Genomic DNA, 48,313 nt, shown 5'->3' with positions numbered 1-48,313 from the left:
GTCAATCACTTAGTGCCTTAAAACAATAGAATCCCACAAAACCTTTCGTGCCCTTCTGTATAAAACCAACAAACTTCAAAAAAAATCTCCTCCTTTAGGGTCGGGGCAAAAGATTTTTTCCATCATTACCACCCAAGATAAAATCAGACAAAGTCAATCACTTAGTGCCTTAAAACAATAGAATCCCACAAAACCTTTCGTGCCCTTGTGTATAAAACCAACAAGCTTCAAAAAAAATCTTCCCCTTTAGGGTCGGGGTAAAAGATTTTTTATACTTACAAACCTCAAAAAAAATGCAACATCCCGAAAGACATTGCATTACTAACCATCAAAACTTGTATCTAGCAAAAACTAAGATACCGTTACCGTCCCGGCATACTCAGACAAAGACACCCGCTCCTTATTAGCATCCAAAGCGCACACCCATACATCCAGTGTTTTCCCTCGGTAGCGGCGCATCACGCTTACGTTGGCAGAGCCATCCGCACGCGTAGCAATATTCCGTACCAGCCTTGGGCGGTGTTCATCCTCTGCGCAGTACAGCACATAAACTTGATCCGTGCCAAACGCATCTTCATCATCCGTATTATCATCCCAAGTCAGCTCAAAGCTCAACGCAGCTGGCGCTGTCAAATCGTTCAGATAAAGACCTTCCAAATCACCTTTAGAAAACAAAATCTCCGAATTTTCACGATCTAAGCTGTTGGCTGCATAATTCAGCTTATAAGCCTTCATCACATTGCTTGTGGCTTTGTTGTACCTAGAGCTCAGTCCTGTGCGTTGTCCAAAGTGTTTTAGAGCAAAACTCTTATAACCAGACACAAATTCTGATGCAATAGTCATCCTGCTTTTTACAAGCGTTTGCTTACTTGTAGATGGCTTATCAGTAAGTCGCGGTCGCGTTTTACTGATTTCTGTACCATTCACGTTGGCAATTACAATTCTTCCGGTACGCCCTTTGGTACCACCTAATACAGAGTCTGTTACTTTTCCCATAATTTGAGGTTTTTTTGGTTAAACATATCGTAAAGATCTATACTTTTTTAAACCATTTTTCGTTCTTTCCATTATTTTCCAACTTTTTCCAGTCTTTTCCAGTCTTTTCCCCAAAAAAGCACACAACCTCAAAAACTAACCCCTCAAAAACCTCCCCAATCACCCGATCATCTATTCGCCCATTCACCGTCCAAAACATCATTTTCACCGTCCATTCATCGTCCAAATATCATTTTCACCGTCCAGAATGCTACTTTCACCGTCCATTCACCGTCTGTGCACCGTCCGTTCATCGTCCACTCTCCGTCCACCGTCCGTCCACCGGATGTCCTAAACCTATCTAGAATCTATACATCTACCTCCAAAAAAAATCGTAACTTTACAAAAATCCTTTACAAACCATTTGAAAAATACACTCGTTCTATTTGCCCATCCATACTTCGAGCACTCTACCACCAATGTTAGATTGCTAGAGTGTTATGATGATTTAGATAACATTACATTTCGCGATTTGTATCAGGATTACCCAGATTTCCATATTCAGCCATTCCGCGAGAGAAAGCGGATAGTAGAGTACGACAGGATTATTTTCCATTTCCCAATCATTTGGTTTGGCTTGCCGCCCCTGCTCAAGTTATGGATAGATGAGGTCTTTGATATGCGTTGGATTTCAGAGAGCGGTATCAACATTCTTTCCGGAAAAGATGCACTCATAATCACAAGCGTTGGCGGACGAGAAAGTAACTATACACAAGAAGGAAAATACGGAACAGGAGTAGAAGAACTGCTTTCTGGGCTCAAAGTGTCTTTGCATGTCAACAATATCAATCTCAAAAAAATACACATCATTTACAATGCCGATAACCTTAATGAAACAGAACTCAATCTGCTTTCCCAAGAATTGACAGAAACCTTAAAAATAAAATAGATGCAAGGATCCATTGCAATGACAATCCTGATCTTCCTTGGTGCGGCCATTATTATGGTTCCGTTAGGAAAAAAACTGGGTCTTAGTTCGGTAATAGGTTACATCCTTGGTGGCATTTTGATTGGCCCTTTTTGTTTACAGCTCACAGGTAGAGAAGTAGAAGACATTATGCATGCTTCAGAATTAGGAGTAGTTATGATGCTCTTTTTAGTAGGGTTAGAGCTGGAGCCTCATAAGCTATGGCAAATCAGAAAAAGAATCTTAGGGCTTGGGGTCAGCCAGATGTTGCTCAGTATTATTGGGATTTTTATCGTGTTTTATATTGCCGGATTTGGCTTCAAAAAGTCATTTATCATTTCCCTTTGTTTTGCAATGTCATCCACGGCAATTGTTTTGCAGACTCTTAAGGAGAAAAATCTTTTCCGGACAGTCAGCGGAGAATCTTCCTTTTCTATTTTACTCTTTCAGGATATCGCCGTTATTCCTATTTTGGCCTTATTACCTTTTTTATCCAAGTCCAAAAGAGCCTTGGAACAAGCAGGCCACGAGAAAATTCTGCTCCAGTACCTCCCGGATTGGCTCCAGCCCTTCACCGTGATATTAGGCGTTCTGGTGCTCATCCTTTTGGGGCGTTATCTCTTCATCCCATTCCTCAGGTTTGTGTCTAAATCTGGCCTTAATGAATTGCTCACAGCCGCCTCATTATTCCTGGTGATTGGCGTCTCAGAACTGATGATTTCTGTAGGCCTTAGTCCCGCTCTGGGAGCGTTCATAGCTGGTGTAATGTTGGCCAATAGCGAGTTTCGGCACGAGCTGGAAAGTGATATAGACCCTTTCAAAGGGCTTCTTTTAGCAGTCTTTTTTGTAAGCGTGGGCGCCACTATTAACTTTGACATCATTGCTTCTAAACCTCTGTTTATATTTTCTGCAGCCTTCATTGTGTTGTTCATTAAGGCAGTCGTTCTGTTCCTTATCGGTAAATACTATAAAATGAATAACGAGCAGAGCTTCTTTTTAGCTTTTGCCCTCTCCCAGGTTGGTGAGTTTGCTTTCGTTTTGGTTAATTTTGCTGCAAGTTTATATTTGATAGATTATCAGGCCAACTCAGAGCTTATGGCTATTGTAGCCATTACAATGTGTATTTCGCCATTACTTTTGATTTTCAAGGAGAAAGTTCTCGATCAACGGTTCATCAAGCAGAAAACCGAAGAAAACATAGAACTGGGAATCATAAAACAGCGTAAAGTTCTTATTGTAGGTTTCGGATTCTTTGGTAGTACCGTGGGGCGTCTTTTGAAAGCCAACGGGATCCACTCAACGGTTTTGGATAATGATCCGGATAGAGTAGCATTGCTGAGGTCAAACGGCTTCAATGTTTATTACGGAGATGCAACCAAACCAGCGCTGTTGAGGTCTGCAGGGATAGAAGATGCAGAACTTTTAGTGCTTTGTTTGGATGACCCAGAGAAAAATAAGTTTCTCGTAGATTATGTCAAAGAAAACTACCCCGATGTCAAGATTTTTGTAAGAGCCAAGAACCGTTTAGATGCTTACGATTTCCTCAACAAAAACGTCAGCAACATCTACCGAGAAACTCTTGGCACAGCTGTGGATATGGCAGTAGATATCCTACATGAAAGCGGAATGCGGAAATATACTGCCCGCCGAATGGGAAAACGTTTTATGTTGATTGATAAAGCTATGACCAGACGTTTAGCTAAGGAAAAAGACAAAGAGATGTTTACCTTTACACTTCGCGAGTCTCTGGAACGCGAAGCAGAATTATTGGCGCTCGACAGCATTTCCTTCGAAGAAAACCATTGGAGTGGGGAAGACGACGATGACAAATAATGCTTGCTTAAGTTTTCTTAGTTTGTCACTCTGAGGTTCTCGAAGAGTCACCACCTTGTCACTCTTAGGCTCTCGAAGAGTTTCAAAATTCTGGAAATAAAGAACGTATATTTTCCTAGTTTTCATTACATTTATTCCCCGAAATAATTTCTATTCTATGAAGAAAATAAGAACTAGTTTATTAGTAACATTCATTGCATTTAACGCAGGAAATTTGATGATCAATGCGCAGCAGAAAAAAGCTTCTGTTGCCACAGAAAAAGCTATGAAAGACAATCCATTTCTTAAAAAAAGTCCGTTGCAATATCAAGCTCCGGAATTCGATAAAATAAAAGACGAGCACTTCAAACCTGCTTTCGAGTTTGGTTTGAAAGAACAATTAGCCAACATTAATAAAATTATTAATGATAAAGCGTCTCCTACGTTTGAGAACACCGTTTTAGCTTTGGAAAACAGTGGCGAAACATTAGGTAGAGCAACTATTCTTTTCTACAACTTGACAAGTTCTAATACCAATGATAATCTTCAGAAATTAGAAGAAGAATACGCGCCAATCTTTGCTTCTCATTCAGATAAAATCAATTTGAATGACAAGCTTTACAAAAGATTGAAAGCGGTTAAAACAGACAAGTTAGATGCGGAAAGCAAAAGATTAACAGAGTTTTATATTACCAATTTCGAATTGGCAGGCGCTAATCTTTCAGCTGAAAACAAAGAAAAGCTGAAGGAAATCAATCAGCAATTGGCAACTTTGGGTACACGGTTTAGCAACAAGTTGTTGGAAGCAAGAAAAAAAGGCGCAGTTCTGATTTCTGATGTCAAAGAATTAGATGGTCTTTCTGCAGACGAAATTGCTGCTGCTGCAACCGATGCGGAACAAGCGGGGCAAAAAGGGAAATATCTTTTGGTATTGCAGAACACTACGCAACAACCGCTTTTACAGAATCTTAAAAACAGAGCAACGAGAGAAAAACTCTTCAAGGCTTCTTGGACAAGAGCTGAAAAAGGAGACGAAAATGATACCCGCGAAACGGTTGAGAAATTAGCAAAACTAAGATTACAAAAAGCGCAGTTGTTCGGGAAGAAAAACTTTGCCGAATGGAGCTTGCAAGACCAAATGGCAAAAACACCGGAAGCTGCAATGGGGCTTTTGGCGCAATTAGCAAAACCTGCTGTTGAAACAGCAAATCGTGAAGCAAAAGAAATTCAGGAGTTGATTGATTCGCAAAAAGGCGGTTTCCAAGTAGAACCTTGGGACTGGAATTTCTATTCAGAGCAGGTTAGAAAAGCAAAATATGACCTTGATGAAAACGAAATCAAACCTTATTTCGAAGTAACCACTGTTCTGGAAAAAGGTGTTTTCTACGCAGCTGAGCAATTTTACGGAATCACTTTCAAAGAAAGAAAAGACCTTCCTGTCTATCATCCGGATGTTGTCGCTTACGAAGTTTTCGATAGAGACGGAAAATCTTTAGCATTATATTACCTTGATTTCTATACAAGAAGCAATAAAAGTGGTGGTGCTTGGATGAATAATTTTGTTCCTCAATCTCACTTATTAGGTCAAAAACCGGTTATTGTGAATGTGTATAATTTCCAAAAACCGGCTGCAGGAAAACCTTCTTTGGTTTCTTATGATGATGTAGAAACAATGTTTCACGAGTTTGGTCATACTTTGCACGGTTTATTTGCTAATCAAAAATATGCATCAATTTCTGGAGCTAACACACCGAGAGACTTTGTGGAATTCCCATCTCAAATCAATGAGCATTTTGCATTGGAGCCAGAGATTCTGAAAAATTATGCATTACATTATCAGACTAAGCAACCAATGCCACAAACTTTGATTGATAAAATCAAAAAGGCGTCAAACTTTAACCAAGGTTACGCGACAACAGAATTGGTAGCAGCAGCGACTTTGGATATGAATTGGCATACAGTAACTTCTGACAGCCAATTGATTCCTGTTTTGGATTTTGAAGAACAGGCTTTGTCTAAATACGGATTATTAGTTCCTCAAGTTCCACCAAGATATCATACGCCTTATTTTGCGCACATTTGGGGCGGTGGATATTCTGCAGGTTATTACGCTTATCTTTGGTCCGAGACTTTGGATTCCGATGCTTGGGAATGGATAAAAGCGAATGGCGGAATCAAGAGAGAAAATGGCGACAGATTTAGAAAATATATCTTATCAGTTGGTAACAGTGTAGATTTGAACAAAGCTTTTGAAGAATTTACAGGTCACAAAGCTGATATCAAACCACTTCTCAGAAGCAGAGGTTTCATCAAATAAGATTTAAATAAAAATGATAAGAAACGTTTCCTAATTTGGAAGCGTTTTTTTGTTTTTGACTTTGAAATATTTTTTTGATTAATTTTAATTTTTGAGAATTAAATAAGATGAAAGTAAAATCGAAGATTTCATTAATTATATTGGCTTTTACATTTGTTATAAGTTGTAATAAAAATAATTACGATGAATTTGAGTTTTCTTATGGAAATACGTTTGAAACGGATTTTTCTATAAAATTTACCCAAAATGATTCTATTTATCTTCGTGAAAATTGGTCTCCTAATGATAGTAATAATGATATTCCTTATCCTAAAAGCAAAACTAATTACATTGCAATTCTGACAAGAAAACAAAAAGAGGAATTAAATGCATTTTTAAGTAAGATTGATTTTAAGAAACTCGATACAGTTTATTTTGAACGTTATGAAGATGGAGGACAATATAAACTTTATTTTAAAAAGAATGATTTTGAAAAAACTATTTTTGTTCGGAGCCATCATTCTCCACAAGAATTGGATTCTTTAGCAAATTGGATTGTGGATGTGAAAAGAAATTTAAAACTCAAGAAAACTAACAAAGTTCTTGAATTTAAAAGTAAATTTTATTCTATTCCGCCACCACCTCCACCAATTTCAAATTAAAAATTTAATTAACTTAGTTTTGCGAATAATTTAAAAACTAATGAAAAACCTCAACCTTTTATTAAGCTTCCTCTTACTGAATTTGATTTTCAATTGCAACTCCAAAGAAGAAAATCAGACTAATGAAGTGATTGATAAGAAGGAAGTCAATTCAAAAGATTCGTTGGTTGCAGTTCAGATTGATTCGGCTAAGATTCCAAAATCTATTGAGTATAAAGGGAACTTTAAAAATGCTGTCAGCTGGAATGATGAATCAGGCGAAAACTTTGTCATATTATCAGCAACAGGAATTTTTAGAAATGCCGATAAACACGAGTTTGATGACAGTGCAGATTCCGAATTGTTCGCTTGTCATTTTAATTTGAATAAAGGAAAACTGTTGCAAGTCTGGAAACTTTATGACTTTGTAAAAGATTGTCCGGTTGATATCGAAGCAGAATTTTATAATCAATTTCCGAAAGTGACTGACCTGAATAAAAATGATGTTCCGGAAGTTTGGATAATGTACAAAACCGGTTGTCACGGCGATGTAAGTCCGGTAACTCTTAAACTGATAATGTACGAAGGCAATAAAAAATACGCTATGCGAGGCGAAAACAAAGTACAGGTTGGAGCTGATGATTATCTCGGTGGCGAATATAAATTTGATAAAAGTTTTAATTCTGCTCCAGATGTTTTTAAAAACTTTGCGATTAAAATCTGGGATGAAAATGTCAATTAATAATTGATTTTAATACAGTTAATTTAAACAAAAAAGCAAAACACCGATTGACATTTTGCTTTGTGTTTATAGTAAGGTTTTACATCCTTTGTAATATTTCTTTCTTCTTGGTTTCGTAATCTTCTAAAGAAATTAAATCATTGTCCAGAAAAGCTTTTAGTTTCATCAGCGTTTCCATTGGGTCTTCGGCTGGTACTTCTGGTTTTACCTCTTGTGGTTTTTGTGGTTCTTCAGGTTTTTCATTTTGTGTATTGACAGTAATTCCTCCAGCTGTGGCTCTTTTCTCTTCCAGCTCTTTTTGTCGGCGGTATTCAATCATTTCTTCCTCTTTGCCTTGAGCGTATTGGTAAAGCTTTCTGGCTTGAGATTTAGGAATGTAATCTATTGTTTCTATGAAACCGGTGATAGCAGTCATTGTAAAAGTGGAACCCAAAATAGCCTCACTGATATGACTCTCAGCAACATCTTTCCAAAGATAGTCATTGAAATCCGTCACCAATCCAAAGGACTTCGAGCGGAAAAACAGGATTCTTTTATTCGTAAGAACAATAGAGTCTGGGGAAATATTGATGGCTGGTTTGTTTTGTACGGCGATATACTCGACAGTTTCTCCGTTGGTTAATAAATCGTTGACTTTTTCACTGATTTTTTCTACTGCTTTTGGGTCTTGGTCTTCGTTCAGAAATTTCTTTATATCGTTTATCATTTTTGAATTTTAAATTTTTCTAATGTGAAATTACGAAAAATTATTAAGCGCCATTTTTTCAATAGATTGTATTATCATATATTTTTGGATTTCCATTTAAGTCAAAATCCAAAGATCTGTTTATCGAGTATTTGAGATTAAGAAAAGTCCAATCATTATTTCTGAAAATTTTTCTTATTACTTTTTTACATTTTCTGATTTCTTTCTTTTCCTCAAAATACTCTTTTAAATCTGAAAAATTTACTAAGGTTGGTTTATCGAATTTTGCAACTTTTAATTTTTTCAATTTCCCTTTTTTTGAGAATTCTAAATTGTAATTTTGGAAACAAGTAAATTTTTCGTTTTTAATATTAATTTGATTCAATTTTAATTTCAAACGATTATCGATTGTGTCTTTCTTAGATGAAAGATAATCTCTGATAGGTTTTGATTTCGACCAAGCATCATTCTCTTTCTTAGTAAATAAGTACATCATTCTATATCCGTCATTAGAATACGAATTTCCTTTTGGAAGATTATCTGTAAATGAAGAATACAAAAGATTTAAATTTAACTCATCTGTAATAGATTTATCATTTTGAATTATAATCGAAACAATAGGGTTTACTGTATCTTGTCCCCAAATGCAATCATATTTTTGCCTATTAATTTTGTTATTTACTTTTGTTTGAAAGATTATCGTATTGCAATGTAGAAAATTATTGTTCCAATTTTGAATTAATGAATCTGTAGGAAAATCTTTTTGCTTTGAAGCTAATAATTTATTGATAAGCTCTTTTACTTTTGAGGATTCTATTGGAATAGATTGGAAGAACTCAACTTTATTTTTAAGTTCATTTTTATCTTTTTTTTGATAATTATATTGAGTAATTCTGTTTAGTATAAAACCTGAAAATTCTCCGTTATTTGTTTTGCTTAAATCAATAATCTGTTTATTGGTAATTATTCTAAAATAAATAGAATCAGTAGATTGATTCAATGATTTTAAATTATACAAATAAAGATTTTCCTCATCTAAACTCAATTTTTTATTTTGAATGTCATTTAATTTTAACTCAATTTTGTACTCAGAATTTTGGCAATTAACTCTTGAGACAAATAGGATTAACATTAAAATTAGGATTCTGGATAACATTTAGTTTTATTAATTTTTAAGTCAAGTGAAAATACAAAAACAAACTCAATTGTCAGCAAACAAAAAACTGCATCAGAATATCCAATGCAGTTGATGTTTTATTTTAAAGTTGAAATCTTAACCTTCCAACTGACTTCCAAGATATTCCCATTCTTGCAAAGTCAAATCTAGTTCTTCTTTTGTTTTATTATAAGTTTCCAAAACTTGTTCAGAAGGATTTTCTTTAGCAAAAGAAGCTTCAAATTCTTCGATTTTTAATTCTAATTCGGAGATTTTTTCCTCAACTTTTTTCAGTTTGTTTTGGATGTTTTTCTGCTCTTTGCTGACAATTATGTTTGATTGATTCTCAGTTGCAGGTTTTGATTCTTGAGCTTTTGGAGCTTCGGCTTCTTCTTTATGAAGTTTTGACCTTTCTGCGGAGATTTCTCGGATGCTTTCTTTTTGTCTGTATTCTAGGTATTCATCAATGTTTCCAAGAAATTCTTTCATCTTTCCATCACGGAATTCGAAGATTTTGTCTGACAAACCTTGCAGGAATTCACGGTCGTGAGAAATGACGATTAATGTTCCTTCATATTTCTGAAGTGCTAACTTGATAATCTCCTTAGACTGAATATCCAAGTGGTTCGTAGGCTCATCCATAATCAACGTGTTGAACGGACGAAGCAACAATTTACAAAGTGCCAGACGGTTTCTCTCACCTCCGGAAAGAACTTTTGTCTTCTTTGTCACATCTTCACCTTGGAACAGGAAAGAACCTAAAAGGTCACGAACTCTCGGTCTGGTTTCTTCTGTTGCTGAATCTTCCGCTTCCTGAAGAACGGTTTTATCAGGCGTCAAAACTTCTTCCTGATTCTGAGCAAAATAACCGATGCTCACGTTATGACCAAGATTCCATTCTCCTGAATAATCTTTGATATCACCTGCAAGAATTTTTGCTAAAGTGGTTTTGCCTTGTCCGTTTTGTCCTAAAAGCGAGATTCTAGCACCTCTTTCCACAATGAAATCTACGTTGTCGAAAATCTGTTTGTTGCCATAAGCTTTACCTAAGTTTTTAGCTTCGAAAATTACTTTTCCAGGCGTCACAGACGGTTGAAAACGAATATTGAATTTGGATACATCTTCATTATCGATTTCGATTCTCTCGATTTTCTCCAGTTTTTTGATTAGTGACTGTGCAAAAGAAGCTTTAGTCGCACTTGCACGGAACTTGTTGATGTTGTCTTCCATCTGTTTGATTTCCGCATCTTGATTTTTCTTAGCTTGAGCTAGTTTTTCGCGACGTTCTTTTCTCAGTTCCAGATATTTGGAATAGTTGGCTTTGTAATCCTCAATTTTTTTATTGTTAACATCAAAAGTTCTGTTGCAGATAGAAGTCATAAACTGCTTGTCGTGACTTACCAAAACGATTGAACCGGGATAATCTTTCAAGAAATCTTCCAGCCAAATGATAGATTCCATATCCAAGTGGTTGGTCGGCTCATCCAGAAGCATCAAATCGTTTTTCTGAAGAAGCAGTTTTGCTAACTCGATTCTCATTCTCCAACCTCCGGAAAACTCATCGGTTATCTTTTGAAAATCATCGGCTTTGAAACCTAAACCAAACAATACTTTCTCTACATCACCTTCCAAATTGTAAGCATCGTGGTTCATCAAAAGGTCATTCAGTTCCGTCATTCTGACAATTAAATCGGAATAAGCATCACTTTCGTAATCGGTTCTGGTAGCTAATTGATGATTAACTTCCTCAAGCTCATTTTTCATCGCATTAATTTGCTCATAAGCCTGCATCGTTTCATCCCAAACAGTTCTTCCTTTTACAAAATCTAAGTCCTGCTTTAGAAAACCAATCGTGATTGCGCCCTCTGATACAACGGTGCCTTCGTAAAAGTTGATTTCTTTGGAAAGGATTTTTAGAAGCGTAGATTTTCCTGCTCCATTCTTACCAACCAAGCCGATTTTATCATCTTTCTTGATGGTAAAATTGACGTCTCGGAAAAGATAATTTCCTGCGTGATGTAATCCTAATCCTTGTGCCGATATCATTATTGTCTATGTTTAAATTTCAATTTGCAAAAGTAGGGTTTAATTGAAGATGAATCAAGAGAAAAGAATAAAGAGGCAAGACTCTGAGAATTAAGATTAAACATCTTTTGAAATACTACGTTTCTCGCAGCCCGACTTGAGCGGAAATCCTTTTTACGCAACGCAGTGGAGTGAAAAGATTGGGAGCGGAAGGCGGATAAAGCTGCCCAAATAAATATTAATGTAAGATTTTGAGAGCCTCAATTTGACAAAGAAATGTTAATTATTGTCATTAAAGAAGCAAAAACTTATCTTTGCAAAAATGTTTATAAAATGAGTAAGCCGATTTCGGAATTTATAGAAAAGTATTATTTGCACTTCAATGCGGCTGCGTTGGTAGATGCTTCCAAAGGTTATGTTGCACACCTGAAAGATGGCGGCAAAATGATGGTAACATTGGCTGGAGCTATGTCAACTGCTGAACTTGGGAAAATCTTTGCTGAGATGATTCGTCAGGATAAAGTAGATTTCATCTCTTGTACCGGAGCGAACCTTGAAGAAGACCTAATGAATCTTGTTGCACACTCTCACTACGAAAGAGTTCCGCATTACAGAGACCTTACGCCTCAAGAAGAATGGGCGCTTTTGGAAAGAGGATTGAACAGAGTTACTGATACTTGTATTCCGGAAGAAGAGGCTTTCAGAAGATTACAGAAACACATCTACGAACTTTGGAAAGATGCTGATGATAAAGGTGAAAGATATTTCCCGCACGAATATATGTACAAAATGATTTTGTCTGGAGTTCTTGAACAGTATTACGAGATTCCAAGAGAAAATTCTTGGATGATTGCGGCGGCTGAAAAGAACCTGCCAATCGTTGTTCCAGGATGGGAAGATTCTACAATGGGTAATATTTTTGCTTCATATTGTATCAAAGGAGAATTGAAATTCTCTACAATGAAATCAGGAATCGAATATATGGCTTATTTGGCTGATTGGTACACGAAAAATTCAGGTGGAAAAGGCGTTGGTTTCTTCCAGATTGGTGGAGGAATTGCTGGAGATTTCCCAATCTGTGTTGTTCCGATGTTGTATCAAGATATGGAAATGCACGATATCCCTTTCTGGTCTTATTTCTGCCAGATTTCTGATTCTACAACATCTTACGGTTCATATTCCGGAGCTGTTCCGAATGAGAAAATCACTTGGGGGAAATTGGACATCACAACACCGAAATTTATCGTTGAAAGTGATGCGACAATCTGTGCACCATTGATGTTCTCTTATGTTTTAGAAAATTCTTAATTGAGTTTATATATAATATAAAAGCGTTCAAAAATGATTTGAACGCTTTTTTTTATTTTTAAGTATTTGATAATTAATCTAAAGAATTAATTAAGACGATATATCTGTAGCCAAAAATAGCTTTTTGAAATTTGTTAAGTTTGGTGAAATCTCTTTTGCTATACTTGGGTAAAACTGCAACGTTGATTTTGTTCAGTATTTTGAAAAATGCTTTTTTCATAACCTTAAATTTGATTTTAAAATACAAGTTTCAAACCAAAAAATTAGAGCATCATCACGCCTTCTATTTCTGCTACTTTTTTGTAAATGCTAATAACTTGGTTTGCATCCAACACAAAACAATCAATAGAAACAGAAGTATATTTTCCTGTTGAACTTTCTTTGTTGGATAAGGTGTATTTCAAATTATCAAAAACTCTCAGTATTTCTGTTATTTTTTCAGAATCACTTGTTACGATGAATTTGAAAAGATATTCCTCAGGGAAGTTATGTTGTTCTTCTAGTTTTTCCTTAAGTGATCTGTAAAAATCTTCTGGATTGGTATGTTTGTTTTCTATGATATCTGCCATCTTATTTTGGTATAAATTAAAAAATATCCGTAAAAACGGAAGCCAAAGTTAGTGATATTTATTTTCTTGTTATTGATTGTTTCTGTTTGAAAGAATGACAGCGTTCAATATTGATTTTATTTAACGTTTTCAACTTATTATTGTCTTAAAATGAATGAATATAATGACTCATTTTGAGTTAATAGTTTTTAGAATTTATGAATATCGTAAATATTGCGCTTAAAAATGGTGATTTTATTTTAACAATTTATGTTAGAATTAACCACTAAATGGCAGTGGTTTGGTGTTATTTTGTTGATTTTTAGCTTTTTAAAATATAATGTTAAATATTAACATTGTGTTAATGAAAATATTTATATTCGAAGAATAAGAAAATAATACATAAGAATATTATGAGAAAAAATTATGTGAAATTACCATTGTTGATTGCTGCTTTGTATTTTGGTGGCAATTTGCATGCCCAATCCACACAGGATACTACAACTAAAGAAAATAAGATTGAGGAGGTTGTTGTGATTGGATATGGTTCTCAGAAAAAAGAGAATGTTACGGGAAGTATTGGTATTGTCTCAGCAAAAGATCTTGCAGATAAACCGAATGCGAATCCGCTGAACTCTGTACAAGGAAAACTTGCTGGGGTTAATGTGGTAACTTCTGGTACACCTGGAGGCTCTCCAAGAGTTGATATTAGAGGTATTGGTTCATTGTCAGGAAATACAGTTTTCATCGTTGATGGAATGATTACGGAAGATATTTCTTTCCTTAATCCTCAAGATATAGAATCGATGAGTGTTTTGAAGGATCCTTCAAGTTTAGCAATCTTTGGTGCAAAAGCTGCAAATGGAGCTGTAATTATCAAAACAAAATCTGGAAAAGGGAAGCCTGTTTTCACTCTTAGTTCTTATTTAGGAATTAAAACTGTTACCAATGTTCCCAAAATGGTGAATGGCGATCAGTATATTGAATTGTATAACGAAATGCTTCTTAATGATAGAATTGCAGATCCGCAATTTATAACAAAAACTCAATATCCAGGAAATACTGACTGGTTTAAAGAAATTTTAAGAACAAGTGTTATCAACTCTAACGATTTTTCTGCGTCAGGAACTTTAGGTAAGTTAAATTATTACGGTAGTGTAGGCTATCTTCAAGATGAAGGTAATCTAGCTGCAGGACAAGGAATCAATTCTGGAAGTGGTTTTAACAGATTTAATACAAAGTTGAACTTAAGCTACAAAGTAACAGACAATATTACAATTGGGAATAATTTTGCATTTTCCAAAATGCGTACTGATGATTCTGCTAATCCATTGTTAAATGCCAGAAATGCTCCCCCAGTATTTAATGTGAATAACCCAGCAACTGGTGATTATCAATATATCACACTTGTGAATGTTGCAAACCCAAGAGCTCAATTAGATCTTTATCGTTCTCAGACACGTCAAGAACGTCTTTTGAATAATGTTTGGGCAGAGGTTAAGTTTTTAAAGGATTTTACTTTCAGAAGTAGTTACTCTTCGGATAATTATACACCTGTAAAGTATGAATATACACCAACTTTCACCTATGTTCCTATAGCTGATCAAAAGGCTTCTACTTTAGTTACAAGAACTAATCGTTACAGAAATTATGTTTGGGATAATACATTAAATTGGAAAAAGAGTTTTGGTGATCATAATTTAGATCTACTAGCTGGTTTCACGAGAGTCAGAGATTCAAGATCAGAAGATTATTGGTCAGCTAATAATGTTGTATATGATGGAACTAATGCTTCTTTGGATATTTCGAATGGTACAAATATTCTTAATTTTCAAAATACAAGAACGGGTCCAGATGTAACTCAAGATCAGCGTAGAATAGAATCTTTCTTCGGAAGAATTAATTATGATTATGCAGGAAAGTACCTATTGAATGCTTCTATCCGTAGAGATGCAACTTCACAAATTTCGCAGGATAGATATAAAACATTTCCTGCAGTTAGTGTAGGTTGGGTTATTTCAAAAGAAGGATTTATGAGCGAGCAAAATGTTTTCAATTTATTGAAATTGAGAGCTAGCTGGGGAAAACTTGGAAATCCTAATGTTCGTAGAGACTTTACACAAACAGTGAGTATTATAAATGGTGGGGCATATTATGGAAGCACTGGTTATCCTGCGGGGACAATTGACAGAGTAATTGATCCTAATATAGGTTGGGAAACAACAACTGGTTCTGATGTTGGGTTAGAGATGGCTTTCCTTAATAACAAATTGAAAGTAGAAGGAACTTATTATGACAAAGAATCTAAAGATATTGTGTACAGTATTTTCCAAGGCACGATTTCAGGGGCAAGTAATCCAAGGGATTTTGTGACTAATGCATACTCTTTCAGAAATAAAGGATTTGAAGTTTCAGCTAATTATAATACAGATATTAGTGAGAATGTAAAACTTGGTGTTTATGGAAATTTCACATCACTTAATAATAAAATTACCGATGTTTATGGAGGGTCATTCTTAGAAACTGGAGCTAGTTTGTTTGGGAATTCTATTGTAAGACTACAAGAAGGACAGGCGGTTGGTTCATACTATGGATATCAGGTTGCAGGTGTTTTCCAAACCGATGCAGAAGCAATTGCTTCTGGACAAAATGGTGGTAATGCTAGAGCAGGATGGTTTAAATTTACTGATATGGACGGAAATGGTGTTATTGACTCTAGAGATAAAACCTTCTTGGGAAGTCCAATTCCAAAAGGGACTTATGGTTTTGGATTTAATTTGAATATCCATTCTATTGATATAGGTGTTGATTTTCAAGGTGTATTTGGAAATAAAATCTATAATTACAATAGAGAACAGCGTTATGGAAATGAGAGCTGGGATCTTGACATGTATAATAATAGATGGAGAGGTGCTGGAACGTCAAATACCAATGCGATGATTACCTCTAACCAATCCGTTATTTTACCAAATAGTTTTTATGTAGAGGATGGAAGTTATTTCAGAATTAGAAATATTCAAATAGGATATAGCTTGTCAAAAGCAATTGCAGAATCTTTATCAGTAAAGAAATTAAGAATTTATTTAAGTGCTCAAAATCCTTGGACAAGCTTCAAATATAATGGATTCTCTCCAGAGATTATGAACACGGATAGAGTGCAGATGGGAATCGATAATAATATCTATCCAATTTCTGCAATTTATACAATGGGTATGAATTTAACATTTTAATTAGAAAACATGAAAAAAATATTTTTAACACTATCGATATTTTCCGTACTAGCAGGCTGTAGCGATGATTTCGTAGATATTAAACCAGAAGGTGTAGTTATTGCGGACGATTTCTTCAAAACAGAAGATGATGCAATGCGTGCAACTAATGCTATTTATAGCTTTTTAAGAAGTTGGGAAAATTCTGGATTTCCAGCGCAATTTATATTAGGTGTAACTGGCGACGATGTTGAGAAAGGTTCTAATCCAAGTGATGCGTCTTTTATCAACGATTATGATAATTTTTCCTTTACAATTGGTACGGATGGAATTCATGGTTACTGGACTGGTCAATGGCAAGCAGTCCAAAGAACCAATCAGGTAATTACCAACGTGCCAAAAATTGAGATGAATGAGGCGCTTAGAAATAGATTGGTTGCTGAAGCTAAAATGCTAAGAGCTTATTTTTATTTCAATTTAGTTAGAGTTTATGGAGGAGTGCCAATTTTTGATGGACTTCAAGCTAATTATATACAACCAAGAAACACAGCGGAAGAGGTATATGCTTTTATCGTTAAAGATTTGACAGAAGCAGCAGAAATTTTACCACAAACATATCCTGCTTCTGACCTTGGAAGAGTAACAAAAGGTGGAGCACTTGGACTTTTATCTAAAGTTTATCTTTATATGAAAGATTATCAAAAAGCTTATGATACTTCCAATCAGGTTATTGCTATGGGATATAGCTTAGATCCAGATTTTAATCATTTGTTTAGACCAGCTGGAGAATTTGGAACAGAATCTGTTTTCGAAGTTAATTGTGGTTGTTCAGCAGAATTTGGTGGTAGCCAATATGCAGAAGTACAAGGTGTGCGAAATCAATTCGGTTGGGGCTTTTTTACACCTACTCAAGCTTTAGAAGATGCATTTGAGCCAGGAGATATCAGAAAAGAATTTACTATTCTTAGAGAAGGAGAGACTACATTAGAAGGTGATTTGATTAAAAAAGGTGATCCTCAAGCTGGTAATACATGGAATCAAAAAGTATATGTTCCAACATCATTAAACAATAATACTTGCGGTTATGGATCAATCCAAAATATCAGAATTCTTAGATTTGCAGATATTCTATTGATTAATGCAGAAGCAGCTAATGAATTAGGTAATACAAGTGTAGCAATTATAAATATCAATAAAGTAAGACATAGAGCAGATTTAGGAGATACACCAGCATCAACTCAGTCTGCTTTGAGATTGGCTATTTGGCAAGAGAGAAGAGTGGAACTGGCTATGGAGATGGATAGATTTACTGATCTTGTTAGAACTGGACAAGCTGAACAGTTTTTAGGACCAAAAGGATTCCAAACTGGTAAAAACGAATTGTTCCCAATTCCTTTACAAGCAATTACAGATAGTAAAGGTGTTTTGACTCAAAACCCAGGATACAATTAATAATTTTGTAAATCTTGATATAAAGAGGAGACTTGTTTCTCCTCTTTTTTATAATTTTAAATGACAGAGAGGCTTATGAAAAAGATAATATCACTCTCAATTGTTTCCTTCGCATTACTCACATCTTGCAAAAGCAAACAATTGACCGAAAATAAAACTTCTGAAAAACCAAAATCAGAATTGACAGACAACCAATTAATGGACAAAGTTCAAAGCGATGCTCTCAAATATTTCTGGGACTTTGCAGAACCTAATTCATTCCTGGGAAGAGAACGTTATCATGAGGACAATATCTATCCTGACAATGATAAACATGTCATTACAACGGGAGGTTCGGGATTTGGATTGATGACTATTTTGGTTGGCGTCGATAGAAAATTTATTCCTCGCCAGGAAGCGGTTAAGAGATTGACACATATTGCAGATTTTCTGGAAAAAGCAGACCGTTTTCACGGTGCTTGGCCGCATTGGATCAATGGCGAAACGGGTAAAGTTGTTCCATTTGGAAAAAAAGATAACGGTGGAGATTTGGTTGAAACCGCTTTCTTGGTTCAAGGAATGATTTGTGTTCGCGAATATTTCAAAAACGGGAACGAAGAAGAAAAAGCTTTGGCTGCAAAGATGGACAAACTTTGGAAAGAAGTAGAATGGAACTGGTACACAAAAGGCGGTCAAAAAGTGCTTTATTGGCATTGGTCACCAACTTACGGTTGGGAAATGAACTTCCCTTTGGAAGGTTATAACGAGTGTCTTATCACCTATGTAATGGCAGCTGCTTCTCCAAATTATTCTATAGATTATGATACTTATAACAAAGGTTGGACACGCAACGGAACCTATCTTTCGGACAAAGAAAAATATGGACTTCCAATGTATGTAAAACATAATGGTGCCGAAGAATATGGAGGCCCATTATTTTGGACGCAATATTCTTACTTAGGTTTGGATCCTAGAAATTTATCAGACCAATATATCAAGAATTATTTTGATTTAAATAGAAATCAGGTTCTTATAGATTACAAATATTGTGTCGAGAATCCAAAAGGTTGGAAAGGCTACGGTGAAAACTATTGGGGGCTAACAGCTAGTTACACGCGCAACAAAGATGGAGGAGTTGGTTACAATGCCCACTTTCCGCAAAATGATCACGGTGTGATTACCCCAACCGCAGCTCTTAGTTCGATGCCTTATACACCGAAAGAATCTATGGCTTTCCTTAGATTTTTATACGAAGAGAAACCAAATTTCATTGGACAAGCCGGACCTTACGACGCTACTTCCATCAATTACAACGACTGGTTCACGCCTCGATATTTGGCGATTGACCAAGGAACAATTGCTCCTATGATAGAGAACTATCGTTCAGGATTGTTGTGGGATTTGTTTATGAATGCGCCTGATATCAGAGCCGGTTTGAAAAAAATCGGATTCAAATCAGAAAAGCACAAGATAGATTAGTAAAAAGTATTATCTTTAGGGCAGGATATTTATTGTCTCATTTTGATTCAATAAATGTTTTTTAGGAGCTTAATCCCGCTATCCACTATATCTTTTTTGTCATTGCGAACAACGTGAAGCAATCTTTAGGAACTAATCAGCGCAATAACAAAAAAGGATGCCGTTACTATCGGGGCTATGGGTTTCAGCATAATTATAAACTTAGGCATACGAAATAACATTTTGTATCTTCGATAACAAAGTATGTGTAACAAAACGAGTAATAATAAAAATTGATTAATGTATTTGTTTTTAATAAAAAAAACAGATCAATTGTAAGTCTTATATCTTTATTCTATTTTCTTTTATCTACTTATTATGACCTTAAAATTAAAATATCTTCCACTTTTACTTTTAGGATTTTCAACATTTTCCAACGCGCAGGAAATCAAATCCGAGTTTAATAAAGAAGTGAAAATTCAGAAAAAGCTATCTTACCTTTTGGATATTCCACAAAACCCAAAAACGAAATTGCCTTTGATTGTTTTTCTTCACGGTTCCGGTGAAAGAGGAAATGATTTGGAAAAAGTAAAGCTTAACGGCGTTCTTCAACACAAAGATTTAATCAAAGAACCCGTTGCTATTTTAGCACCTCAATGTCCTGCAAATACTTGGTGGGATACAGATGCGATTTATTTCCTCATCAAAGAAATTTCAGAAAAATATAAAATCGATAAAGACAGAATCTATCTCACAGGCTTATCAATGGGAGGCTGGGGAACTTTGAAATTAGCTGGTGAACATCCCGAGATGTTTGCTTCTGTTGTATCAGTTTGTGCGCCAACGGACCGAGTGATGTACGCCAATATTCATAACTACAAGGATATGAACCTCAAAATCTTCCACGGAGGAATGGATGATGTTGTTCTGCCAGAGAATGCTTTTAATTTTTATCAAAAACTTCATCCGATAAATCCTAAAGCTGAACTCACTATTTTCCCTAATGACAATCACAACTCTTGGGATTCTACCTATTCTGACCCTAAGTTGTACGAATGGATGTTATCTTTCAAAAAAAAAAAATATCAATAATTAGTAAAAATTGAAAATCACAATTAGCTTTTATAAGCGATAGCGCCTTTGTGAACCTAAAAATATTTTCAAAAAGATAAAAAAATCTTTGTGCACTTTGTGTTAAATTTTCTCCGATTATTATCATAAGTTGTACAATTAGTAAAATAAAAAAAAATTTAAATAATATATAATGAACTCGCCTTTAGAAATTTTGAAAAACAATCAAGTATAAATGATAGGCGATTCCATATGACAATTAAAAAAAATAAATACTACATATGAAAAAGTTTGTAATCCTTGCTGCATTGGCACTTTCGCCATACTTTCTTGCACAGGAATTGGTGACCAAACCTGTTCAGTCTTATCAAACTGAAAAATATCAGTCTAAGAAAAAAGCTTTCATAGACGACCTTATTTCCAAAATGACTTTGGACGAGAAAATCGGTCAGCTGAATTTACCTTCTTCTGGAGATTTTACGACTGGAACAGCTCAAAGTTCTGATATTGGTAAAAAGATTGAGCAAGGTTTAGTTGGAGGTTTATTCAACATCAAAGGCGTTGATAAAATCCGTGATGTTCAGAAAGTGGCGGTAGAAAAAAGCCGTTTGAGAATCCCAATGATTTTCGGGATGGATGTGATTCACGGTTACGAGACTTCTTTTCCAATTCCATTAGGTTTGGCTTCTTCTTGGGATATGAATTTAATCCAAAGATCCGCTCAGATTGCCGCTCAGGAATCTACAGCAGACGGGATCAACTGGACTTTTTCACCAATGACAGACGTTTCCAGAGAACCAAGATGGGGTAGGGTTTCCGAAGGTTCCGGTGAAGATCCATATCTAGGAAGTGAGATTGCAAAAGCAATGGTCTTTGGTTATCAAGGAACTGACCTTTCAAAAAATAATACAATGTTGGCTTGTCTAAAACACTTCGCGCTTTACGGCGCTCCGGAAGGTGGACGAGATTACAACACGGTTGATATGAGCCACGTATCGATGTTTAACAATTATTTTCCACCTTACAAAGCGGCTATTGATGCTGGAGTTGGTTCTGTAATGGCTTCTTTCAACGAAGTGGATGGTGTTCCAGCAACAGGAAACAAATGGTTGATGACAGATGTTCTTAGAGACCAATGGAAATTCAAAGGTTTTGTGGTGACAGATTATACTGGAATCAATGAAATGGTTGACCACGGAATGGGAGACTTGCAGCAAGTTTCGGCTTTGGCAATGAACGCAGGTGTTGATATGGATATGGTTGGCGAAGGTTTTCTTAAAACCTTGAAAAAATCTGTGTCCGAAGGAAAAGTTTCTGAAAAAACAATTACAGAGGCTGCAAGAAGAATCTTGGAAGCTAAATATGATCTTGGACTGTTTGATGATCCTTACAAATATACAGATTCTAGGAGAGCTCAGAAGGAAGTTTTCAGCCCGAAACATTTGGAGGCAGCAAGAACTATTTCTGCAAACTCTATGGTTCTGATGAAAAATGATAAACAAGTTCTTCCGCTTAAAAAATCTGGAACAGTTGCTGTGATTGGTCCATTGGCAGACAATGCGATGAATATGCCCGGAACTTGGAGCGTTGCAGCTAAGCACGCTAATTCTATCTCATTGTTGAGAGGTCTTAAAGAAACTGTAGGTAAAGATGTAAATTTTGTTTACGCCAAAGGTAGTAACGTTTACGAATCTGAAGCAATGGAACAAAAAGCGGCCATGTTCGGGAAAACAACGGGTCGAGATAGCCGTCCCGCAGACCAAATCAGAAAAGAAGCCGTTGAAATCGCAAGTAAAGCAGATGTCATTCTTTTAGCCATCGGAGAAAGTGCAGAGATGAGTGGAGAATCTAGCTCAAGAACAGATATCGGCATTCCGGAAACTCAAAAAGAATTGTTGAGAGAGCTTAAGAAAACCGGAAAACCAATTGTGATCGTTCTTTTCGCTGGTCGTCCATTAGTTTTAACGGAAGAATCTGAATTAGCAGACGGAATCCTGAATGTTTGGTTCCCAGGAAGTATGGCTGGATATGCTATTTCCGACGTTCTTTACGGAAAAGTGAATCCATCTGCAAAATTGCCAATGACTTTCCCAAGAAGCGTAGGTCAAGTTCCGATTTATTATAATGCTAAGAATACAGGTCGCCCATTAAGTGTAGAAAATACAGATAAATGTACTTTTGAGAAATTCCGTTCCAATTATCTGGATGAGTGTAACACGCCGCTTTATCCGTTTGGATATGGGTTGAGTTATTCTCAATTCAATTATTCTGACCTTTCTGTGAGCAATGCAAAACCTGCTGGAGACACATCAATTGAAGCTTCGGTAACTTTGACAAATAACAGTAAATATGACGGCGCAGAAGTTGTTCAGCTTTATATCAGAGATTTGGTAGGAAGTATTACAAGACCTGTTAAAGAGCTGAAAGGTTTCCAAAAAGTTTATCTGAAAGCTGGAGAAAGCAAAAAAGTAAGCTTCAAAATCACGCCAGAAGATTTGAAATTCTATAACAGTCAATTGAAATTTGATTGGGAAGCAGGAGATTTCGATGTGATGATTGGAACCAATTCTCACGACGTGAAAACTACCAGAATTACTTGGACGAAATAAAAAATTAATCCAAATTAATATAAAAAAAGCCTTTCGGGAATTAATTCTGAAAGGCTTTTTTGTTTCCATTAATGTCAGTGTTGTAGGAGAATTCTAAAGTGTTTTTGACTATTTTTATAAAGGTTTTAAGTGTAACTGTATTTCAATTTATAAGAAATAATCTAATAAATGTACAATTATTTAATTCCTAACAATCTCAAATTTTAACTCAATTTTTCTACAAAAAATAAGAAATGAAATTAATATAAAAAGTATAATACACTTTTCTCATTTTCAAATTCTTATTTCCGCTATAAATCATTATATTTGCCGACTTAATTTATATATATCGTAAGAAAATGCAAGGAAAAGGACTCGTTACATTAGTTGCCATCGTTCTTGGATTAATTTGCCTTAATGAGCTTCTGCCTTCTTTCTATGCCAACAAAATAGAAAAAGAAGCAAAAGCAATTGCAGGAGAAAATCCAGTGAAGTACAATGCTGAGATTGCAAGACTTTCTAAAGACACTCTTAATCTAGGTTTTACAAAACTGGATTATACGTCTGCTAAACAGAAAGAAATGAAACTCGGATTGGATCTTAAAGGTGGTATCAACGTACTATTGGAGATCAACCAGAGAGACTTGGTCAATGATCTTAGTAATTACTCTACAAATGCTACTTTAGTAGAAGCACTTAACAGAACAGACAAAGCACAGAAAAACTCAAGTAAGCAATACATCGAGGATTTCTTCACACAGTTCGAAGCTGTTAACAAAGAAAAGGGTACGAACCTGAAACTTGCGGATCCTGAAATTTTCGGAAATACTAATCTTTCTGAGATCAAATTCAATACACCAGATGAGCAGGTTAAAAATATTGTAAGAAAAAAAATTGAAGCGTCTGTAGGAACAGCTTATGAAGTTCTTAGAACACGTATCGACAAAATGGGTGTTACGCAGCCAAACGTTCAAAGAGTTCCTGGAACTGGAAGAATCTTGGTGGAAATGCCTGGTATCAAAGATATCGACAGAGTTAAAAAGATGTTGGCGACTTCTGCTAAACTTCAGTTTTGGGAAGTACAATTGATGCAGGAAGTTGTTCCTTATTTTTCTCAGCTAGACCAATTAGTTAAAACCAAAGGAGATTCTATTGGGGTTGCAAAAACTACCAATTTGATGAACTTGATTCAATTGAACTCTACACCAGGAAATGCTGTTGCAAACGTAAAATTAGCTGATACAGCTGTTGTAAATAAATTACTTAATAGTGATGCTGCTATCAATGCAAGACCTATTAACTTAAAATATACCCAGTTCATGTGGGGTTACAAGCCTGAGAATAATAATGCTAACAGTCTTGTATTATATGCTATCCGTGGAAATATCACCCAGAAAGCACCTGTTGACGGCGCTGTAGAATCTGCAAATATCAATTATGACCAATTGGGTCGTATCGTGGTAGATATGCAAATGGATTCTCAAGGAGCTCGCGACTGGAAAGTAATGACTGAGAAAAATAATGGTAAAGTGGTTGCTGTAACGCTTGATAATAGAGTTTACACTGCACCGTCTGTAAATAGTGTGATTCCTGACGGAAGAACTCAGATTTCTGGAAACTTTACTCAAGAAGAGGCTAAAGATCTTGTAGATGTTCTTGGAGCTGGTAAATTGCCTGCAGGTGCAAAAATTGTACAAGCAGACGTTGTAGGACCATCTCTTGGAGCAGAGTCTATCAATGACGGTATTATGTCTTTCCTTATTGCATTTGCAATTATCATTGTTTACATCATTTTCTATTATGGTGGAGCAGGGGTTTATGCAGTTATTGCAATGACGATTAACTTATTCTACATCTTCGGGATTATGGATTCTGTGGATGCTACGTTGACGCTTCCTGGTATTGCTGGTATCGTATTGTCTATGGCGATGGCTGTGGACGCGAACGTAATTATTTACGAAAGAACCAAAGAAGAATTGTTCCTTGGAAAAGGAATTATGGAAGCTTATAAAGATGGTTTCAAGCACGCTATTTCTGCGATTATCGATGGTCACGCAACGACTTTCATTACTGCTTTGATTCTTTTTGTTTTTGGAACAGGACCTATAAAAGGTTTTGCGGTAACGTTGATGATTGGATTGGTAATGACATTGTTTACTTCTGTATTATTATCAAGAGTAATGATCTTCAGCAGACTGGAAAAAGGGAAATCTCTTTCTGTTTGGACAGCACCTACTAAAAATCTTTTCAGAAATACTTGGTTAGATTTCATCGGGAAAAGAAAATATTCTTACATCGTATCAGGTATCTTAATGGTAATTGCAATTGCATCTATCGCAATCAACGGATTCAAATATGGAATTGATTTCACAGGTGGACGTAACTTTGTAGTGAGATTTGAAAAACCGGTTGATGCTGAAAAAATTGAAGCTAGTATTGGTAAATTGATGGTAACTGCAGATGGTCAAAACAACATCGTAGAAGCTAAAACATTTGGAAACTCTTCTCAGTTGAAAATCACTACCGATTTCTTAATTGATGATGAGTCATTAACGGCTGACCAAACTGTAGAACAAAAAATATACGAAGGTCTTAAATCTGACTTGCCTGCAGGTATGACTTTAGCAGAATTTAAGTCTGCAGATAAAGGTCACGCAGGTATTGTTTCTTCAACTAAAGTTGGACCTACGGTAGCAGATGATATCAAAACACACGGTATGTTGGCAGTAGCTGCATCATTGCTTGGTATCTTCATCTATATCTTGGTAAGATTTGACAAGTGGCAGTTCTCTCTAGGTGCAGTTGCTGGCCTATTCCACGATACTGTAGTAATTTTAGGGGTTTACTCATTATTCTATAAAGTAATGCCGTTCAATATGGAGATCAACCAGGATTTCATTGCGGCGATTTTGACGGTGATTGGTTACTCGATTAACGATACCGTAATCATCTTCGATAGAATTAGAGAATACCTGAAAGAGAAGAAAGCGTTGACATTGGCTGGATTATTTGATGATTCAATTTCTAGTACAATTGGTAGAACATTCAATACGTCTTTCACTACGATTTTGGTAATCCTTGCGATTTTCATCTTTGGTGGAGATAACTTGAGAGGATTTATGTTCTGTCTATTGATTGGTATTGGGTTTGGTACTTATTCATCCATCTTCATTGCATCGGCTACGGCTTATGACTTCCTAAAAGGAAAGAAGAAAGAAGATAAAGTAACTGGCAAATCTTCTATCAGCAATGCTGAAATAGTAGGCTAGATTTTTCTTAGAAATATATAAAGTAAAGCTCTCAAGTGATTGAGGGCTTTTTTATGTTTTAAAAAACATCTTTGTCATTCTGGAGGAATCTAAGCTAAATGAATTAACACAGTGAATTATCTGCTGTTTCTAGATTTCTCAGGAATGACAAACTAAGTGTTTGATTACAGAAAAAAAAATCCTGCAAATAAAATCTGCAGGATCACCAATAAAACAAATCAATTGGGAAAAATTGATTCCATTATTCGGTTGGTGGTGGCGGTGTTTCCTCCGGCAATCCACTTGTTGTATCATAGATGACATAATCGTTATACTTGGCTTCATCGGTTTCGTAGAAAATATCTTGTCCGATGCCTGCATATTTTATCAATAATCGGTAAAGAGTGTTGAGCACTTCTATACGGTCTTCTGTAGCAACATCTCGATCCGAAATTCCCTTGGCTTGTGCATCGATAGCCAGATCCAAAGTATCTCTTTGAGTCGTGAGCGTTGTAATTTTATCAGAAGTAAGACCTTCGTTTTGCAAATCTGTCAGATATTTTTCTGCAGTTATGCTCATAATTTTGGCGTTACGAACCAGTTCTGCATCGCTTTGTCGGGCTAGATCTGATCCTCCGAATTCCTTATACTTGGCACTTCCAAGTCCGAAAACATTTTGAGCCATATTCAGGATGGTACGCATCGTTTTGGCTAATGCATTGCGGGCAGCATCTTTTTGGGCTGTCAATTCTATTTTGATAGCTTCCAACTGTTCATCAGAAGGGAAATTGTCTACTGCATCACGCGCTTCGGTCAACTCGGTTTTCTTTGTTGGGGTGTAACCTCGGTCTGTGAATTCTACAATATCACGGTCTAAGAGGTTGATCAATTCGTCGGCTTTTTGTTTTAGAATTGCGTCGGTAAGATGGAACTCCCGAACTACTTGGTTTTTTTTCATCGTTGAAGTATTTGTGTTTATTAAATCGAATTTAGAAAAAAAATTCTAAGAAAACAAACTTTTTCTAGAAAAATTTATTTTTAAGAGATTTTGCAACTTGTTGATTCATAATAAAATCCGTGCATCTGCCTCATCGTAATGGATCAACGGCTCATGGTAATGAATCAATGACCTGTCGTAATGAATCAATGCCTTATCGTAATTAATCAACGAGGCTTCGTAATACATCAACGTTCCATCGTAATGAATCAAAGACCTAATGAAGTGAATCATCGTCCTGTTGTAATGAATCGAAGGTGTATCGTAATGTATTTTTGAGGTTTTTGAATATTTCAATAAAAAAACAGACTTTGAGTCTGTCTTTTTGATTTTTAAAAAGGTTTGCTTTTTTAATGCTGGCGCGAGCATCTTGCTCGTGCATTATATGGTTTGAGACACGAGCGTGACGCTCGCGCTAGCTGGAGGATCAACGGCTCATCGTAATGAATCAATGACCTGTCGTAATGAATCAATGCCTTATCGTAATTAATCAACGAGGCTTCGTAATACATCAACGTTCCATCGTAATGAATCAAAGACCTAATGAAGTGAATCATCGTCCTGTTGTAATGAATCGAAGGTGTATCGTAATGTATTTTTGAGGTTTTTGAATATTTCAATAAAAAAACAGACTTTGAGTCTGTCTTTTTGATTTTTAAAAAGGTTTGCTTTTTTAATGCTGGCGCGAGCATCTTGCTCGTGCATTATACTGTTTGAGACACGAGCGGGATTAGTGAATCCACAAAAGTTTTTGATTAACAATTTTCCAAGTATCCTTCTTCTTATTTAATAAGTATCCGATCCCTTTAGCAGATCCATAAACTTCTATGTAAACAGAATTATTATCAAAATATATTGGCGTTGAAAATGATAAATAAATCGCTGTTTTTTTCTTGTTAATTGAATTAATAATTTGCAAATTGACATTAATACTTTTATCAATATCTATCCTTTTTAATTTATAATTATTTTGATTTAAGATTTTGATAGAATCCATTTTTGTGTAATTTTTTTTGAAAGCTAATAATCTGTCTATACTCGTAGTTTTTGATGGAGGAGGTGGTGGGGGTTTTTGTTCGACTTCATCTTTAGAAGGAACATATACTTTTAATTGTTTTAAAGAATCTGATATGTATATGAGTGAAGGATTAAATCTTCTTTCATTGTTTACTATAGGTTTTATAATTTTATTTAACTCCTTATTTTCTTTAGAATTTGAACAACTTAAACTCAATTGAAATATTAAAAATAAAAATGTGAATTTTAAAAATTTATTAATCATAGATTTTCGTTTAATGATTGTGTTTAAATGTCAATGTTATTGTAATATTAAGTTTTTTTTCGGATAATTTAGATACCTATTTTAAGTCGGATATTATAAATCAGAAATCCAAAATCAAAAAAATCATATCTTCGCAGCTATGAAAACAAATCAAAAATCTGCGGCTATTGGTTTTATTTTTATCACACTGTTGATAGATATTACGGGATGGGGAATCATCATTCCTGTAGTTCCAAAACTGATAGAAGAACTCATCCGCGCAGATATCAGCGAGGCGGCTAAGTATGGAGGCTGGCTGAGTTTTGCTTATGCTTTTATCCAGTTTGTTTTCTCTCCTTTTGTTGGAAACCTGAGTGATAAATATGGACGAAGACCCATCATTTTGTTATCGCTTTTTGGATTTTCTATAGATTATATTTTCTTGGCGTTGGCTCCTAATATCTGGTTTCTGTTCATTGGTCGAATCATTGCTGGGATTACCGGTGCGAGTGTGACGACCGCTAGTGCTTACATTGCAGATATCTCAACAGATAAAGACCGAGCTAAGAATTTTGGATTAATCGGAGCTGCTTTCGGATTAGGTTTTATCATTGGACCTGTGTTGGGTGGTGTTTTGGGACATTACGGGTCCAGAGTTCCGTTCTATGCCGCGGCGGTTTTGTGTATGATTAATTTTATCTACGGATATTTCATCTTGCCAGAAAGTTTGGACAAAGAAAACCGCAGAGAATTTGACTGGAAAAGAGCAAATCCTATTGGCTCTTTAAAATTACTTAGAAAACATCCTGAGATTTCGGGCTTAGTGATTTCCTTGATTTTGATTTATATCGGAGGACATGCGGTGCAGAGTAATTGGAGTTTCTATACGATGTACAGATTCAATTGGGATGAGAGAATGGTTGGGATTTCTCTTGGTGTTGTAGGATTGATGGTTGGATTGGTTCAAGGCTTATTAATCCGATGGATTAATCCAAAAATTGGTGACAAGAAAAGTATTTTCTATGGTTTGTTGCTATATTCATTTGGGATGTTGTTATATGCTTTCGCTACGGAAGGTTGGATGATGTTGGTGTTTACGATCCCTTATTGCTTAGGGGGAATTTGTGGTCCGGCCCTTCAATCGATTATTACCAAAAATATTCCGTCCAACGAACAAGGCGAATTACAAGGCGCTTTGACGAGTTTGATGAGTGCGACATCTATTATTGGTCCGCCATTGATGACAAATTTATTCTACTATTTTACTCATAAAGAAGCTCCTTTTCAGTTTCCTGGAGCACCGTTTTTCTTAGCATTCTTGCTGTTTATGGCGAGTATCTATTTTGTTTATATTAATTTTAAAGGGAAGAAGGGGTAAGTGTTTTTTCTCGCAAGATTGAGCTGATTTTGCAGATGTAAATTAAAAGAATAATCTGCTGGATTTGCTAAATCAGCGAGACGAAAATTAAAGAAAACTCTAAGCTTTTGGACTGTAAGTGTAAACATTGTAAGGGATAATGCTTTGTGCTGTCTTTTTAGCAATCAAACTTCCTAATAAAATCGGAAAGAATAATTCGTAACCATTCGGAACAAGACTGCAAGTCAATATCAAAGCTGTAAAAGGTGCATAAATAGCTGCGGATAGAGTAGTGGCAATACCTATCAAAACAAAATTAAGAACAATCAAAGATGTTCCAAAAAAGGTATTGCAAATGATTGCAAATGCCAATCCCAAATATGCGCCTGCAACAATACTCGGTGCAAAAACGCCTCCATCGCCACCTGCTCCTAAAGTTAATGATGATGCTAATGGTTTCAGAAGAATCAAAGCTAATATAAATAATATGGAATAATTCTGCGGATGATAAAGTAACTCATTCAAAGAATGATAACTGTCGCCATATAAAAACGGAAAGATGCAAATCAATCCTCCGACCGCCAAAGCACCAAGGTTGACTCTCAGAAAATTATTATGGATTCCGGAAAAGAACTCTTTGATTTTAATCACTAATAATGTAAAGTAAACCGATAATACGCCGCCTAACAAACTTAGAATCAACATAAACGGAACAGCTATCCATTTCCATTCGGTAACAGGTAAACTGATTAATGAGGTCGAAGGAAAATAATAAAGAAACAGCCAAGAAACTAATGCCGAAGCTGAACAACTGATGAATAAAGTTTTATTAAACTTCCGAGCAATCACTTCCAAAGCAAACAGAATACCGACCAAAGGATTCCCGAAAAGAACGCCAACTCCTGCAACTACACCAGCGCAAATCAACTCCAATTTATAGACATTCGCAGCAAACTGTTTCTCGTAAACCGAATTCCCGACAGTAGCTGTAGCTACAACTGTAGAAACCTCGATTCCTGTAGAACCTCCAAAGATTACGGTCAAAAATCCATTAAAATAATGCGACGGAATCTTGAAAAAAGGCAAATGGTCTTTTCGCTGGTCTATCGTTTTATAGATTTCTGTGATGCCTTTGTTCTTTCGGTTTTTGAAAAGGTATTTTCTTAGAAAGTAAATTGTAGTAATTCCGATTGTTGGCAGAATAATAAAAAGATAAGCGTTGTTTTTCTCAGCAAATTCAAAAAGATGTTCTTGGCAAAACTCTGTGATTTTCTTGAGTGTCAATCCTAAAATGGATGCGATAATGCCGATGAATAATGATATAATAATTAATTTTAAATAATTATGCGCTTGAACTTTCTGTCTTTTCATTTTCCCAATCTCTTAAAGACCACAAATTTACGCCAAAAATATTTGTCAAGTTTTTGCATGTAGAGAAATTATTTATAAGCTCTTTTTAAGTAAAAATTAATAAAATTCTCTGTATCACTTCTCTAAATGTTTCTTAATTTTGCCAAATGGAATTGAGTTTAGGAGAAATGCTGATGATTGCTTTGGCAATTGTTGTTTTATTCGGACCAGATAAATTACCTGAGATTGCGAGAGGTCTTGGGCAAGGTGTGCGTAAAATGCGTGGCGCTGTGGATGACATCAAAACCGAAATAATGAAAGAAGCAGATAATCCTGTTTCCGAAATCAAAAAAGAAATCGAAAAAGTAAAGAAGTCTGCACAGGAATTCAATCCTTTGGCAGATAAAAATAGTGTTGATTTCCAAAATACGGTGGCGGAAAAAGTAGATCTTTCCGAAGACGAAACTCATGAAGGTCCTGTAAGCCGATAAACTATGAACGAACTGATTTCTCTGGACCAGCAACTCCTTTTATTTCTCAATGGTTTGGGAAATTCAACATTCGACCCATTTTGGCTTTTGGTAACTGGGAAATGGTTTTGGATACCGTTTTATGTGATTTTACTTTATTTGGTTTACAAAACTGTTCCGCGAAAAAAATTAATTTTTGTCCTGATTTTTATCGCCATCGGAATCACAATTTCTGACCAATTGGCGAGTGTTTTCAAACACGGCGTTGAAAGATTAAGACCTTGTCACGACCCATTACTAATTGAGAAAATGAGAATGGTAATCTGTGGTGGAAAGTATGGTTTCTATTCTGCACACGCTTCAAGTTCTTTTTTCTTGGTTAGTTTTCTGACAATATTGATTGGCAAGAACTACAAATATCTTCCATATATTCTTGTTTTTTGGGCGTGTATCGTGTCTTACAGCAGGATTTACGTTGGTGTTCACTATCCTGGCGATGTTGCATTTGGCGCGGCAGTCGGTTTTCTTTTGGGAGGAGTAATCGCTAATCTGACTAAGAAAGTTTTAGCGAAAAAATAGATTAATTTTTAGGAGCTTAATCCCGCTATCCGTTATATCTTTTCCTTTTTTAGCAAAAAAAGAAAAAGGATGCCACTACTATCGGGGCTAGTGAGTGATTCGAAAATACTTTGAGAGTCTCAGCCCGATAACCATCAACTAACAACCATTATCAGTCATTATGATAAGGTTTCCCTTGCAAGATGGTCGCCGCCCTGTAAATCTGTTCTACAAAAAACAACCGAATCATCTGATGCGTGAAAGTCATTTTGGATAATGATATCTTTTCGTTCGCACGTTGGTAGATTTCATCCGAAAAACCATAGGCACCACCAATTAGGAAATGGATTTTCTTTACAGAACTTCCCATCCAATTATCAATCTTTTCAGAGAATTCCCTACTTGTGAATTGTTTACCTTTTTCATCTAAAAGAATAACTAAATCAGAAGAATCAATTTGGTTTTGAAACAACTTGGCTTCCTCCTTTTTCAATTGGTCAGGACTTAGGTTTTTAGCATTCTTAATATCCGGAATTTCGATGAGTTCAAAGTTCCAGTGTTTTGGGATTCTGGGTAGATAATATTTGATAAGAGAAACAATTTCTTTATCATCTGTCTTCCCGATGCAAATCAAATTAATACGCATTTACTATATTTGTCCTGCAAAGATAAATGAATGGCAAAAAAATTACAGCGTTTTTTCCTCAAGATTAAAAACTTTTTTGACGGAATTCACATTCCGGTTTTAGGAATCTCTCTGTGGGAAATGCTAACTATTTACACGGATGCGATTTTCAAAAACCCTTTGGGAAGGCAGGCTGCGAGTATCTCGTGGAGTTTTTTTCTTAGTTTGTTTCCAATGATTTTGTTCCTATTGTCGGTTTTACCATATATGCCACATTACGACAAACTACAATTTTACATCTTCGAAGTTTTGATGCCGAGAGTTTTCCCTTCTCATATGCAAAGCGATGTTACGGGGTATATACAAACTAGTCTTCTTCCGAATATGAAGTCTATTAGTACTTTGACGATTTTGTTTTCTTTTGTTTTCGCTACCAATGGTTGTTTTACATTTATCAACGGATTCAACAGAAATACAGAACTGAAAAGAGGTTTTGTAAAAGAATATGCTTTGGCAATGTTGGTTACAATTTCTTTCCTAACTTTAGTTTTTCTTTCCATTTTTGGAATCTATTATAGTGAAGTTGTTCTCAAACTTTTTACTCCAACTTATGACATTAGCTGGTTCACAAAGAATCTTACGAAAATTATTGGATTTATTTCTTTCCCATTGTTCTATCTTATTTTGTTGACGCTTTTCTATTGGGTTGGGTGTTTGAAAATTACAAGACTTAGAGAGGCTTTTCCGGGAGCTGTTTTGACTACAGTTTTATTTGTTACTCTTACTTATTTCTTTGCAATTTATGTTGCTAATGTAGCGCGATACAACGTTTTGTATGGTTCGATTGGCTCTATTATTTTGGTAATGATTTGGATTAATGTCAACGTTTTTCTTGTATTGATGGGCAATGAACTTAATCTTGCTATTAAGAGAGTGAAGTTGGAAAAATTAGTAAGAGATGAAATGAATTCAGACTTGACAGAATCTTAGTTTGTTTTTAATTTCAAAACAGAATAGCCTACAATTCCGGAAAACACAGATGCGAACAGAATACTGATTTTAGCAATTTCCTGACTTTCAATATGATTTGGAAAAGCCAATAACGAAACGAAAATCGACATCGTAAATCCAATTCCGGCTAAGAATCCAACACCAATCATTTGATTCCATTTTGAAAAAGCGGGAAGTTTACTCCATTTTAATTTGACAACAATCCAAGAAAATAAATTAATTCCAATAACTTTCCCTGTAAACAAACCGAAGATGATTCCCAAACTTAGTGGACTGATAAAATGTGCAAAAACCTCCGATTGAAAAGTAATATTAGTATTAGCTAAAGCGAATAATGGCATTATCAGAAAATTAACAGGTGTGTGCAATTTTTCTTCCAGTTTTTCCAAAGGCGACATAATCACGGTTGAAGTGTTTGTCGGAATTGTAAATGCTAGAATAACGCCTGCAATCGTAGCGTGAATCCCGGAATGATGCATAAAATACCAAAGAAATAATCCCGGAATCAAATACAATAATAGATTTTTAGCGCTGAGTTTATTTAAAACAATCAGAAAAATTGTAATTCCACCACAGATTCCCAAAGAAATCCAATCAATAGAATCCGTGTAAAACAATGCAATCACAATTATCGCTCCCAAATCATCTACAATTGCTAATGCGCTTAGAAATACTTTAAGAGAATTAGGAACGCTTTTTCCAAGCAACGAAATAATTGCCAAAGAAAAAGCAATATCGGTCGCCATTGGAATTGCCCAACCGTTTTTATATTCAGAATTATAATTAAAACTAAAATAAATCAAAGCTGGAATCAGCATTCCGCCAAGTGCGGCGAAAATTGGGAGATTCGCTTTTTTGATGTCGGACAATTCGCCTTCCAGCAGTTCTCTTTTTATTTCCAATCCTACTAAAAGAAAGAAAATAGCCATCAATCCGTCATTAATCCAAACAGAAACGGAGTAATTCAAATGAAAAACTTCTGTCCCAATATTGGTGTTCAAAAGATTTTGAAAATCCTGAGCGAGAGATGAATTGGCTATCAATAAAGAAACCAAAACGAAGATGATTAATAAGATTCCAGAGCTTTTGTTGGAATGGAAAAATTTATCGAAGTATTTTGTTAATATCATTACAGTCTTTTCACTTTAGAAACGCCTTTGATCGCTTTTAGTTGTTTGAAAGTTTCTTCCAATTGGCTTTTATTTCTGACTTCTAGCGCGATACTTCCTGTGAAAATACCATCGTTAGAAGAGATGCTCATACTTCTCATATCCATATTCATAGAACCACTGATGACTGCCGTGATGTCGTTAATCATACCAATTCTATCAATACCTTCAATTTCAATTTTGATTCTGTTTTTGAAACTTTCTGCATTCACCCATTTCGCTTGAAGAACACGATAGTCGTAATTTGCTCTTAGATTAATGGCGTTTGGACAGCTTTCGCTATGAACTTTTATTCCGTCTGAGATGGTAATGAATCCGAAAATTTTATCTCCTGGAATCACTGTACAACATTTTGCGAAAGTATAATTCAGCTTTTCTTCATCTTTTCCAAAGACGATCATATCCAAATTAGAGTCAACTTTTTCAACGTATTCTTCTTTTGGAGTGGTTTTTCTGAAACGGTTGAAGATATTGCTGAGTATGCTTTTTTTATCCGAATATCTTTTAATGTCACCAATGTCAAAAGTTCCGTTTTGGAAACCTAAAAACAAATCCTGAGAAGTTTTCAGATTAAGGAATTTCTGCAATCCATTGATTTCATCATCATTGAAATTCAGTTTTGCGTGGCGCATTTTTCTTTGGAGAATTTCCTTTCCTTCTGCTGTATTTTGATTTTTTTCAGAATTAAGGATGTTCTTGATTTTAGACTTTGCTTTGGAAGTAACTACAAAATCCAACCAGTCTGGTTTAGGTTTTTGATTCTGAGAAGAAAGAATGTCAATCTGGTCACCGTTTTGAAGAACGTAACTGATTGGAACCAGTTTTCCGTTGATTTTTGCGCCAAGACACTTTGTTCCCAAATCTGAGTGAACTGAAAATGCAAAATCCAAAGCAGTTGCTCCGGTTGGTAAAATTTTGATTTCTCCTTTTGGTGTAAAAACAAAAACTTCTTTGGAATAAAGATTTAATTTAATATTATCAAGAAGCTCAGATGTAGAGAGGTTTTGCTGTTGTTCCAAAACATCTCTGATTTCAGAAACCCAATTTTCAAATCTTTGGTCGTCGGTGTTTTTGCGATAGCCTTCTTTATATTTGTAATGTGCAGCAACTCCTTTTTCTGCAATTTCGTTCATCCTTTCAGAGCGGATTTGAACTTCAATCCATTTTTTATCTGGTCCCATAACCGTCAAGTGAAGACTTTCGTAGCCTGTCGACCTTGGTTGTGAAATCCAGTCACGCATTCGGGAAGGATTACTTTGGTAAAGGTCTGTTACGATAGAATAAATTTTCCAAGCTAAGAATTTTTCATTTCTCGGGTCAGATTTATAAATGATTCTAATGGCGTAATTATCATAAACTTCCTCAAAAGTCACGTTCTGCTTCTGCATTTTTCGATAAATCGAACTGATGGCTTTTGCACGTCCTTTGATGGTGAAGTTGAGATTTTCTTCTTTCAGCTGTTCGGAAACTTCCTTGGTGAATTCTTCCACATATTTTTCGCGAACTTCTTTTGCGGTTTCTAATTTTGCCTGAATCTCGTTGTAAACATCAGGATTATTATATTTTAAAGATAAATCTTCAAGTTCCGATTTGATAGAGTAAAGTCCAAATCTGTGAGCTAACGGTGCGTAAATATATGCCGTTTCTGCAGCGATTTTTTTCTGCTTTACAGGATGCATACTTTCCAAAGTTCTCATATTGTGCAGTCGGTCTGCAATCTTGATGAGAATCACTCGGAAATCTTCTGAAAGCGTCAGTAAAAGTTTTCTGTAATTTTCAGACTGAACAGAGATGTTCTGCTGATTCATCACGGAGATTTTCGTCAATCCACTAACGATGTCTGCAATTGTTTTTCCGAAGATTTTATTAAGGTCTTCGTAAGTGTATTCAGAATCTTCTATGACGTCGTGGAGCAGGGCGCAGGCAATACTGGTTGCTCCCAGACCAATCTCGTTAGCAACTATTTTTGCAACTTCTATCGGGTGATAGATGTAAGGTTCGCCTGTTTTTCTGCGCTGGTCTTTGTGCGCATCCAAAGCAATATCAAAAGCTTTTCTGATAAGCTTGTTCTGCTCCTCGTCCAACGTGCGGTAAGTGTTGGATATGAGGTCTTTATATCGTGCAAGGATTTCCTTGTTTTCTTTCTCTAAATCGTAAATCATCTAAATCGTGTAAATGAATAACGAATATACTAAAAATTAAAAAAAAAGTCAAGTGAAACCTTACGGTTTTGAGTATTGAAAAATGGATTTAATAAAAGTATGAAAAATGATTTTATTGGATTGATTGTGTTTTTTAAATAGGGGTGTTTTGAATTTATTTTATATAAAAACTATAATTACCCCTATTAATTTTATATATTAGTGTTTTAAAAACATAAAATATAACTATGGAAGAAGGTTTTTTGAGCGGTTATCCAGCAATAAATGATATTTATGATGAGATGATGTCCAATAATGTAGTCAGGAATCATTATCGGGATTTTGTGACTGGTTTTTCCAAGTTTGATGTTTCTGAGATGGACCAGAAAAATGACCTTGCGAAGAAACTTTTTATGACGCAAGGGATTACTTTTACGGTTTATAATGATGGTGAGGGAATCGAAAAGATTTTTCCTTTTGATGTGGTTCCAAGGATTATCCAATCATCAGAATGGGAATTTATACAGAAAGGAATCAAGCAAAGACTGAAGGCTCTCAATATTTTTCTTAAGGATGTTTATCATCAGCAATTTATTATAAAAGATGAGGTTTTGCCTTCTTCATTGGTTTATACCTGTCCCAATTATCTTCGTGAAATGATAAACGTTGATGTGCCATTTGATATTTATACACACATAAGCGGAATCGACCTTATCCGAGATTATGACGGGAGTTATTATGTTTTGGAAGATAATCTCAGAACGCCTTCCGGAGTGAGTTATATGCTGGAAAATCGGAAAATGAGTTATCGACTTTTTCCTAATATTTTGCCTAATATCAAGGTGAAACAAGTTAATATCTATCCTGATTTATTAATAAAAAATCTATTGTCATTTGGTCGCCAAATCAGTGCAAAACCGAATGTGGTTTTATTGACACCGGGGATTTTCAATTCCGCTTATTTTGAACATACAACTTTAGCCCGATTAATGGGAATCGAGTTGGTGGAAGGTCGTGATTTGGTGGTGCAAAATCATCAGGTTTATATGAAAACTACGAAAGGTCTCAAAAAAGTGGATGTTATTTACAGAAGAGTAGATGATGAATTCATTGACCCGTTGGTTTTCCGTCAAGATAGCGTTTTGGGCGTTCCGGGATTGTATCACGCTTACAGAAAAGGAAATGTCATTATCGTGAATGCAATGGGAAATGGCGTTGCTGATGATAAAGCGATTTATTCTTACGTTCCTGATATGATTCGATATTATTTGGGTGAAGAACCGATTCTGAAAAGCGTTCCAACTTACCGAATGGAAAATATGGACGAACGAAAATATGCCATAGAAAATATGCACAAGATGGTTGTCAAAAAAACCAATGAAAGTGGCGGTTACGGAATGCTAATCGGAGATAAAGCCACCGACGAAGAAATCGCTGAATTCACAAAACAAATCAACCTGAATCCAAGAAGTTATATCGCGCAACCAATCATCAAACTTTCAACAGCTCCTTGTTATATCAACGGTGTTTTACAACCTAGAAGAGTAGATTTAAGACCTTTTGCATTGTACGGTCCGGATGGAATTGACATCGTTCCGGGCGGATTAACCAGAGTTGCTTTGAAAGAAGGTTCAATCGTTGTGAATTCCTCTCAAGGTGGCGGTTCCAAAGATACTTGGGTTGTAGATTAAGCCAACTTTTATCATTAATCATTAACAATTAACCATTAAAAAATAATGCTAAGTAGAGTTGCAGAAAATATATTTTGGATGAGCCGTTATATGGAAAGGACTAATTTTCAGCTCAAGGTTTTTCATACGAGATATATTGCATATCAGGACGGCGCTTCTGTGGAAAGTTGGGAGAATTTTTGTGAAGAAAATCAAATCGAAATAGATAATGATGATTACAGTTTTGGAAATCTCATTTCTAAAGCGCTTTTTGATATCAATAATGATTTGTCCATTGCCAGCAATATTTTCCGAGCGAGAGAAAATGCCAGAAGTGCGCAAGACCACATCAACAAAGATGTTTGGCAATGTCTCAACGATTTTCATCATCAGATGAAAGACCATTTTTTGTTTGGCCAATCCAGATATGGTGACCCAATCAGCGTTTTTGATGTTTTGGTAAAGCAATCGATGGTTTATTATGGTGTTATTGATAATTATGTGGCGAGAGACGAAGGTTATTGCTTTTTGGAGCTTGGGAAATATATAGAACGAATCTTAAATAGCATTAATCTAATCAGAAAACAATGGATTCTTTACGGAGAAGACCTTTTGGATAACGATTATTCCAACTGGCGATATTTTCTGAGTTCAGTTAGCGGATATGATTTTTATCTAAGACACAATCTCGGAACAATGGAGAAGGAACGGATTTTTTATCAAATGATTTACGAACCACTTTTTCCAAATTCAATTACATATTCTCTTAATGAATTAGACAAATTTGCAAAACAACTTAATTCCGGAGAACAAGGCGAAAGTGATGAAACAGTAGGCTTTTTCATCGGAAAATGTATTGCGAATGTCCAATTTACAAGACATCCGAGAACACGCGAGGAAAAGATGCTTTTTCTTGCAAGAATAGAAAGTGATATTTACGAAATTTCAAATATTTTTAACTACCAGTTTTTTGGTTTGGTTGTTTAACATAAGCAAATAGCTTTATTAATTTTATGCCGGTTTTCAACATTTTACACATTACGAGATACGAATATTCTTCTGCGGTTACAGACAGCGCAAACCAAATTATTTTGTCACCATTGACAAATGATTTTCAAGAAGTTATTGAACAGAAAATCTCTATATTTCCAAATTCCAATATCGATTATTACTATGATTATTTTACCAACAGAATTGGTGTTTTCACGATTGTGGAACCGCATCATTTTTTGGAAATCAAAGTCGAATTGGTTGTAGAAACTTTTCCGATAGAATTGCCTGTTATCAATCTGAATGTGGAAGAACAATGGCAAATTGTTAAAGAACAATCAACGCAATTTCCTTACATCGATTTTGTAAGACAGGAAAATATTAAAAATAAAGAAGAGATTTTGTCAATTATAAAATCTGTTGCAACTTCGGATTTGTCTGTGATGGAGACTACGACAGCTTTGTCGACTTATATTTATGAAAATTTCACTTACAGACAAGGAATCACGGATTATGAAACGGAAGTAGATGAGATTTGGGAACTGAAAGCGGGTGTTTGTCAAGATTTTGCGCATTTACTTTTGGGGATGTTGAGAATGTTGGGTGTTCCTTCGAGATATGTCAGCGGATACATCAGTCCGAGCAATCAGGAACTGAGAGGAGAAGGTGCAACGCACGCTTGGGTAGAGATTTTTATTCCTGGTTATGGTTGGCTTGGAAATGACCCGACAAATAATTGCTGGGTAAGCGACCGACATATCAAGATTGCGGTGGGAAGAGATTTCAAAGATTGTACGCCCGTGAAAGGAACTTACAAAGGAACATCTAGTCACAAATTGGGCGTTTCTGTAATTATCACGACTGATAAAACTAAAAACCTGACCGAAGTTCCCAAAGTTCCAATGTACATCCGAGAAAATAATCCGTCGATTGAAGAGATTTTACCACAAAGTAATTCTTACCGAATGTTTTTAGAAATGCAACAGCAACAACAGCAACAACAATAGTTTGTATATTTGGAATCGATTGTTCTGTATGGATTTTTTGAAGAAATTATATAAAATACTGATTCCGTTTTATACCTTGTTTTTGCTTTATCTGATGTTTTTCGGATTTGGGAGAAGTCAGTATGATATTAATATTGTGAGGTTGATTCCGATGTTTTCAACGGTTGGTTTTGTGAAGCAAACGATACTTTGGAAAACAATTATTGTTAATATTTTCGGAAATATCCTGATGTTTGTTCCTTTTGGATTTTTAGGAATTGTCTTTCCGAAGCTCAACCAATTTTGGATTCTGATTCTGGACTTTCTTTTCGCAATTATTTTGATAGAAAGTCTTCAGTATTTCACAAGATTAGGAGTTTTTGATATCGATGATGTGATTCTGAATACTGTCGGCGTTGCGATTGGTTTTTGGATTTATCAGTTATTTGAGAAAAAATTTAATTCTCGTTAAAACCGATTTCCAAATTAAATCTGCTCTATCTGCAAAATCAGCGATATAAATTATAAGCTCAAAAAAACTTATTGATAAACATTCTTAGTGTGAACTTCCATCCATCTTGCTGGGTCTTTGATATTATTCCATCCAAATTTTTTATAAAGTTCGTGTGCATCAGCTGTTAGCAGAATCCATCTTCTCAAACCTTGTAATTCGGGATGATTCATAATGTTTTCCATTAATAATTTTGACAGACCAAGCCCACGAAATTCATCTAAAATAAACACATCTCCCAAATAAGCAATCGTCGTAAAATCTGTAATCACTTTAGCAAATCCGACTTGCTTATCTTGATAAAACACACCAAAACAAAAAGAATTTGCAACCGATTTTTCAACAATTTCTTTTGGAACTCCTTTTGCCCAATAAGATTCTTCTGATAAATATTGATGAATGGTTTCTATGTCCATTTTGGATTTGTCAGTAGAAATGTAGAAGTCGTTTTTGTCGTACATTGTTATGAATTCAATTCTTTCGCTCTGTTTTCAGCATCCAAAATTCCTTTTTTCAGGATTGATTTCAACTCGTTTTCTTCGAAGGTTTTCAGCGCGGCTTCCGTTGTTCCACCTTTTGAAGCTACATCTTTTATTAATTCCTCCAGCGATTTATCAGAATTATTAATAAGATGATATGCGCCCAACATTGTCTGTTTTACAAATAATTTAGATAGATTTTCATCAATTCCCATTTCGGTTCCTGCTTTTATCATTGCATCAATAATGTAGTAGAAATAAGCTGGACCACTTCCGGAAAGCGCGGTTACGCCGTTCAAAAGACTTTCATCTTCCAAGTAAACAGAACGTCCTGTGGAATTCAGTAAACGTTCAATGTTAATGATTTGATTGAACGAAATGCCTTCTGCTGCGGTATAACCTGTGATTCCCATTCCAAGGAGAGTAGGAGAGTTGGGCATTGCTCTTACGACAGATTTGTGGTTCAGAAGTTTTTGGATTTTTTCAATCGATATTCCTGCCATTATCGACAAAATCATTGATTTTTCTGAAATACTGAAAGGTAAATTCTCCGCTACAAAACCAAAATCCTGAGGCTTCACGGCAATGATAATAAGGTCTGCTTCCAAATTTTGAATTTCATCAAAAGACGAGATTTCTGATTCCGGAAACAATGTTCTTATTTTATCTTTTTTGTTTTCGTTTCGTGTGATGAGGTGTAGATTTTGCGGTTTTATTAATTCATATTTCAAAAAAGATTTTGAAAATGACAAACCCATATTTCCCGCTCCTAAAACTGCAATTTTCATTTGTGTTTTTTTAATTAATTATTTAACAATTATTCCCGTCAGCATCACAAGAATCACCTTCACTTACAATATTGATTTTTGAATTATTTTCCAAAAATTCTGACAAGCTTTTCTCCAAAACTTCTGAAAATAAATGCGTAGGCTGAGCTCCAGAAATCGCATATTTTCTATTGAAAACAAAAAATGGAACACTGTTGATTCCAAGCGAAGCTGCTTCTTCGATATCATTATTTACTAATTCTGTTAATTCCGGAGATTGAACTGCGGTTTCGATTTCTTCTTTTTTAAAACCTAATTTTCCTCCGATTTCTGATAGAACTTCAACATCATCAATGTTCTTTCCAAGAATAAAATAAGCTTCAAACAGAAGTTCTTCCATTTCGTTGGCTTTGCCTTTTTTCTTGGCGAGTTGAACCAAGATTTGACTTTTGAAAGAATTGGAAACTTTCACTTCATCAAAATTAAAATCGATTCCCGCATTTTTTCCTATTTGGATGAGGTTTTCGTGCATTTTGATTGTCTCTTGCAACGAGTGTCCTTTGATATCAGAAAGATATTCATAATGATTTCTGCTAAGGTCGGTTTTCATTTTCGGATCTAGCTGGAAAGAATGCCAATTGACTTCAATCTTATCATTTTGAGCAAAATTCTGAAGTGCTTTTTCAAAATTTTTCTTTCCAATGAAACAAAACGGACAACGTGTGTCGCTCCAAATATCTACTTTCATTTTTTTTGATTTTAAATGATATTAACTTCCCGTTCCAGTTCAATCCCGAATTTTTCTTTGACGGAATTGATTATTTCTGTTGAAAAATCGAAGATTTCTTTTCCAGTTGCATTTCCTGTAGCATTGATGATGACCAAAGCCTGCAATTTATGGGAAGCAACATTTTCGATTTGTTTCCCTTTCCATCCGGCTTGTTCAATCAGCCAACCTGCGGGAACTTTTACAAAATCTCCATTTGGATAACCCGGGATGTTTTCAAATTTTAGCTTTAGAGTTTCAAACTGTGAAAGTGCAATTGTTGGGTTTTTGAAAAAACTTCCTGCGTTTCCAATTACTTTTGGATCCGGTAATTTGCTTTGTCTGATATTGATGACCGCTTTCGAAACATCTTGAATTGTTGGATTAGTAATTCCAAGGTTTTCTAGTTCTGATTTTATTGCGCCATATTCCACATCAATTTTGTGGTCTTTTCTGGTCAAGCGGAAAGTCACTTGCAGAATCACATATTTCCCTTTGCCTTCTTGTTTGAAAATAGAATCTCGATAACCAAATTTGCATTGCTCAAGATTGAACACTTCAATTTCCAATGTTTCAAGATTCAGAACTTTGCAAGATTCAAAAACATCTTTTATTTCTGTTCCGTAAGCACCGATATTCTGCATTGGAGAAGTGCCAACATTCCCAGGAATCAAAGACAGATTTTCTAATCCGCCATAATTTTTATCCAAACAATACATCACAAACTGATGCCAGTTTTCGCCAACTTTTGCAGTAACCAAAACCTGATTATCATCAATAATTTCCTCTGAAATTCCTTTTTGATTCAACTGGATCGCCAATCCTTCAAAATCCTTGGTCAAAAGAATATTGCTTCCGCCACCAATGAATAAGAGTGGGAGAGAATGAGCGTTTGAGAATTTGAGGGTTTCTATTAATTCTTCGACAGAATTAACTTCTGAAAAATATCGAGCCGAAGCTTCAACTCCGAAAGTGTTAAATGGTTTTAGGGAAACGTTTTCTTGAATCATTATTTATATTGAGAAAGCAGATTATTAAGATTGGTTTTAAGCTTTTCTAATTGTTTGTAGCCTTGATCTTCTTTGGCAACGTTATAGAATTCGTATTCTTTTTCTGGCGTTTTAATTGTGAAGATTTCATCCGGACCATCATAATGTCCGCGCCTTTCTCCGCTTTTTGTTTTTTCCAGAGAGGAAATATTAATTCCAGAAACTAGTTTTTCCCAATCTTTGGCATTCATTTTTTTGTTGAAATTAGGATAATCTGTCATTCTTCCACCTGCAGAAGAAGTTTTTAAAGAATCTTTGGTCGCAGTTATAGATGTGAATCCGCCTCGTCCATACGTGTTTCTTAATGTTATAGATTCGATTGTTGAATTTTGAGCGACAGTTTTACAACTGATTAAAAGCATTGCAAAAGCCGATGCAAGTAATCCTATTTTTAATAATTTCATTATTTTGGATTTTATGATTGGTGTAAATTTAATGATAAAACCACATAGAAATCTTAATTTTAATAGAATTTTCTATGTGGTTTTTGGGAATAGGTTTAAAACTGATTTAGTTCAATCCAAATTCAGTTCTGTATTTTTCAATCGCATCTTTCAGAAGTTCAACACTTCTTCTAAGGTCTTCTTGTTTCAAAACATAAGCGATTCTTACTTGTTTTTTGCCTAACTCAGGATTGCTGTAAAAACCTCCCATTGGCGCAACCATCACAGTTTCATTATTATTAGAATAACTTTCCAAAAGCCATTGCGCAAATTTATCAGAATCATCCACAGGAAGCTCAACGCCACAATAGAACGCACCTTTTGGTTTTGGACAAATCACACCCGGAATTTCGTTTAATAATTCTACCAATAGATTTCTTCTGTTCGTATATTCTTCTCTTACTTTTGCGATATATTCTGCATCGTTTTTGTGAGCTGCAGTTGCGGCAATTTGTCCCAAAAGAACTGGGCTTAATCTTGCCTGAGCAAAAAGAATCGCTGCATCGTGGATTTTCTTTGAACGTGTAATCAAACAACCAATTCTTGCGCCACACATCGAGTATCTTTTTGATTCTGAATCAATAACGATAACATTGTCTGCGACTTCTGGGAATTCGAACATAGAGATTTGCTGTTCTCCGTCATAAACATATTCTCTGTAAACTTCGTCAGAAATAATCACAATGTCGTGTTTTTTTGCAATCTCAGCCAACTTTTGAAGTTCCTCTCTTGAATAAAGATAACCTGTTGGATTTCCAGGATTACAAACGACGATTGCTCTGGTTTTATCTGTGATTTTTTTCTCAAATTCTTCAATCGAAGGTAAAGCAAATCCTGTATCAATCGTTGAAGGAACTGCTACAACGTTAATATTAAAAGTTCCAGCAAAACCATTGTAGTTAGCATAATAAGGCTCTGGAATAATGATTTCATCGCCGTCATCGCAAAGGGTGGAAATAGCAAAATTCAAAGCTTCCGAACCACCATTGGTTACGATGAAATTATCAGGTGTTAAATCTGTAAATCCAAGAGAATGATAATATTCTGTCAAAGCTTTTCTGTACTCGATATTACCTTCTGATAAAGCATATTCCAAAACTTTGAGGTCAATGTTTTTTACAGCATTCAAAGCTGTTTCTGGTGTTTCAATGTCTGGTTGACCAATGTTCAAGTGATAAACTTTGATTCCTTTTTGTTTTGCTTGAATAGCATAAGGAACTAATTTTCTAACTGGAGATGCAGGCATATGCTGCGCTCTTTGCGATATTTTCGGCATTATTATTTGACTTTGGGATACAAAAATAAGCTTTAAATTTTCAATAAAAAAATTACTATTTTTGATTTAAAATAAATCCTCAAATGCAGATTTTTGTTGATACCATAGAAGAATATATTTCTCAAATTCCGGAAGAGAGAAGAGAACCATTTAGAAAGTTATTGGAAACCGTTGATAGTAATCTCCCAAAAGGTTTTGTACAAAATATGCAATACGGAATGGTCACTTGGTGCGTGCCTTTGGAAACTTATCCTGCAGGTTATCATTGCGCGAAAAATACTCCGCTTCCTTTCCTTAGTGTAGCTTCTCAAAAGAATTTTGTGGCGTTTTACAATATGGGAATTTATGCTGAACCAAAAATTTTGGACTGGTTTCTAGAAGAGTTTCCGAAACATTCCCAAAAGAAATTGGATATGGGAAAATCTTGTATCCGATTCAAAAAAGTGGAGGATATTCCTTATGAATTGATGGGCGAACTTTGTACGAAGATTACTGTGGATGAATGGATTGCAATTTATGAGAAGAATTATAAAAAGTAATCAGGTTTATCTTATTTTTGCGCTGTTTTTTTTAACAAGTTGCAAAACTTATAATACTTCGATTTTGGAAAATGGTGATTTGCTTTTCGTTCCTGCTGTAGAATCTGGATTGTCCGGAGCGATTAATAATGTGACGCAGACAGAGAAGAAAACGTCTTACGATCATATCGGCATTGTAAAAAAAGAAGAACACAATCTTTACGTTCTTCACGCTGCGCCAAAAGGTGGTTCTCAGAAACAAAAACTCAATCATTTTCTAAAGGAACAAACCAAATCCGGACAAAAAATTGATGTTTATCGTTTAAAATCAGAATTTCAATTCTCTATTCCCAATTCTGTTTCCAAGGCAGAAACCTTGGTTGGAAAACCTTATAATTTCAATTATATTTTGGATGACCAATCTTATTATTGTTCGGATTTTGTTGAAAGGGCTTTTCGTGAGAATCAGATTTTCACATTAGAACCAATGACTTTTGTTGACCCAAAAACTGGAAAAACCAATGCGTTCTGGGAGAAATTTTATCAAGACAAAAACCTAAAAGTACCTGAAGGTGAACCAGGTTGTAATCCTAATGGATTAGCAGCCTCGGAGAAGTTATTCAAAGTAGGGGAGATAAAATAATCTTTATTATCAATTTATTTTTGGATTATTTCCAATGTTAACAAATAATGAATTTGTGTAAATTTAATTCATACTTATTTGGTGGGAATTAAATAATTTCTATATTTGCAATGTAATTAAGAAATAATGAAACAGATTTTCTCACAGATGGCAATGATGTGTAATACGAACTGAAGAGTGCGGTGAGAAGGCTATGATATTAAGCTTCATCTTACCGATGAGGCTTTTTTTATTTCAAATTTTTAAACAATGAGTCAGATTAATAAATACTATGCAGACGAAAATATCGTAAGGTTGACAGCATTTTTAGTGATTGTTGTGACTGCTGTATCTCTATTTTTTAAGTGGCCGTTTTTACTTTTGCTCTTAGTTTTTGATTTTATTATTAGAGCTTTAGGACAATCATTTTCTCCTTTAGCTCTTTTTTCAAAATCAATATCGAAAATATTGAAACTGGAAAAGAAACCCATTTTTGCATCGCCGAAAAGATTTGCGGCAGCATTGGGAGCTGTTTTCACATTACTGATTTTTATATTAATAATCAATGGGTTGTATAATGAGGCTTACATCACAGGATTTTTACTAATTATTCTCGCAAGTCTGGAAAGCTTTTTCAAAATCTGTGTTGGTTGTTACATCTACCAATTTATCGTTATACCCATTCAAAATAAAATTAAATAATACACCAAATAACAAAATATTACTATGATTTACAAACAAGAAACTACCGGCAACAATTTTCTTCCGAAAACTACGAGAGAAATAATCCTTGAAATAGAACTGAATGGGAAAATCAGATTCGATATCTTACTTTATACGATTTACAATCATTATAATGTAAGTTACAAAATTGTGAATGCCAATATCGAATATCTGAATGGGAGCAATTTCGGAAACGTAAAACTGCTACTGAATATCACGCAAGACCAAATCAATAAGATAGAAAAATATCTTGGAGAATATAGATTACTAAGCAGTAGAATAGATGTTCTACAAAAAAAGGAAGCTTCTTAATGAGCTTCCTTTTTTATTTTTAACCGAGATTTTTATTAAGAATCAATTCTTCTGATATCAGCGCCAATAGCTCTCAATCTCTCATCAATGTTTTCGTAACCA

At 35.3% G+C, this 48,313-nt stretch carries 45 protein-coding genes (1 of these 45 cut by a window edge); 24 read left to right on the top strand and 21 right to left on the bottom strand.

The genetic code is table 11. The annotated features are described in order from the left end of the window. Window positions 1-351: 351 nt before the first annotated feature. Complete coding sequence (locus RTY06_RS01150; protein ID WP_312822184.1) at window positions 352-996, bottom strand: DUF6266 family protein; 645 nt, start codon at window positions 994-996, stop codon at window positions 352-354. 37 nt (window positions 997-1,033) lie between these two features. After that, the gene (locus RTY06_RS01145) at window positions 1,034-1,222 is read right to left on the bottom strand and encodes a hypothetical protein (protein ID WP_312822183.1); all 189 of its coding nucleotides are present in this window, start codon (window positions 1,220-1,222) and stop codon (window positions 1,034-1,036) included. 177 nt (window positions 1,223-1,399) lie between these two features. Here RTY06_RS01145 and RTY06_RS01140 point away from each other — a divergent pair, with 177 nt between their 5' ends. From RTY06_RS01140 to RTY06_RS01120, 5 genes are all read left to right on the top strand, one after another. Next, a complete protein-coding gene (locus tag RTY06_RS01140; RefSeq protein ID WP_312822182.1) occupies window positions 1,400-1,924 on the top strand; it encodes an NAD(P)H-dependent oxidoreductase in 525 nt (174 codons plus the stop codon). Beyond that, entirely contained in the window at window positions 1,925-3,775 is a 1,851-nt protein-coding gene (locus tag RTY06_RS01135) for a cation:proton antiporter (protein WP_312822180.1), read from the top strand. It abuts the gene before it with no gap. A 217-nt stretch (window positions 3,776-3,992) separates the two neighbouring features. Beyond that, entirely contained in the window at window positions 3,993-6,071 is a 2,079-nt protein-coding gene (locus RTY06_RS01130) for a M3 family metallopeptidase (protein ID WP_312822268.1), read from the top strand. 107 nt (window positions 6,072-6,178) lie between these two features. Beyond that, window positions 6,179-6,712 (top strand): hypothetical protein, encoded by a 534-nt coding sequence (locus RTY06_RS01125; protein ID WP_312822179.1) that lies wholly within the window; start codon window positions 6,179-6,181, stop codon window positions 6,710-6,712. Window positions 6,713-6,752: 40 nt separating this feature from the next. After that, the gene (locus RTY06_RS01120; protein WP_312822178.1) at window positions 6,753-7,433 is read left to right on the top strand and encodes a M949_RS01915 family surface polysaccharide biosynthesis protein; all 681 of its coding nucleotides are present in this window, start codon (window positions 6,753-6,755) and stop codon (window positions 7,431-7,433) included. Between the two features lie 79 nt (window positions 7,434-7,512). Here RTY06_RS01120 and RTY06_RS01115 read toward each other — a convergent pair whose 3' ends face one another. From RTY06_RS01115 to RTY06_RS01105, 3 genes are all read right to left on the bottom strand, one after another. Beyond that, a complete protein-coding gene (locus RTY06_RS01115) occupies window positions 7,513-8,139 on the bottom strand; it encodes a PH domain-containing protein (RefSeq protein ID WP_312822177.1) in 627 nt (208 codons plus the stop codon). A gap of 58 nt (window positions 8,140-8,197) precedes the next feature. Then, window positions 8,198-9,274 (bottom strand): hypothetical protein, encoded by a 1,077-nt coding sequence (locus RTY06_RS01110; protein ID WP_312822176.1) that lies wholly within the window; start codon window positions 9,272-9,274, stop codon window positions 8,198-8,200. Between the two features lie 117 nt (window positions 9,275-9,391). Beyond that, window positions 9,392-11,320 (bottom strand): ATP-binding cassette domain-containing protein, encoded by a 1,929-nt coding sequence (locus RTY06_RS01105; RefSeq protein WP_312822175.1) that lies wholly within the window; start codon window positions 11,318-11,320, stop codon window positions 9,392-9,394. A 312-nt stretch (window positions 11,321-11,632) separates the two neighbouring features. Here RTY06_RS01105 and RTY06_RS01100 point away from each other — a divergent pair, with 312 nt between their 5' ends. After that, on the top strand, window positions 11,633-12,607 hold the full coding sequence (locus RTY06_RS01100) for a deoxyhypusine synthase family protein (protein ID WP_312822267.1): 975 nt from the start codon (window positions 11,633-11,635) through the stop codon (window positions 12,605-12,607). A 73-nt stretch (window positions 12,608-12,680) separates the two neighbouring features. Here RTY06_RS01100 and RTY06_RS01095 read toward each other — a convergent pair whose 3' ends face one another. Together RTY06_RS01095 and RTY06_RS01090 are read right to left on the bottom strand one after the other, a co-directional pair. Further along, on the bottom strand, window positions 12,681-12,827 hold the full coding sequence (locus RTY06_RS01095) for a hypothetical protein (RefSeq protein WP_168926404.1): 147 nt from the start codon (window positions 12,825-12,827) through the stop codon (window positions 12,681-12,683). Between the two features lie 43 nt (window positions 12,828-12,870). After that, window positions 12,871-13,176 carry a DUF493 domain-containing protein gene (locus RTY06_RS01090; protein ID WP_312822172.1) on the bottom strand — a complete coding sequence of 102 codons (306 nt, stop codon included), beginning with the start codon at window positions 13,174-13,176 and terminating at the stop codon, window positions 12,871-12,873. 392 nt (window positions 13,177-13,568) lie between these two features. Here RTY06_RS01090 and RTY06_RS01085 point away from each other — a divergent pair, with 392 nt between their 5' ends. The 6 genes from RTY06_RS01085 to secD all read left to right on the top strand — a co-directional run bounded on the left by RTY06_RS01085 (window position 13,569) and on the right by secD (window position 26,181). After that, window positions 13,569-16,385 carry a SusC/RagA family TonB-linked outer membrane protein gene (locus tag RTY06_RS01085; protein ID WP_312822170.1) on the top strand — a complete coding sequence of 939 codons (2,817 nt, stop codon included), beginning with the start codon at window positions 13,569-13,571 and terminating at the stop codon, window positions 16,383-16,385. Window positions 16,386-16,394: 9 nt separating this feature from the next. Next, window positions 16,395-17,816 carry a RagB/SusD family nutrient uptake outer membrane protein gene (locus RTY06_RS01080; protein WP_312822169.1) on the top strand — a complete coding sequence of 474 codons (1,422 nt, stop codon included), beginning with the start codon at window positions 16,395-16,397 and terminating at the stop codon, window positions 17,814-17,816. Between the two features lie 75 nt (window positions 17,817-17,891). Beyond that, window positions 17,892-19,274, top strand: a complete 1,383-nt coding sequence (locus RTY06_RS01075; RefSeq protein ID WP_312822168.1) for a glucoamylase family protein — start codon at window positions 17,892-17,894, stop codon at window positions 19,272-19,274. 357 nt (window positions 19,275-19,631) lie between these two features. Continuing rightward, window positions 19,632-20,345 carry a prolyl oligopeptidase family serine peptidase gene (locus RTY06_RS01070; protein ID WP_312822167.1) on the top strand — a complete coding sequence of 238 codons (714 nt, stop codon included), beginning with the start codon at window positions 19,632-19,634 and terminating at the stop codon, window positions 20,343-20,345. Between the two features lie 260 nt (window positions 20,346-20,605). Next, window positions 20,606-22,933, top strand: coding sequence for a beta-glucosidase BglX (gene bglX / locus RTY06_RS01065; RefSeq protein ID WP_312822165.1), 2,328 nt, complete (start codon window positions 20,606-20,608; stop codon window positions 22,931-22,933). Between the two features lie 338 nt (window positions 22,934-23,271). Continuing rightward, window positions 23,272-26,181, top strand: coding sequence for a protein translocase subunit SecD (gene secD, locus RTY06_RS01060; RefSeq protein WP_312822163.1), 2,910 nt, complete (start codon window positions 23,272-23,274; stop codon window positions 26,179-26,181). 241 nt (window positions 26,182-26,422) lie between these two features. On the opposite strand, the gene RTY06_RS01055 is transcribed toward secD, so the two are convergent. From RTY06_RS01055 to RTY06_RS01045, 3 genes are all read right to left on the bottom strand, one after another. Further along, window positions 26,423-27,118, bottom strand: coding sequence for a hypothetical protein (locus tag RTY06_RS01055; protein WP_312822162.1), 696 nt, complete (start codon window positions 27,116-27,118; stop codon window positions 26,423-26,425). A gap of 105 nt (window positions 27,119-27,223) precedes the next feature. Continuing rightward, on the bottom strand, window positions 27,224-27,454 hold the full coding sequence (locus RTY06_RS01050; protein ID WP_312822161.1) for a hypothetical protein: 231 nt from the start codon (window positions 27,452-27,454) through the stop codon (window positions 27,224-27,226). Window positions 27,455-27,887: 433 nt separating this feature from the next. Next, on the bottom strand, window positions 27,888-28,439 hold the full coding sequence (locus RTY06_RS01045) for a hypothetical protein (protein ID WP_312822160.1): 552 nt from the start codon (window positions 28,437-28,439) through the stop codon (window positions 27,888-27,890). Window positions 28,440-28,578: 139 nt separating this feature from the next. Here RTY06_RS01045 and RTY06_RS01040 point away from each other — a divergent pair, with 139 nt between their 5' ends. After that, on the top strand, window positions 28,579-29,796 hold the full coding sequence (locus RTY06_RS01040) for a TCR/Tet family MFS transporter (RefSeq protein WP_312822158.1): 1,218 nt from the start codon (window positions 28,579-28,581) through the stop codon (window positions 29,794-29,796). A gap of 99 nt (window positions 29,797-29,895) precedes the next feature. Here the strand turns inward: RTY06_RS01040 and RTY06_RS01035 are convergent, their stop codons facing one another. After that, a complete protein-coding gene (locus RTY06_RS01035; protein WP_312822156.1) occupies window positions 29,896-31,146 on the bottom strand; it encodes a chloride channel protein in 1,251 nt (416 codons plus the stop codon). Window positions 31,147-31,292: 146 nt separating this feature from the next. Between RTY06_RS01035 and RTY06_RS01030 the strand changes: the two genes are divergently transcribed. Both RTY06_RS01030 and RTY06_RS01025 read left to right on the top strand, forming a co-directional pair. After that, a complete protein-coding gene (locus RTY06_RS01030; RefSeq protein ID WP_312822154.1) occupies window positions 31,293-31,616 on the top strand; it encodes a twin-arginine translocase TatA/TatE family subunit in 324 nt (107 codons plus the stop codon). A gap of 3 nt (window positions 31,617-31,619) precedes the next feature. Next, window positions 31,620-32,174, top strand: a complete 555-nt coding sequence (locus RTY06_RS01025; protein WP_312822152.1) for a phosphatase PAP2 family protein — start codon at window positions 31,620-31,622, stop codon at window positions 32,172-32,174. A 151-nt stretch (window positions 32,175-32,325) separates the two neighbouring features. Here RTY06_RS01025 and rlmH read toward each other — a convergent pair whose 3' ends face one another. Next, window positions 32,326-32,799 (bottom strand): 23S rRNA (pseudouridine(1915)-N(3))-methyltransferase RlmH, encoded by a 474-nt coding sequence (gene rlmH, locus RTY06_RS01020; protein ID WP_312822151.1) that lies wholly within the window; start codon window positions 32,797-32,799, stop codon window positions 32,326-32,328. A 30-nt stretch (window positions 32,800-32,829) separates the two neighbouring features. Here rlmH and RTY06_RS01015 point away from each other — a divergent pair, with 30 nt between their 5' ends. Continuing rightward, complete coding sequence (locus RTY06_RS01015; protein WP_312822150.1) at window positions 32,830-33,768, top strand: YihY/virulence factor BrkB family protein; 939 nt, start codon at window positions 32,830-32,832, stop codon at window positions 33,766-33,768. Here the strand turns inward: RTY06_RS01015 and nhaA are convergent. Both nhaA and RTY06_RS01005 read right to left on the bottom strand, forming a co-directional pair. Beyond that, a complete protein-coding gene (gene nhaA, locus RTY06_RS01010; RefSeq protein WP_312822148.1) occupies window positions 33,765-34,919 on the bottom strand; it encodes a Na+/H+ antiporter NhaA in 1,155 nt (384 codons plus the stop codon). The genes RTY06_RS01015 and nhaA overlap by 4 nt on opposite strands. Continuing rightward, window positions 34,919-37,120, bottom strand: coding sequence for a RelA/SpoT family protein (locus RTY06_RS01005; protein ID WP_312822146.1), 2,202 nt, complete (start codon window positions 37,118-37,120; stop codon window positions 34,919-34,921). The genes nhaA and RTY06_RS01005 overlap by 1 nt, the downstream gene beginning before the upstream one ends. Window positions 37,121-37,347: 227 nt before the next feature. On the opposite strand from RTY06_RS01005, the gene RTY06_RS01000 reads away from it, so the two are divergent. Genes RTY06_RS01000 through RTY06_RS00985 form a run of 4 tightly spaced genes read left to right on the top strand, consistent with a single transcriptional unit; the run spans window position 37,348 to window position 41,217 of the window. After that, entirely contained in the window at window positions 37,348-38,790 is a 1,443-nt protein-coding gene (locus RTY06_RS01000; protein WP_312822145.1) for a circularly permuted type 2 ATP-grasp protein, read from the top strand. 45 nt (window positions 38,791-38,835) lie between these two features. After that, on the top strand, window positions 38,836-39,756 hold the full coding sequence (locus RTY06_RS00995) for an alpha-E domain-containing protein (protein ID WP_312822143.1): 921 nt from the start codon (window positions 38,836-38,838) through the stop codon (window positions 39,754-39,756). A 26-nt stretch (window positions 39,757-39,782) separates the two neighbouring features. After that, entirely contained in the window at window positions 39,783-40,766 is a 984-nt protein-coding gene (locus tag RTY06_RS00990) for a transglutaminase family protein (RefSeq protein WP_312822141.1), read from the top strand. Window positions 40,767-40,803: 37 nt separating this feature from the next. Next, complete coding sequence (locus tag RTY06_RS00985) at window positions 40,804-41,217, top strand: VanZ family protein (protein ID WP_312822139.1); 414 nt, start codon at window positions 40,804-40,806, stop codon at window positions 41,215-41,217. Window positions 41,218-41,285: 68 nt separating this feature from the next. On the opposite strand, the gene RTY06_RS00980 is transcribed toward RTY06_RS00985, so the two are convergent. The 6 genes from RTY06_RS00980 to RTY06_RS00955 all read right to left on the bottom strand — a co-directional run bounded on the left by RTY06_RS00980 (window position 41,286) and on the right by RTY06_RS00955 (window position 46,036). After that, window positions 41,286-41,717, bottom strand: a complete 432-nt coding sequence (locus tag RTY06_RS00980; RefSeq protein WP_312822137.1) for a GNAT family N-acetyltransferase — start codon at window positions 41,715-41,717, stop codon at window positions 41,286-41,288. Window positions 41,718-41,719: 2 nt separating this feature from the next. Further along, entirely contained in the window at window positions 41,720-42,523 is an 804-nt protein-coding gene (proC, locus tag RTY06_RS00975) for a pyrroline-5-carboxylate reductase (RefSeq protein WP_312822135.1), read from the bottom strand. A 22-nt stretch (window positions 42,524-42,545) separates the two neighbouring features. Next, on the bottom strand, window positions 42,546-43,250 hold the full coding sequence (locus RTY06_RS00970; RefSeq protein WP_312822134.1) for a DsbA family oxidoreductase: 705 nt from the start codon (window positions 43,248-43,250) through the stop codon (window positions 42,546-42,548). A gap of 11 nt (window positions 43,251-43,261) precedes the next feature. Further along, window positions 43,262-44,278, bottom strand: coding sequence for a UDP-N-acetylmuramate dehydrogenase (murB, locus tag RTY06_RS00965; protein WP_409450818.1), 1,017 nt, complete (start codon window positions 44,276-44,278; stop codon window positions 43,262-43,264). After that, window positions 44,278-44,721 carry a hypothetical protein gene (locus RTY06_RS00960; RefSeq protein ID WP_312822133.1) on the bottom strand — a complete coding sequence of 148 codons (444 nt, stop codon included), beginning with the start codon at window positions 44,719-44,721 and terminating at the stop codon, window positions 44,278-44,280. Before RTY06_RS00960 ends, murB begins: the two co-directional genes overlap by 1 nt. Before the next feature lie 106 nt (window positions 44,722-44,827). Further along, entirely contained in the window at window positions 44,828-46,036 is a 1,209-nt protein-coding gene (locus RTY06_RS00955; protein WP_312822131.1) for a pyridoxal phosphate-dependent aminotransferase, read from the bottom strand. 83 nt (window positions 46,037-46,119) lie between these two features. Here RTY06_RS00955 and RTY06_RS00950 point away from each other — a divergent pair, with 83 nt between their 5' ends. The 4 genes from RTY06_RS00950 to RTY06_RS00935 all read left to right on the top strand — a co-directional run bounded on the left by RTY06_RS00950 (window position 46,120) and on the right by RTY06_RS00935 (window position 48,211). Continuing rightward, a complete protein-coding gene (locus tag RTY06_RS00950) occupies window positions 46,120-46,575 on the top strand; it encodes a DUF1801 domain-containing protein (RefSeq protein ID WP_312822130.1) in 456 nt (151 codons plus the stop codon). Next, window positions 46,553-47,197 carry a YiiX/YebB-like N1pC/P60 family cysteine hydrolase gene (locus RTY06_RS00945; protein WP_312822129.1) on the top strand — a complete coding sequence of 215 codons (645 nt, stop codon included), beginning with the start codon at window positions 46,553-46,555 and terminating at the stop codon, window positions 47,195-47,197. The genes RTY06_RS00950 and RTY06_RS00945 overlap by 23 nt, the downstream gene beginning before the upstream one ends. Before the next feature lie 249 nt (window positions 47,198-47,446). Next, entirely contained in the window at window positions 47,447-47,878 is a 432-nt protein-coding gene (locus RTY06_RS00940) for a DUF4395 domain-containing protein (protein ID WP_312822128.1), read from the top strand. Between the two features lie 24 nt (window positions 47,879-47,902). Next, window positions 47,903-48,211, top strand: coding sequence for an NIL domain-containing protein (locus tag RTY06_RS00935; RefSeq protein WP_312822127.1), 309 nt, complete (start codon window positions 47,903-47,905; stop codon window positions 48,209-48,211). A gap of 35 nt (window positions 48,212-48,246) precedes the next feature. Here the strand turns inward: RTY06_RS00935 and murA are convergent, their stop codons facing one another. Further along, window positions 48,247-48,313, bottom strand: the final stretch of a protein-coding gene (murA, locus tag RTY06_RS00930; protein ID WP_312822126.1) for a UDP-N-acetylglucosamine 1-carboxyvinyltransferase. 1,247 nt of this gene lie beyond the right edge of the window; 67 of the gene's 1,314 nt are visible here — the last part of the coding sequence; its start codon lies off the right edge, out of view; the stop codon is at window positions 48,247-48,249.

This window comes from Epilithonimonas sp. (assembly GCF_032055105.1).
In the GTDB taxonomy this organism is placed as follows: Bacteria; Bacteroidota; Bacteroidia; order Flavobacteriales; family Weeksellaceae; genus Epilithonimonas.
The sequence above is the reverse complement of the archived record's forward strand: the minus strand, read 5'-3'. Positions and strand labels throughout refer to the sequence as shown.

Coding starts and splice junctions, on each gene's coding strand:
- RTY06_RS01090 (WP_312822172.1), bottom strand. CDS start 13,176: ATGGCAGATATCATAGAAAACAAACATACCAATCCAGAAGATTTTTAC.
- RTY06_RS01000 (WP_312822145.1), top strand. CDS start 37,348: ATGGAAGAAGGTTTTTTGAGCGGTTATCCAGCAATAAATGATATTTAT.
- RTY06_RS01005 (WP_312822146.1), bottom strand. CDS start 37,120: ATGATTTACGATTTAGAGAAAGAAAACAAGGAAATCCTTGCACGATAT.
- RTY06_RS01055 (WP_312822162.1), bottom strand. CDS start 27,118: ATGAAAAAAAACCAAGTAGTTCGGGAGTTCCATCTTACCGACGCAATT.
- RTY06_RS01150 (WP_312822184.1), bottom strand. CDS start 996: ATGGGAAAAGTAACAGACTCTGTATTAGGTGGTACCAAAGGGCGTACC.
- proC (WP_312822135.1), bottom strand. CDS start 42,523: ATGAAAATTGCAGTTTTAGGAGCGGGAAATATGGGTTTGTCATTTTCA.
- RTY06_RS01040 (WP_312822158.1), top strand. CDS start 28,579: ATGAAAACAAATCAAAAATCTGCGGCTATTGGTTTTATTTTTATCACA.
- RTY06_RS01135 (WP_312822180.1), top strand. CDS start 1,925: ATGCAAGGATCCATTGCAATGACAATCCTGATCTTCCTTGGTGCGGCC.
- RTY06_RS00935 (WP_312822127.1), top strand. CDS start 47,903: ATGATTTACAAACAAGAAACTACCGGCAACAATTTTCTTCCGAAAACT.
- RTY06_RS01100 (WP_312822267.1), top strand. CDS start 11,633: ATGAGTAAGCCGATTTCGGAATTTATAGAAAAGTATTATTTGCACTTC.
- RTY06_RS01115 (WP_312822177.1), bottom strand. CDS start 8,139: ATGATAAACGATATAAAGAAATTTCTGAACGAAGACCAAGACCCAAAA.
- RTY06_RS01095 (WP_168926404.1), bottom strand. CDS start 12,827: ATGAAAAAAGCATTTTTCAAAATACTGAACAAAATCAACGTTGCAGTT.
- RTY06_RS01025 (WP_312822152.1), top strand. CDS start 31,620: ATGAACGAACTGATTTCTCTGGACCAGCAACTCCTTTTATTTCTCAAT.
- RTY06_RS01130 (WP_312822268.1), top strand. CDS start 3,993: ATGATCAATGCGCAGCAGAAAAAAGCTTCTGTTGCCACAGAAAAAGCT.
- RTY06_RS00950 (WP_312822130.1), top strand. CDS start 46,120: ATGCAGATTTTTGTTGATACCATAGAAGAATATATTTCTCAAATTCCG.
- RTY06_RS00945 (WP_312822129.1), top strand. CDS start 46,553: ATGAGAAGAATTATAAAAAGTAATCAGGTTTATCTTATTTTTGCGCTG.
- murB (WP_409450818.1), bottom strand. CDS start 44,278: ATGATTCAAGAAAACGTTTCCCTAAAACCATTTAACACTTTCGGAGTT.
- RTY06_RS00995 (WP_312822143.1), top strand. CDS start 38,836: ATGCTAAGTAGAGTTGCAGAAAATATATTTTGGATGAGCCGTTATATG.
- RTY06_RS01125 (WP_312822179.1), top strand. CDS start 6,179: ATGAAAGTAAAATCGAAGATTTCATTAATTATATTGGCTTTTACATTT.
- RTY06_RS00960 (WP_312822133.1), bottom strand. CDS start 44,721: ATGAAATTATTAAAAATAGGATTACTTGCATCGGCTTTTGCAATGCTT.
- nhaA (WP_312822148.1), bottom strand. CDS start 34,919: ATGATATTAACAAAATACTTCGATAAATTTTTCCATTCCAACAAAAGC.
- RTY06_RS00980 (WP_312822137.1), bottom strand. CDS start 41,717: ATGTACGACAAAAACGACTTCTACATTTCTACTGACAAATCCAAAATG.
- RTY06_RS01110 (WP_312822176.1), bottom strand. CDS start 9,274: ATGTTATCCAGAATCCTAATTTTAATGTTAATCCTATTTGTCTCAAGA.
- rlmH (WP_312822151.1), bottom strand. CDS start 32,799: ATGCGTATTAATTTGATTTGCATCGGGAAGACAGATGATAAAGAAATT.
- bglX (WP_312822165.1), top strand. CDS start 20,606: ATGAAAAAGTTTGTAATCCTTGCTGCATTGGCACTTTCGCCATACTTT.
- RTY06_RS01030 (WP_312822154.1), top strand. CDS start 31,293: ATGGAATTGAGTTTAGGAGAAATGCTGATGATTGCTTTGGCAATTGTT.
- RTY06_RS01105 (WP_312822175.1), bottom strand. CDS start 11,320: ATGATATCGGCACAAGGATTAGGATTACATCACGCAGGAAATTATCTT.
- RTY06_RS01070 (WP_312822167.1), top strand. CDS start 19,632: ATGACCTTAAAATTAAAATATCTTCCACTTTTACTTTTAGGATTTTCA.
- RTY06_RS01085 (WP_312822170.1), top strand. CDS start 13,569: ATGAGAAAAAATTATGTGAAATTACCATTGTTGATTGCTGCTTTGTAT.
- RTY06_RS00955 (WP_312822131.1), bottom strand. CDS start 46,036: ATGCCGAAAATATCGCAAAGAGCGCAGCATATGCCTGCATCTCCAGTT.
- RTY06_RS00970 (WP_312822134.1), bottom strand. CDS start 43,250: ATGAAAGTAGATATTTGGAGCGACACACGTTGTCCGTTTTGTTTCATT.
- RTY06_RS00940 (WP_312822128.1), top strand. CDS start 47,447: ATGAGTCAGATTAATAAATACTATGCAGACGAAAATATCGTAAGGTTG.
- RTY06_RS01045 (WP_312822160.1), bottom strand. CDS start 28,439: ATGATTAATAAATTTTTAAAATTCACATTTTTATTTTTAATATTTCAA.
- RTY06_RS01120 (WP_312822178.1), top strand. CDS start 6,753: ATGAAAAACCTCAACCTTTTATTAAGCTTCCTCTTACTGAATTTGATT.
- RTY06_RS01075 (WP_312822168.1), top strand. CDS start 17,892: ATGAAAAAGATAATATCACTCTCAATTGTTTCCTTCGCATTACTCACA.
- RTY06_RS01035 (WP_312822156.1), bottom strand. CDS start 31,146: ATGAAAAGACAGAAAGTTCAAGCGCATAATTATTTAAAATTAATTATT.
- RTY06_RS01080 (WP_312822169.1), top strand. CDS start 16,395: ATGAAAAAAATATTTTTAACACTATCGATATTTTCCGTACTAGCAGGC.
- secD (WP_312822163.1), top strand. CDS start 23,272: ATGCAAGGAAAAGGACTCGTTACATTAGTTGCCATCGTTCTTGGATTA.
- RTY06_RS01015 (WP_312822150.1), top strand. CDS start 32,830: ATGGCAAAAAAATTACAGCGTTTTTTCCTCAAGATTAAAAACTTTTTT.
- RTY06_RS00990 (WP_312822141.1), top strand. CDS start 39,783: ATGCCGGTTTTCAACATTTTACACATTACGAGATACGAATATTCTTCT.